The sequence below is a fragment of the Pseudoxanthomonas wuyuanensis genome (genome assembly GCF_900215535.1).
Lineage (GTDB): Bacteria > Pseudomonadota > Gammaproteobacteria > Xanthomonadales > Xanthomonadaceae > Pseudoxanthomonas_A > Pseudoxanthomonas_A wuyuanensis.
The window spans coordinates 400,795-456,278 of record NZ_OCND01000001.1; the positions used below are offsets into that span (position 1 = coordinate 400,795).

Consider the following 55,484-nt stretch of genomic DNA (forward strand, 5'->3'; position numbering starts at 1 on the left):
AGAACAGCGCCGGGGCGGCGGCGCAATCGGCCAGGCTGAACGTATTGCCGGCGGCCCATTCCCGCCCGGCGATGAATCCGTCGAGCCAGGCATAGGCGCTGTCCAGCATCGTGCGCGCTTCGGCGACTCCGTAGGGGTCGCGATCGGCTTCGGCACGGATGCGGTCGAATACGATTTTCTGTTGCGGGGTGGACACGTAGTTGTCGAAGAAGCGGTCCAGCATCCGCACTTCCAGCGCCGCCTGCAGGTCCTGCGGAACCAGCCGCACCGGTCCGGGATGATGCACGCCCAGGTGTTCGATGATGATGCTGGACTCCAGCACCGTGTGGCCGGCATCGACCAGGACCGGGAAGCGCTTGAGGGGCCAGAGCGCTTCGAATTCCTGCATGGCAGGGCTGCCGGGCGCTTCGAGCAGGCGCCACTCGAACGCGGTGCCGTTTTCGTACAGCGCAATCAGGACCTTCTGGCAATAGGATGAGAACGGATGGGCATAGAGTTTCGGAAGCATCGGTCGTCCTGTGGCTTGGCAATGCGTGGGGCGTCTACCATCCATATGACGAACGGGAGATTCCGGAATCGACACGGCCGGGCGATCGGGCGCGGCGATGCGCGGATGCCCGGCGATGGCATCATGGACGGCCCGCTACGCACGCCCGGCCGTCATGTCCTTTCCGCAGGAAAACCTGTTCGCATCTTCGGCGCCCGTCCACCGGCTGTTCTTTGCGTTGCTGCCAAGCCAGCAGGAGCGTGAACGGCTGGCGCAGCTCGCTGCTTCGCTGCATCCGGCTTTTCCCGATGCGCGCTGGATACGGCCGCAGCGCTACCACCTGACGCTGCATTACCTGGGGGAGAGCGAAGGCCGGCGCGAAGCGCACATACGGGCGGCACTGGCCGCCGCCAACGGGCTGGAGGCGGCGCCGTTCACGGTCGCGCTGGATCATCTGCGCGCCCTGGGCAATCCTGCCGGCCCCGCATTGACGTTGGCCGCACGCGCAGCGCCGGCGCCGCTGGAAGCGTTCTGGCGGACGTTGCAGGTGGCGCTGATCCGGGCCGGCTTCAAGCAGCATGTCGGTCATGGCTTCGTCCCGCACCTGACGTTGGGCTATGTCAAACCGGACCCGGCAATGGGCGAGGTGGCCCCGGTCACGCTGCGGCCGCAGTCGTTTCATCTGATCTCCAGCGTACAAGGCCAGCCGGAGTACGAGATCCTGGGGACCTGGCCGATAGCCGCGTAGCGCTGCGCACCCGGCTTTCGCGGCGGATGGAGTTATTCCTGCTGTTGCCGCAACCGGTCCAGCTTGGCCTGGTACAGGCCGCGGGTATCGCCTTCGCTCAGGGCGTGCGCACGGGCCAGCGCGCGGCCGGCCTGGCGCGCCTGGCCCAACTGCAGGTAGGCGCGGGCCAGGCCGAAATGGAAGCGGTGCTCGCTGTCATGCAGGCGGATGGCGCGCTGGTAGTGGGTCAGCGCGCGCCGGTAATCGCCGGTCTTTTCGTACTGCACCGCCAGCAGGAAGTGATGGAAGGGATCCTTCTCGCGGACGGCTTTCAGCTGCTTCTGGTAGCCGCGCGCCTGCTCCTGCCGGCCGGTTCGCTGGTACAGGGACACGATGTTGAACAGCGCTGCGGCGTGCAGACGGTCCAGTGCCAACGCCTTGGCGTAGGCCTGTTCGGCGGCTTCGGCATCGCCGTTGCGCATATACAGCACGCCGGCATTGCTCCAGTTGGCCGCGTAGGCGGGATCCAGTTCCAGGGCCATGGCCATGTACTGGCCCGCGGCAGCACGCTGGTTGTCGCTCATCAGTTCGACGGCGCGATTGCCGTAGTACAGGCCCAGCAGGCGCCGGTCGGAAATCCGTTGCGGCGGCTCGCGGGCAATCAGCGTGTCCCAGGCCACGTCGATGGTGAAGCGCTGGTGGCCCGGACGGATGCCGGCATTGACGTGGTTGGTGCGATAGATGGTGTTCTGCTCGTGGCGCCAGCTCAGGGTCTCTTCGATTTCCTGCCCGTAGGCTTCCAGCCCGGCCTCGCGCGCCAGCGCAACTGCCAGCAAGGTGAAGGTCAGGCAGTTCGCGCGCCGGGTCAGGTAGGCCTGCTCGACGGTATAGGTCGCATCGTGCTGGTACTGCATGCCCAGGCCGGTCTGGGCGAACATGAAATCCACCAGTCGTTCCAGGCGACGAAGCTGGGTGCCGCCGGGGCTGAGGACCTGCTGCTGGAAAAGCGCGTGCAATTCCGCAGGTATTGCCATGACCTGCTCCGGGCGCGGCGGTTCCGGTGCCGCCGCCACCGCCGGGGCGGGGAGGGGAGGGGAAAGCGCCAATGCCGCAGCCAAAACCCAGGTGATCATGGGGAACCCCCGCGCCTTTGGCGGGAATGTTTGCCTGGCGCCAGTCTAGTCCTTTTTCCAGCGCGGAGAATGCGCAGAAACCGGCAAAAAGCTGCCGTCCGTCGTGCGTTCAGGCTGCGGCCTGCCGCTGCGCGGAAACGGTTCCTGATTGCGCGGTCCCTGATTGCGCGATAATGCGCGCTCTTTTTCTGTCAGAACGCCCATGCCCACACCTTCCGCCTGCCCGCAATGCACCCTGCCCAATATCTACCCTGACGGCGGCAACTTCGTCTGCGCGGACTGCGGATACGAATGGCCGGCCGCTGGCGAGGCGGTGGAAGACGCAATGGCCGTGCGCGACAGCAACGGCAACGCGCTGGCCCAGGGCGACACGGTGGTGGTGATCAAGGATTTGAAAGTGAAGGGCTCTTCGATTCCGCTCAAGCAGGGCACGGTCATCAAGAACATCCGCCTGGTCGACGGCGATGCCGAACATATCGAAGGCAGCTCCGACAAGATCAAGGGCCTGGTGCTGAAAACCTGTTTCCTGCGCAAGGCCTGATCTGCGTCTGCGCCGGGCGGCGCTTCTCTTTACCGCCGTCCTCCGCAGGCCAGGCGATATTCGGCTGCCGACACTGCCGGCGCCGGTTGTCGGGGCTACTTTTTCTTCTTTTCCTGCTTGGCGGCGCGCTTTTCGTCGAAGGTCTTGGCGGGAGCCTTCTTCTTGTTCTTCTTCTGATCCATGCCCTTGCTCATGACAACCTCGTTGGTGGATGAATCGATGGAGTGCCCGGCATGGACAGCGGCATGCCCATGTGGGCGGCCAGTGTAGTCCCATCCACGCTAAAAAAAGCGATGGGCAGCCAGCGGGCGCCGGACAGCACGACACCGCTGCCGCTACCGCTGCATCGTTGGGCAGGTCAGGGCAGGTATTCCACCCGCAGTTTCGCGCTGGCGCCGTTGCCGATCCACAGGTAGTGGGTGGCGGCCGGGTTGGCGCTGAAGCGCAGCCGCAGTTGCGTACGGCCGGTACGGTTGATGGCGTTCAGGCCGGCACCGCTGAACAGGTTGCTGGTCTGGCTGCCGCCGGAAAACGGCTGCAGTTGCGCCACCGCTTCGGCGCTTACCGTGCCGGCATAGTCGCCGGTTTCGATGGCGCAAGCGCCGCGGCAGCCGTGGTTGGCATCGATGACCAGGGTGTTGCCGCTGGGGTTGCCCCAGGGATTGCCATAGGCGCTGCGGTAGCCCACGGTCAGGGTGGCCGACAGCAGCGTGGCGTTGTCCGGCAGTGCCGAGGTATCGAACGACAACAGGCTGCGGTTGAATTTGCCGTCGCTGCCGCGCCCCAGCGCCAGCCCCGAGTAGGGCTCGAGCGTGCCGATGGCCGGGGCGCTGCCATCGGCATTGGCCTTGACGTAGCCGTCGTTGGCGTCCTCGTTGGCGAATTCCAGCACCAGCGGCGTGCCGCCGCCGCCGCCGTTGACCACGTTGACGTTGACCGCCGCCGAAGTGCCGACGTTGTCGGCCACGTCCACCGCGCGCGCATGCAGCACATGCGCGCCATCGGTGGTGCTGGCGCTGTTCCAGGTCAGCGAATAGGGGGCTGTGGTGTCCGTGCCCAGCAGCGCGCCATCGAGCAGAAACTCGACCCGCTCCACGCCGATATCGTCGCTGGCGGTCGCGGTCAGGCTGATGCTGCCGCTGACGTTGGTGCCATTGGCCGGCGAGGTCAGCACCACGGTGGGCGCGTTGCCGTCCAGATCGTCCAGCCCCCAGAAACGGCCGATGTAATAGCTGGAGCAGATATTGGCATCCAGGATGTAGGCGCCTGCGCTACCGCACTGGCTTTCGCCGCTGCCCGGATCCACCGGCGTACCGTGGCCCATGCCGGTGATGGTGAAGGTTTCCACCCGCGGATTGCCGCCGGCATCCTTGTACACGCGATGCGGGTAGCCGGCGACGGTATCGCTGGCATCGGCGGTCTGGTCGATGCCATGCACATTGGTCCACTGCTCCATGCTTTCGGTCAGATTGGCCGGGCGCACCACGTAGTCCGCATCGCCGTGCCAGATCGACACCGTGGGCCAGGGCCCGGCATGGCCGCTGGCTGCGCGCACCTTGTCGCCCCATTGCGCCGGCGTCAGGTCGCTGCCCGGATTCATGCAGCCGAAGGCTGCGCTCTGGCTGCTGGCGCAACGGTAGGGCAGGCCGGCGACGATGGCGCCGCCGGCGAATACGTCCGGATAGGTGGCCATCATCACCGCGGCCATCGCGCCGCCGGCCGACAGTCCGGTGACGTAGATGCGCGATGCATCGCTGCCGTGGTCGGCCTTCATGCGGTCGACCATCTGCTTGATCGACAGCGGTTCGCCCTGGCCGCGGGCGGTGTCGGCGGTTTCGAACCAGTTGAAGCAGCTGCTGGAGTTGTTGCCGCTTTGCTGTTGCGGCAGCAGCAAGGTGAACCGCCAGCGATCGGCCAGCATCTGCCAGCCGGTTTCGGCATCGTAGCTGGACGCGCTTTGCGCGCAGCCATGCAGCGCCACCACCAGCGGCGCACCGGCCGGCAGGCCTGGGGGCACGTACTTGAACATGCGCAGGTTGCCGGGATTGCTGCCGAAACCGGTGACTTCGGTCTGCGCCAGGACCGGCGCCGCCGTGCCCAGGAGGATCAACAGGATGGCGGGGCAGCCGAACCAGCGCAGGATGCGGCGGCGGCAGCGAACGACGAATGCCGTCGGGGCGCTTGCGCAGCGCCGGTGATAGGCGGCGGACAATGGCTGGGTCACGGGGACAGCTCCTCTTGGCGGTGGACCAGATGGCTGACGCGGGCCCGTGCAGACGGCGCGGGTGTATGGGGCGCAGTCAGTGACCGCTGCAGTAGGCCAGCGGCTGCGGCCGGCGGCCATCGTCCTTTAGGGAAAGCTGCGATGCAGCAATGTCCGCATTTGCGGACGCGGTCGCACTTCGCACCGGATGCGGTCGCCGCAACGCGGCGGATTCGCGCACATCGCTCACCTCGACAGCGAAATGCAGGATGTCCGGTCAATGAATGATCGCCATCGACGGCGGCGTTGTCGTCTTCGAACGGCCTTGCCGTAAACATCGAGGCGCTAGCGGTGCGGGATGAACCGCCGGCGTTGACATTCCCTGTACCGGCATATCACGCGGGTTTCATGGCGCGGCAGATAGTGTTGCGCACAGCGCGAAGAACGCGCACTGCCCGCGGCGTACTCCCGCAACGCCCGCAGTCATCCGGCCGGATCGGCAGTACTTCTGGATCCGCGCCCCCACAATGGAGCCATCCATGAATCATTCATCCAAACACACCACTCCCCATACGCTCAACGATCTGATCGCCATTGCCCGCGACGGCAAGTCGTTCTACGAAGAAGCCGCACAGAAAGTCGACAGCGCCGAACTGAAGACGCTGTTCAACCGTATCGCCGGCATCAAGGCTCATGTGGTCGCCGAATTGAGCGCCGTTGTGCAGGCCGCCGGCGGCGAGCCGGAAGACTCCGGCACGCTGGTGGGCGCCATGCAGAAGTTCTACGGCAAGGTCCGTGCGACGCTGGGCGACAAGGAATTCGGCTATATCGCCGAGCTGGAGGAATCCGAAGATCGCCTGAACAACGCCTTCAAGCAGGTCATCCAGGATCCGGGCACACCGGAAGCCGCGCGCGCGGCCGTCACCCGGCTGCTGCCGGAGGTCCGCTCCTGCCACGACGTGATGCGCGAGCGCAAGCTGGCGATGAAGCGCGCCGCATGACCGCGATGGGGCAATAGCGCATTCGCTTCAGACGTTATCCGCCGGCGGGGAAACCCCGCCGGTTTTGCTTGAGCGACGCGGTTTCATGCGCCCGCGGAGGGGACGGATCTGGACGAGAACGCTGCTGCCCGCCATCATTTGCGGCACGAACGGGGATGATTGCGGGGAACAACACAGGATGAGCAGGCAGGCGGTGAGCCAGGCCGATGCGCTGAGCCGCGTGGGCAGGCTGGACTTCGAGCGCTTGATTGCCGACCACTATCGTGGCCAGGGGTACCAGGTCGACGAACGAGAGGGTGAACAGCAACGGCTTCAGGAGCCGCCAGTCCAGAAGCAGGAGGAGGCCGACGGCAGCGGGTCGCCGTTGCGGCTGCAGCGGGCGGGGCGCGGGTTGCTGGTGTTGTGCCGGCACGGGCAGCCGCCGCCGGTCGGTGCCGACGAAGTGCAGGCGCTGCTCGCAATGCTGGACGATGCCGGCGCGCAGACCACCGCCCTGCTGATCACCACCGGCGAGTTTTCCGGAGAGGCGTTGCAAGTGGCTGCCGCTTCGGAACGGCTGCAGCTGATCGATGGCGCCACATTGCGCGCGATGATCGGTCCGGTCCCCGAGCCATCCGGATCCCGCCTGCCGCCGCCGCTGCCGCTGCCGCTGAGCGACGATTCGCCGGCTCGGCTCACCCGGTTTTCTCCGTGGCGCTCGCGGCTGCGCGCACGGCTGGCCGCGTGGGACAAGCGGCAATGGGCGCTGGCCGCCTTGCCGCTGGCATTGTTGCTGGTGGCTGTGTGGGGCTATCCGCAATACCTGGCTGCGCGCGTGCAACGGGCGCAACGGGATGCGCTGGCGCAGGCACGGCGTCCGGTGTTCGTAGCGCCGGCGCAGCCCGAAGCTGCGCCGGCCAAGAAGGAGCGGCTGACCGGGCTGTGGAATCCGCTTCCCATCCGGACCGTGGCCGACAACCGGCCCAGGCCGCGCCCGCCTGCGCCCGCCGAGCCGGACCCGGAACTCGTGCGGCTGACCGAAAGCAATGTCTGGACCGAGCAGGAACTGGCCGAGTGGCAGCGCCGCCAGGAGGAATCGATCCGCACCCTGGAGCGCAGCAGCCCGGCTTCGCCCATCTGAGCGCCCCTGGCCCAGGCTGAATCCGGGAAACGCTGTCATCGGCGATGGCACAGAATGCCGGCCACTTGCGTTGAAATACGCAAGAGACCGGCTTCGCCGCGACTGTTCCGCCCGCATGGCGGTCCTTTTCCCCATCTGCGCCGCTGCCATGTCACCTTTGGCCACTTTCCGAAAACCGTTGCTGTTGGCCGGCATCGCCGCCATTGCCTTCTGGTGGTGGACGCACGGTGGCCGCACGGCAGGCTCCGCGGGGACGGACATCACCGGCGTTTCGCCGCCGCCGTTTGCGGTGGTGGGCGATTCCGACAGCCACTCCTACCAGGATCGCGTGTCGTTTCCTGCCGGTTCCCCGTTGCGCGGCGGTGCCTATCGCGACAGCACGCTGCAGTGGACCGAGGTGTTGGCGCGGCTGCGCGGACGTGAGCTGGACCCCGGCCAATGGGGCGTCTACGGCGGCAACGGGCTGCTCGCCAGGGCTTACGAACTGGCAGGGGGCCAGGCGCGCGCGCCGCGCAAGCAGGACTACCGCTACAACTTCGCCGTATCCGGGGCCGGCTGCGAAAGCCTGATGGGAGGCCGCATACGTCAGGTGCCGCGGCTGGTCCGGCTGATGGATCAGGCGCCGCACCGCTGGCGGGAAGGGGTGGTGCTGATCCGCATCGGCGTGAACTCCTTTGGCACTGCCGACTCGCTGGATCGTCTGGCCCGGGATCCGGCAGATGGCGCGGTCCAGGGCGTGATTGCCGGATGCATCCGGGCCGCGAAGGCATCGGTGGAGACCATCCACCGGCATCACCCCGAAACCCGCATCGTGCTGGTCGGCATCTTCGACAACAGCCACTGGACCAAGTACCAGGACCGCTGGCAATCGCCGCGGCAACTGGCCAACATCCGCCAGGGGCTGGATGCGTTCGACCATGCCCTGGCGCAAATGGCGCAGCCCGACCCGCGCCTGGCGTTCTTCGACGACCGCGCCTGGTTTGCCGGCCATTGGGGCGGCCGCGACGCGGCCGGCCGGCCCGCCTACCGGTCCATCGAGTTTGGCGGCCTGCGTGTCGAAAACTCCGCCGGCGACAGCCCCGACCACGCCACCCTCGCCGACGGCCACGCCGGCCTGGTCTGGAATGCGCTGTGGGCGCAGTCGCTGGTCGACCTGTTGAATGCCGGGTTTGGCATGGGAGTGACTCCCATCGGCCAGGATGAACTTCTGGCGCTGCTCCCGGTTGGGCCGAGTTTGCCGCCACCCCCGGCCGGCCAAGGACAAGACGTAGAAGCTAGCCGATAAAAATCAGTACGGCCGGCTGTCGAGTCGTGCCACAATCGGGCAACGGTGGATGAGTAGTGCAGGGTACGTCAGGTGGCGCTCGAGATTCGGTTGCTGTGGCCGGCACAGCCATGATCGGCAGGGCTTTTCATAAGCAATGCCGATGAGAGCGTTCGGGACCGAACGGTTGTGGGTGCGCCCTCTCGGCACTGGCGACCAGGCGCTGTACTGTCGTTTGTATACCCATCATGACGTCATGAAGCATGTGGGGCAGCCGCTGACTTACGAGGCCGCCCGGGCTGGTTTCGCTCATGTGTGTCGGTCGAACGAACAGGGCGACTTCCTCCACCGGTGCTGGGTCATATCCGAACGGGGTACGGGGTTGGAGGCAGGAATCGTCGCCGTAACCAGGCATGGGGAAAAAGCGGAGTTTGGGATGCTGCTTTTGCCCCAATGGCAAGCGAAAGGAATTGGCAAGGAAGTCGTTCCTCTGTTGATGGATTATGTCTTCCGGACCTCCGAAATCAGCGAGATGTTCAATTGCCACCGGCTGGAAAACACCGGCGTAGTGAGAGTGATGCAGGCGTTGCAGTTCGAGGCCATGGAGACGACGGCACGAGGCGAAGGATGGGGCGGATGGCGGCGTACGCGTTCCCAATGGAGTGCTGCGCGCAACCGACCCCATCCAGATAAACCAACCACGAATTCAGTGGCATGAGCGCAAATGATCAAACAAGGTAGCTTGGCTTGTGTCGGTTTGGGTATGACATTGGGCGCCCATCTTGGGCCGCGTGCGCGCAGTTGCATTGAACAGGCCGATGTCGTTTTCGTCGCGGCGTCGGATCCGCTGGTCGAGCTTTGGGTGCAGGGCATGAACCGGGACGTTCGCAGCCTGCAAGGGTTTTACGCCGATGGGAAGTCGAGACATCGCAGCTACCGTGAAATGGTGGACGCCATCATGTGCGAGGTCCGGAGCGGTCGCGACGTCTGCGGAGCCTTCTACGGGCATCCTGGCGTATTCGCAATGGTGCCGCACATGGCCATTGCAAGCGCTCGCGAAGACGGCTATCAGGCTTTCATGGAAGCGGCGGTTTCTGCCGAGGACTGCCTTTACGCGGATCTGGCCATCGACCCGGGCAGCGTTGGTTGCCAGCATTACGAGGCCAGCCAGTTCATGTTCTATCGTAGAAGGATCGAGCCCTCGGCCTATCTCATGCTCTGGCAGATCGGCGTGGCAGGGGACAGGACATTCAGCGTTGCCACGACCGGAACGGGCTATCGCCAGGTACTGTTGGAAATACTCGCCGAAGATTACCCGATGGAGCACGAGGTTATCGCGTACGAGGCGGCAACTCTGCCGATATCGCGGCCGAGAAAGGAGCATATGGCTCTGTCCGGACTGATAACCGCAAGACTGAATCCAGAGACGACCCTGGTCATTCCGCCTGCGCGAAGACCGGAGCGAAACAACGAGGTCATCAGGCGGATAGAGGAAATCGAGCAGGCGATGCTTGTTGCATAAATTGTTGATAGTATTGCCGTTTCCGCCAGGCCTTCGTCCGGACCGGAAACGGTCGTTCGATGATGGGTTATAGGGGTATGCGGAACTTCGCTCCAGGGCGAATGGAAATCAATCGAATTTTCGAAAAACGGGGGGAGTGGTGAACGCTATTAGGTTTCTCGAGACGGTAGGGAGCGATGCCCGGCTCAGTGGGGCTTCTGCGGGTGTTCTGGCGGCCGCGCTTGATTCGTTTGATATGGGGGCGGAGGAGCGGCGAGCGCTGCTCGATGCAGATATTCCTGCATTGACTGGCCTGCTGAAGGGCCGAGAGAAGATGTTTTGCATGATCATCGCTCCCGATGGTGCCGAAGAGAAAGAGTCTCCCGATGAGCCGGTTGACCAGCCGGAAGAAGAAAGTCCAAAAGAGTGACCACCCTTAGGTGCTCGTCGGCGTGAGCTGGCGCAAGGAGTCGGCTATGAAGGTTGGAATGGCAAAAGCGTTGATGATGGCGTTAGTGCTGTGTTTCGCCTGCCATCCGGCGCTTGCGCAAGACTCGGCGGCTTCATTGCTAAAGCGGGCCGACGCCGTCCGCACTTCCGATCCGACCGAGTTCGCCAAGCTGCTGGGTTTGCTTGAGGAACGCACCGATTACGCGTCTTCTGAAGAGAAGATGCGTTTCAAACTGCTCAAATCCCATGCCTTTCTTATGAAGGGCCAGTACGAACTCGCCGTCGGAGAACTGAAGGAAATCCGGGAAACGGCGGTTGACGACGAACTGATCTTTCGCGCCGGCTCGATGCTGGTCAACACATATGCATTGACCAGGCAGTTCGAGGAGGGGCTGAGGACGTTGAACGACACGCTTCCCTTGGCCGACAAGGTTGCCGATGCGGATATCAGGCATAGAGGCTGGCTTGTAGCGGGGGTGCTTTACAACCAGGTGGGCGAGTATGCGCTCGGGGAGCACTATTCCGACAAGGTTGCAGGCGATTCTCCGGTGGGCAGGAGCAGATGCGCAGCCGGAAACCTGAAGATCGAGTCGCAGATGGGACTGAAGCGCTCCGTGGATGAGGGGGCGGTGCAGCAGGTAATCGAAATCTGCGAAGAGCAGAAGGAGCCTCTTCTGGCGGGCCTGACGCGGACGTACCTGGCGCGGGTATGGGCCGAAGCTGGCAAGATAAAATCTGCGGTTGCGTTACTCGAGCGCTACTTGCCCGATGTTCAGAAGAATGGATATCCGCTCCTAATTAGCGAATACCATTCTGTAATGGCTGATCTCAAACTCCGGCAGGGCGAAGACGCCGCTGCGGAGAGCCATGCGCAGAAGGCGGTCGAGAACAGCACTCGGTTGCTTGGGTCGCAGCCGCTGGTTTCAGCTTATCGCACGCTTTATGAGATCGCCGAGCATCGCAGCGACAGCGAGTTGGCGTTGAAACGTTATCGCGATTATGCCGATGCGGAAAAGGCGTATTCCAATGACATGAAGTCTCGGCAGCTTGCCTATCAGATAGTTCGTCAGCAGATACTTCAGAAGAATCAACAAATCGATCTGTTGGACAAGCAGAACCAGGTGCTTCAGCTGCAAAGCAAGCTGAACCAGCAATCGGCACAGAACACCAGGCTGATGGTCATCCTGCTGGTGGTCCTGGTCGCCTCCATCGGCTATTGGGCCTACAAGATCAAGCGAGTGCAGGTGTCGCTGAAGAAGATGGCCGAGACCGATGCGCTGACGGATCTTTGCAATCGCCACCATTTCACGCTGCAGGCCGAGCGCAGCCTGGCGCAATGCGCCCGCAGCGGTGAAGAGGCCGCGTTGATCATGTTCGATCTGGATCATTTCAAGCAGATCAACGACCGTTACGGCCACCAGACCGGCGACTGGACGCTGAAGCAGGTGGGTGAGATCTGCAAGGCCTTTTGCCGCCGGGTCGACACGGTGGGACGGTTGGGCGGCGAGGAGTTCGCCTTCCTGATGTACGGCTGCGATATGCGCGCGGCCAAGCGCCTGGCCGAGGACTGCAGGGTGCGCATCGCTGCCATCGACAGCCGCGAGTCCGGCCATGTATTCGCCACCACGGCCAGTTTCGGCGTCGCCTCGACGCTTGCCTCCGGCTACAGTCTGGCCAGATTGCTCTCGCATGCGGACAGGATGCTGTACCGGGCCAAGCATCTGGGCCGCAACCGTGTCTGCGGTACCGACGACGACACCGTCACGCCGTTGCACGGGCCGCAGCTGCAGGACTCGACCGTTGTCGCCGACCAGCATGCCGACCCGTCCGAGCCGGCGCTGGCCGCCCGCCGGATTGAACGCGTGGTTTCCTGAAAGCGGCTTGCCGCTCGTCCGGACTGGACGCGCGCGCAATGGCGCCTGGCGCGCGCCGGGGCGAGTCGGCTTCGGCGCGACTTCCGGTCGGCTGCGGGTTGGCCTTATCCTTCCGGCATGAGCAATGTCGGAATCGAGCCACTCTTTCGTCTCCCGGTGGCACCGCGGCAATGGGGCGGTTTGGCGGCCATCGCCCTGATCGGGTTTTTGCTGGTGGCCGTTGCGCTGCAGTTCGTCCGTGCCGATCTGGATTGGCAGCGTGCCACCCTCAGCCGCTATCTGACCGGGCCGTACGGGTTGCTGTTGAGGTCCATGTACTGCCTGCTGGGACTGGCCATCATCGGTCTGGCCGTGGGTCTGTACGGCGGATTGCAACGCTCGGCCCGCAGCGCCGCGCCGGTGCTGCTGTTCGTGGTGGCGGCCCTGGCATTGGCCACGGTGTCCATCGGCGATTCCTATCTGCCTGCACTGGCGCCGGACCTGCACCGTTTCGTGCATGCCACCGCGGCGCAGACAGCGTTCCTGTGCGTCACTACGGCAATGCTGCTGCAGGCGTGGCGCTTTCGCGGCGATCTGCGCTGGCGGAGGCGATTCCCATTGGCGTTCGTGTTTGCCGCGGCATGCTTCCTGTTGCTGTGGCTGCATGTGCTGTGGCGTCCGGCGGCGGGCGGCGGCATCCAGAAGCTGATCATCCTGCTCGTCGTCTCGTGGCTGACCCTGCATGCGTGCTGGCTGTGGCGCATGGACGCCGATGCCGCGGACAGGCCGATGGCCGGATGATCCTGCTGGCGCTAAGCTCTATGGCCGCTTTTTGTCTACTTCCCCAAGCACCGGAGATGCAAGCATGATTCAGAGATTCGATGTCGGTCCGCGCATGTCCGAGATGGCCGTTCACAACGGCGTGGTCTACCTGGCCGGGCAGATTGCCGAAAATTCCGCAGACAGCATCTGCGGGCAGACCCAGCAGGTGCTGGATGCGATCGACAAGCTGCTGGCCGAGGCTGGCACCGACAAGAGCAAGATTCTGCATGCGCAGATCTTCCTCAAGGACGTGATGGATTTCGAGGCGATGAACCGGGTCTGGGACAGCTGGGTGGTGCCCGGGCATACGCCGCCGCGCGCTACCGTGCAGGCGGAGCTGGCCAATCCGCACTGGTTGATCGAAATCGTGGTGACTGCGGCGGTTTGAGAATGGAAACGCCGTTCGTCGACGGCCGGCGACAGGATGTGAGCCAGGTCGCAACGCGCTGCGATGTCATAAATCCGACCGCTGGCGCTAACCGAAATTGAACGCGGTAACCGCTATCTTGCGCGCACGCCCCGCAATCGCTGCGTGCCGGATTCCTCCCTCCGGCCGCAGCCCCTGCGGGCGACCAATCACTCCGTCGCTGGCGCCTTCAACCACTGCGCCGCACCCAGGCCGGCGCGGCGGCCGCTGGCAAAGCAGGCGCTCAGCAGATAGCCGCCGGTCGGCGCTTCCCAGTCCAGCATCTCGCCAGCGGCAAACACTCCCGGCAACGCCTTGATCATCAGCGCATCGTCCAGGGCTTCCAGGCGGATGCCACCGGCGCTGCTGATGGCTTCCTGCAGCGGACGCGCGCGCTTCAACCGCAATGGCAGGCGCTTGATCGCGGCGGCCAGCGCGAAATTGTCCGCTTGCGTCTGCCGCCCCAGTACCTCGTAGATAAGGTTGGCGCGTGCGCCGGTCAGGCCGGCCTCGCGCCGCAGGTGTTCGCTCAGGCTGCGGCCGCCGCGTGGTTTGGCCAGGTCGCGCTGCAACCGCGGCAGGTCGCGGCCGGGCGCAAGATCCAGTTGGATGTCGACCTGGCCATCGCGGGCGATGGCGTCGCGCAACGGGCCGGAAAGCGCATAGATCAGGCTGCCTTCGATTCCGGTTTCGGTGATCACGCATTCGCCCTGCAGGCTCTGTTCCAGCCCCACCGCGTTGCGCCAGTAGATGACCACCGGCTTCAGCGGCGCACCGGCGTGATGCTTGACGAAGTGATCGCTCCAGCCGATGTCGAAGCCGCAATTGGACGGTTGCAACGGCGCCACATCGACCCCGCGCTGCGCCAACAGCGGTTGCCAGGCGCCATCGGAGCCCAGTTGCGGCCAACTGCCGCCGCCCAGCGCCAGGACCACCGCTTCGGCGGCGATCTCGCAGGTTCCGTCCGGCGTGACAAAGCGCAATGCGCCGGCTTCGCTCCAACCGGTCCAGCGATGGTGGACGTGGAAGCGCACGCCTTGTTCGCGCAGCCGGCGGACCCAGCCGCGCAGCAGCGGCGCGGCTTTCAGATCCAGCGGGAAGACCCGGCCGGAGCTGCCGATGAAGGTTTCCACGCCGAGTCCTGCGGCCCATTCGCGCAACGCATCCGGGCCGAAATCGCGCAACCATGCGGCCACTTCCTGCTGGCGGGAGCCGAAACGGCGGACAAATTCCCCTGGCGGCTCCGAATGGGTCAGATTCAGTCCGCCCTTGCCGGCGATCAGGAACTTGCGTCCCACCGAACCCTTGGCCTCATAGACATCGACTTGCAGGCCGGCGGCGCGCGCCGTTTCCGCGGCCATCAATGCGGCCGGGCCGCCGCCGACGATGGCGAGGGTGGGGGCGGCGGGTTGGGATTCTGGCATCGGCGCATTATGCCAGCGGCCCGAGTGCAGGAGCGTCCGCCGCAAACGCGATGACCGGCGGCACGGGGCGACCGCGCGTCAATGCAGTATCGTCGCGGCTGGATTGGCCGATCACAGGAACCGGAATGCGACCGTATGCTCCCGCCATCGCAGCGCCGTTGCTGCTGCTTTTCTCCCTGCTGCGCGCAGTGCCCGCGCTTGCGCAGGCAGCGGCAACACCGGATGCGCTGCAGCGCTTGGATACCCATGTGGAAGCGGTGCGCCGGGAATTTGACGTTCCGGGTATGGCCATCGCCATCGTCAAGGACGGCCAGGTCGTACTGGAACGCGGCTATGGTGTGCGCGAGACAGGCAAGCCCGAGCCGGTGGATGCGCATACGATGTTCGCCATCGCCTCCAACACCAAGGCCTTTACCGCCGCCTCGCTGTCGATACTGGCCGATGACGGCAAGTTGAGCCTGGACGACAGGGTCATCGATCATCTGCCCGGTTTCCGCATGGCCGATGCCTATGTCACCCGGGAGATGCGCCTGCGCGACCTGCTGGTGCACCGCAGCGGGTTGGGTCTGGGGGCGGGCGATCTGCTGTTCTGGCCGGCAACGACCTACAGCAATGCCGAAGTGGTGCAGCGCCTGCGCGACGTGCCGCTCAATGGCGGATTCCGCAATCAGTACGCCTACGACAATATCCTGTATGGCGTTGCCCAGCAGGTGATCGAAACCGTCAGCGGGCAGAGCTACGAAGCCTTCCTGCGCACGCGCATCCTGCAGCCGCTGGACATGCGCCAGACGCGCTACAACAGCGACTACCTGTTGCCTGGCGACAACGTCGCCAGCGGCCACGCCAAGGCGGATTTCTCCAGATTGCAGCCGGCGCCGCGGATGAGCTGGTCGAACGTGGCCGGCGCCGGCGGCCTGTATTCCAGCGCCCACGACATGGCCCGCTGGATACGCGTGCAGTTGGCCGGCGGCGTCTATGCCGGTGAAGATGGAACGGAGCGGCGCCTGTTCAGCGCGGCCCGGCAGAAGGCGATGTGGTCGCTGGTCACGCCGATACCTGTGGCCGAACCCAAGGTGGAAGCGTTGAAGGCGGCGCGGCCGAATTTCCTTGGCTACGGCGAGGGCTGGATGGTGTCCGACTACCGCGGACAGAAGCTGGTCTGGCACACCGGCGGCTGGCCCGGCATGGTTTCCCGGGTGACCCTGGTCCCGGAACAGAAGCTGGGCATCGTGGTGCTGACCAACCAGGAGGTCGGCGCCGCCTTCAATGCGGTGACGATGCAGGTGCTGGATGCCTTTCTCGCGGCCCCGCCGACCGACTGGCTGGCGGCATACGCCGCGCTGGTGGCAAAGAACCAGGGCGATGCCGACGAGCGCTGGGTCAAGCTGCAGGCCGAGCGCGACCGCAAGTCGCGGCCGTCATTGCCGCTGGCGCGCTACGCCGGCAGATTGCGCGATCCCTGGTATGGCGAGGTGGACGTGACCGAGGAGGGCGGCAGGCTGGTGCTGCGTTTCAGCCGCACGCCGGCGCTGGTCGGCGATCTGTCGCACTGGCAGCACGACACCTTTATCGTGCGCTGGCGCGATCGCGGCCTGAATGCCGATGCGTTCCTGAGCTTCGCGTTGAAGCCCGACGGCGCGATCCGCGAGGCGCGGATGGAAGCCATCTCGCCGCTGACCGATTTCAGCTTCGATTTCCACGATCTGCGGTTGACGCCGGTGGCGGAAGATTCGGCGAGGTGAGAGGTTCCAGCGCCTACAGCCCCACAACATGGCTCTTGTGGGGCGCCATGCGTCGGCCGGCGGCTCAGCGCGGCTTGACGTCCAGCAGCTCGACCTCGAATACCAGCGAAGCATTCGGCGGAATCACGCCACCGGCGCCCTTGCGGCCATAGCCGTATTCCGATGGAATCAGCAGGACGCGTTTGCCGCCGACCTGCATGCCGGCTACGCCGTCGTCCCAGCCGCGGATAACCTGGCCGGCACCCAGCAGGAAGCTGAAAGGCTGGCCGCGGTCGACCGAGCTGTCGAATTTCTCGCCGCGCTGCTGCGGCGCGTTCTCGTCGTACAGCCAGCCGGTGTAGTGCACGCTGACTTCCATGCCGCTGCGGGCCGTATCGCCCGTGCCGGTCGCTTCATCGATGCGCTGGAGTTCGGCCACGCTGCCGCCGGGCGGCGGTCCCGGATCCTGGCAGGCGGACAGCGACATCGTGGCAAGCAGCAACAACGGAAAAAGCAGGCGGCGCATGGAGTGGTTCCGGAACACAGGGCGTACAGGGTAACCGATGGCCGGGCAGGCGATCGGCTGGCCAACCGCAAGGCCAATAGGGCCCTGGCCTGCCCAACCGCGTTGGCAGGCCCTAGACTGGACGGATGAGAAAACTGCTGCTGAACCTGCGCAACGTACCCGACGACGAGGCCGCGGAAGTCCGCGAGTTGTTGAAGCGGCATGAGATTGCGTTCTATGAAACGCAACCTAGCCCGTGGGGAGTTTCTGCGGGAGGAATCTGGCTGCAGGACGGCGCCGATTTCCCGCGCGCCAAGCCGTTGCTGGACGCCTACCAGGCCGAGCGCGCCACGCGGGCGAGGGCCGAGCATGCCGAGGCCTTGCGCGAAGGCCGCGCCGAAACCTTCTTCGGTCAGTTGAGGCAGAAGCCGCTGTATGTGTTGGGCATGCTGGCCGCGGTGGTGGCGATCCTGCTGCTGACGCTGGCGCTGCCGTACCTGTTCCTGCGCTGACCCATCCTGGCGCGGGTGCGGGAAGACCCCCCTGCCATCGAGGTTGCGTATGCGCTGCCCGGAACCGGCGCCGTCTATCTGAAGGCCGTCCACGCCCGGAAGAAGGGGCGGCGCCGCTAGAACTTCCGCACCTGGAACGGAATACCGGTTCCGTCCTCGCAATACTGCTTCAGGCTCAGCAGGAACATCGCCCAGTTGTAATTGCAGGAACGATAGAACTCGGTCAACTCGCGCCAGCCGGTGTGCCGGAGAACGACGGAAGTCCTGCCGTTGCTCTGGGCGAGTTCGAAACTGACATCCGTACCGATCCATTCCGGGTCCGAATCGACGCAGTGCCAGACCATTCGCTTGTCGGGGACCAGTTCGGTGATTTCCATTCGGGTCGGCGCTTCGTCGCCAAAGCTGAACTCGTTGATTGCCCCTTCCTGAGCGGTGAAGGCGAGTTCCCGGGTCCAGATCTCGGCCAGGCCGTCGGCGGTGGTCAGGGCACGGTAGACCTCGGCTATGGGGGTTTTCACGTACTGGATGTGTTCTATGTCCGGCATGGCGATGTTCCTTTGATGCGGCGCCGCGGCCAGTTCATGGCTTCGGCGGGAACAGGCGCTGCGCGTACTGGCTTTCGAGCTGTGCGTGCGTCACCCAGAAATTACCCGGTTCGCGCCCTTCCAGCCGGTCGGCCAGGATGCCGACATGGGTATGCCAGCCGCTTGCCACCTCGATCAGTTCATCGCCATCGCGCAGGCGGCTGTGGGTGATGGTCAGCAGCACGCGCCCGTTCTGCTCGCTGAGATCGAAGCGGACTTCCGACTCGCTGCCATCCGCCTCGCCCCAGGTGTAGCCCAGCCGGTGCGGAGGCTCGCACAGCGTGACGCGGCCATCCATGGCGGCGCCGTCTTCCATGCTCTTGTACTTTTCCGGAACCGGCGCCTGCTGCGGCGACAGATCGGCATGACGGAAGAACAGATGGACCTTGCCGCCTATTTGCAGTTCCATCCGGCCGGTCGCCAGCCATTGGCCGCGCTTGTCCGATTCGGTCAGATAGGCCCAGACCTTTTCAATCGGGCCGGGCAGGGAGCGCTGAAGACGCAAGGTATCCGCTGCAATCAGGCTGCCGTAGCTGTCGTTCATCAGAAATCTCCGGTAGGGCGAATGCGGTACACATCAGGCATTCAGGGGTTGCCATCTGTTTTGACGTGCGCATCGGGGTTGTGGTCGGCGACCAGGCCAAGTTCGACGCCGTGCTCCAGCAGGGCCTTGCAGCCGGCGAGGGCGAAGCTGAAACCGCCCATCGAATCGATTGCCTGCGCGACTTTTTCGTCATCGCTGCCGGAAAAACCTGATGCGGTGATGGTCACGAAGGTGGTGCCGTCTTGCCGCGGCGCGAATGTCCATTCGACCGGCGTCGGCCATTCGATCAGGATTCTGCGGAGGGGTTCGACCGCCTTGACCGCAACTTCGGCGGAAACCCCGTACATGTCCCAGTGCCAGGTGACGGTCCGGCCTTCCTGCAGCCGCGAACTTCCGCGCGTGAACCAGAATCTGCTGGTGATCGCAGGATCGACGAAGGCTTCAAAGACTTGCTCTACCGGTTTGCGGATCAGCATTTCGGTGCGGGCAACGGGAGCGGCTTGAAGGTTCATGATTTTCTCCTAAGGCGTGGGGTTGCCTGCTTGTCCGGCGCCGTACAGGCGCTGCAGGGCATCGAGCATGGTGCTCCAGCCTTGCTGCGTGCGTCCGGCATAGTCGGCCCATTGCGCAGGCAGCCAATGGGTCAGGACAAGCTCGCAGCCATCCGCTGTGGCGCCGATGTCGATCGCCACACGGCTGGCATCGTCATCGGACATGCCGCGGATGGCCCAGGTGAAGACCAGACGGTGCGGCCGTTCGATTTCCAGATAGGTTCCGATGTGGTCGATAGGTTGTCCGTCGCGCTCGACCAACATCGAGAATGTGCCGCCGACACGCGGATCGACGTCGAGCCGGACGATCTTCTCGTCGCGCACATCGGCACCGAACATCCATTGGCCGAGCAGCCGCGGCGTCAGCCAGGCGTCGAACACGCGTTCGGGCGTTGCATTGAAATGGCGGCGGACCTGCACTTCGGCGCCGGTTTCCAGGGTCATCGTTGGCTCCTTGGCGATATCGATTGGGCGGCCGGTGTCGCGGGCGCGGATTCGGCGTTCAAGGCCGCTTCCAGCGCATCCAGCCGCTGGTTCCAGAACTGCTCGTAATGGCGCAGCCATGCCTGCCCGGCGGCCAGCGGTTCAGGCCGGAGGCTGCACAGATGGGTGCGGCCCTGCACGTTGCGGGTGACCAGGCCGGCGCGTTCCAGCACCTTGATGTGCTTGGACGCCGCGGCCAGCGAAATCTGGAACGGCGCGGCCAGTTCGCCGACGCTGCACGGGCGGGTGGACAGGCTGCGCAGCATGCGGCGGCGGGTGTTGTCGGCCAGGGCGTGGAAAACCGCGTCGAGCCGTTCGGGATGATGTTCAACCATATGGTTGAGGATTGCACGGGCTTCTCCAATTGTCAACCGTTTGGTTGAATAAGGTGGTGGCGGGAGAGCAGCTGCTGCGACCAATGGCAGCGAACGGCAACAGCCCCTAGGTCGAAGTTGCTGCGTCCGGGGCGTAAAATGACGCGATGATCGTCAATATCGCTGCCTACCATTTCACTGCCATCGATGCGCCGGACGTGCTGGCCGCGCGGCTGCGCGAGCGTGCGCAGGCGCTGTCGCTGCGCGGCACCGTGCTGGTGGCCGCGGAGGGCATCAACCTGTTTCTCGCCGGCGCGGACGGCGCCATCGCGCCGTTCGTCGATAGCCTGAAGGCCGATGCGCGCTTTGCCGATATCCGCATCAAGTTCAGCCGCAGCCAGGCGCAGCCGTTCGCGCGGCTGAAGGTCAAGGTCAAGCCGGAGATCATCAGCTTCCGCCGCGAAGGCAGTACGCCGCAGGGCCATCGTGCGCCGTCGGTCGAGCCGGCCACGCTGGCGCGCTGGCTGCAACAGGGCCATGACGACGAGCGCCGGCGGGTGGTGATGCTGGATACCCGCAACGAGCAGGAAATCGAATACGGCACCTTCGCCGGTGCGTTGACGCTGCCGATCCGCAAGTTCACCGACCTGCCGCAGGCGCTGGCGCCGCACCGCGAGTCGCTGCAGGACGCCACCGTGGTCAGTTTCTGCACTGGCGGCATCCGCTGCGAAAAAGCCGCGCTGTGGATGCGCGCCGACGGCATGGACAACGTGCTGCAACTGGATGGCGGCATCCTGGGCTATTTCGAACAGGTCGGCGGCCAGGGCTACGACGGCCGCTGTTTCGTCTTCGATGAGCGCGTTGCGCTGGATCCTGAACTCAAGCCGCTGGTGGACCCAGCCTGATAACCTGTCCAAGGTTGCTGCGCTTGCCACCTGGCGCGCGTGCTGTGCTCGGTTGCTCACGTCCCTGTAGGTACGCTGCCCGCTCTGCCACTACGCGCTCTGCGCTCCGCCACGCGCCACCCCGTATCCAGTGCGGGGCAGGCTCTGGCTGCGCTCACGACAGACTTTGAACAGGTTATCAGGGCGGTATATAGATGCATCGGCTGCATTTCGACAACGCCTTCGTCCGCGAACTGCCGGGAGACCCGGAAAGCGGGCCGCGTCGCCGTGAGGTGCTGGGCGCGCTGTGGTCGCCGGTGCTGCCCACGCCGGTCGCCGCGCCCAGGCTGATCGCGCATTCGCCCGAATGCGCGCGTTTGCTCGGCATTGCCGAAGCCGACATCGCCTCGGCCGAATTCGCGCAGGTATTCGGCGGCAATGCGTTGCTGCCGGGCATGCAGCCTTATGCGGCCAATTACGGCGGCCACCAGTTCGGCCAGTGGGCCGGGCAACTGGGCGATGGCCGCGCGATCACGCTGGGCGAAGTCGTCAACCCGGCCGGCGAGCGTTGGGAAATCCAGTTGAAGGGCGCCGGCCCGACGCCGTATTCGCGTAGCGCCGATGGCCGCGCGGTGTTGCGTTCGTCGATTCGCGAATTCCTGTGCAGCGAGGCCATGCACCACCTGGGCGTGCCGACCACGCGCGCCTTGAGCCTGGTCGGCACCGGCGAGTCGGTGGTGCGCGACATGTTCTATGACGGCCGCCCGCAGGCCGAACCGGGCGCCATCGTCTGCCGAGTGGCGCCGTCTTTCCTGCGCCTGGGCAACTTCGAGCTGCCTGCCTCGCGCGATGACATCGAGCTGCTGCGGCAACTGGTCGATTTCTGCATTCGCCGCGATTTTCCGCACCTGCACGGCGAAGGCGAGGCGCTGTATGCGGCCTGGTTCGCTGAAGTCTGCCGGCGTACCGCGGCGATGGTGGCGCACTGGATGCGGGTGGGCTTCGTGCATGGCGTGATGAATACCGACAACCTGTCGGTGCTGGGGTTGACCATCGACTACGGCCCCTACGGCTGGATCGACGACTACGATCCGGACTGGACGCCCAACACCACCGATGCGCAGGGTCGGCGCTACCGGTTCGGCTGGCAGCCGAAGGTGGCCTACTGGAACCTGACCCGGTTCGCGCAGGCGCTGTCGCCGTTGTTCGCCGGCATCGAGCCGCTGCAGGACGGTCTGCAGCAATATGGCGAGACCTTCGCCGCCGCCGAGCGCGGCAACATCATCGGCAAACTCGGCCTGGGCGAATACCGCGAGGGCGATTCGGACCTGTTCGAGCAATTGCTGGCGTTGTTGCAAGCCGGCGAAGTGGATATGACGCTGTTCTTCCGTGCACTGATGGATGCGGATCTGCAGGCGGGGTCGCTGGATGCGTTCGACGCTGCCTTCTACGACCCGGCCAGGCGCGAATCAGCAAGCGAAGGATTGCTGGCCTGGCTGGCGCGCTACCGTCAGCGTTTGCAGGACGACCCGTTGCCCGCCGCGCAACGGCGCGAGCGGATGCGGCTGGCCAACCCGCGTTACGTGCTGCGCAACTACCTGGCCCAGCTGGCCATCGACCGTGCCCATGCAGGCGATGAGGCCGGGATCGGCGAATTGCTGGAAGTGATGCGGCATCCGTACGACGACCAGCCCGGCAACGAGCGCTTCGCCCAGCGCCGGCCGGATTGGGCACGCGACCGCGCCGGTTGCTCGATGCTGTCGTGCAGTTCGTGAGCGTGGCCATGCGCGGCTAGCCCGCGCGCTGACCATTGCCAGGACGCCGGCATGGTGCATGCTTATGGCTTCCGGCACTACGGCAACGGTTGTAGTGCGGCTAGGCTTCATCACCGCCACCGGAGATGCCCATGATTACGGTTCACCACCTCAACAACTCCCGCTCGCAACGCGTGCTGTGGATGCTGGAAGAACTGGGACTGGACTACACCGTGATCCGCTACCAGCGCGACCCGGAAACCATGCTGGCGCCGCCGTCATTGCGCGCGGTGCATCCGCTGGGAAAGTCGCCAGTGCTGGTGGACGGCGGGCATACGCTGGCCGAGTCCGGCGCGGTGCTGGAATACCTGGTTGAACGTTATGACGCGGCCCGGCGCTTCGCGCCTGCGCCGGGCACGGCCGAACATCTGCGCTACCGCTATTGGCTGCACTATGCCGAGGGTTCGGCAATGCCGCCGTTGCTGCTGAGCCTGGTGTTTGCGCGGATCAAGCGGGCGCCGATGCCGTTCTTCATCAAACCGATCGCGCGCGGCATTGCCGACAAGACCCTGCAGAGCTTCGTCTCGCCGCAGGTGAAGCTGCACCTGGACTACATGGAAGGCGAGCTTGGCAGGCAACGCTGGTTTGCCGGTGAGGATTTCAGCGCCGCCGATATCCAGATGAGTTTCCCGCTGGAGGCCGCCGCCGCGCGCGCCGGTCTGGGGCAGTACCCGAAGCTGCAGGATTTCCTGCAGCGCATCCATGCGCGTCCGGCCTACCAGCGCGCGCTGGAGCAGGGCGGTCCGTTCGATCTGTTGAGCTGAAAGCGGATTGTTTCCTGTGGGAGCGACGTCAGTCGCGACAAGCTTCGGCAAAGCCTCATCGCGGCTGACCCGTACCGGCATGCAGGCATGACTCCTCAGCAGGGACTGCCACATCCTCCTCGCGACCTGCCGGAACTGACGTCATCCGATATGGGACGCGGGATACTGCGTCCCGAAACGCAGCACTGGAAAGCTCGAACGATGTCCCCATGTCGTAAGCCATCGTCTTTGCAGGAGCTGCCATGATTCCTTTTTCGGTACTGGATCTCGCCCCCGTCTGCGAAGGCAGCGACACCGCGCAGGCGTTCGTGCATATGCGCGAACTGGCCCGGCACGCCGAACGCCTGGGCTACCGCCGCTACTGGCTGGCCGAACACCACAACATGCCCGGCATCGCCAGTGCGGCGACCGCGGTGCTGATCGGCCATGTGGCCGGCGCCACCTCGACCATCCGGGTCGGCGCCGGCGGCGTGATGCTGCCCAATCATGCGCCGCTGCAGGTGGCCGAACAGTTCGGCACGCTGGCGTCGCTGTATCCGGACCGCATCGACCTGGGTCTGGGCCGCGCGCCCGGCACCGACAATGCCACCGCTCGCGCACTGCGCCGCTACTTCGACAGCGCCGAGCGGTTTCCGCAGGACGTGCAGGAACTGCTGGGCTATTTCGAGCCCGCCAAACCCGGACAACCGGTGCGTGCCGTGCCCGGTGCCGGCATTGACGTGCCGGTCTGGCTGCTGGGTTCAAGCCTGTTCAGCGCGCAACTGGCCGCGGCAATGGGCCTGCCCTTCGCATTCGCCTCGCACTTCGCGCCCGACGCGATGGACCAGGCGCTGATGGTCTACCACCGCGACTTCCGTCCGTCGCGGCACCTGGACAATCCGCACGCGATGCTGGCGCTGAATGTAGTGGCGGCCGAGACCGATGCCGAAGCGCAGTACCTGTTCACCACCCAGCAGCAGGCTTTCGTCAATCTGCGCCGCGGCAAGCCCGGTCTGGTACCGCCGCCTGTCGACGACATCGAAACGTTCTGGGAGCCGCATGAAAAAGCCGGCGTCGAGCGTGCGCTGGCGTGTTCGGTGGTGGGCAGCGCGGCAACGGTGGGTGCGGGTATCCGCGCTTTTGTCGAGCGCCATCGGCCGGACGAGTTGCTGTTGACGGCAAACATCTTCGACCACCAGAAGCGTTTGCGGTCGTTCGAATTGGCGGCCGAAGCCATGCCAGCGTAAGCATTGTCGCCGCGGACGCAGCGATGGGATGGCGGTCACGAAGCGGGGCCGCCTACAGGGTTCCCCGCTGCACAAACGGCACCCGCTCGTACAACCTGCGTTCGCCGCCGCGCGGGTCGTCGACCAGGCGGGTATCGTCGTCGAACACCAGCGTTTCGCGCGCCGGCAGCGAATACGGCTTCCACTCCGGAATGCCGGCATGGTTGGGATGGCCGTTGCGGGCCAGCGCCAGCAGCGCCTGGCTCATGCGTTCGGCCATCCGCCGTGCGGCGGTGCCGGTGCCGGTCTTCGAGCCCTCCGCGGCGATGTTGTCGAATACCAGCGGGATGTCCAAGGTATGGAACGCGCGTCGCTTCTCGTCGACGGTGCGGCCCCAGTCCAACTGGTACACCCAGGTGAGTGGCCCCTGTCTGGCGCGTTCCTCGGCCTCGATGATCGCGCCGCGCCACGAGCGCCCGGCAGTGGTGGCGGCGAAGAACACTTCCGACGGCGTGTAGTGCGGATACAGCCGGCGGTATTCGGCAATCACCACCTCCGGCGACAGATCCACGTACTGCTGTTCGCGCAGCCTGGCGGGCAGCTGTTCCCAGCCCAGCTCGAAGTTGGCCGGGTCGCCGCCCAGGAAGGCCCGGGTTTCGTCGCGGGTGTTGCCGATGATCATCGGGATGCGCGCGGACTGGGCCGGCGCATCCGGATAGAACGGATGCCGCGGCAACGAACGCGAATCCAGCACCGGGCCGAAATACAGCGCCGAGTTTTCCACCCGCGACGGATCCCGCGCCTTGGTCGCTTGCAGCAGCCGCTGCACCGGCAGCGTGCGCAGCGCATCGGCTTGGCCTGGTTTCAGGTCCAGCGCCTGCAGGAACAGCTCGGCGCGCTGGGTGGCCGCGCGCGGGCCGGCGGCGGTGACCTGCTGGCCGCTCATCGTCATCGCCTTGTGGAACAAGCCCTCGGCCTGCGGCATTGCCATCAGCGTGGCGATCTTGGCGCCGCCGCCGGACTGCCCGAACACGGTAACGTTGCCGGCATCGCCGCCGAACTCGTGGGCATGCTCACGCACCCACTGCAGCGCCTGGATCAGATCCAGCTGGCCGAGGTTGCCCGAATCGGCCAGTGCGTCAGAGCCCAGCTCCGCCAGATACAGATAGCCGAACGCGTTGAGCCGGTGATTGACGGTCACCACCACCACGTCGCCGCGCCGGCACAGGTTGCCGCCGTCATACAGCGGGTGCGAACCGGAGCCATTGTTGAATCCGCCGCCGTGGATGTAGAACAGCACCGGCCGCTTGCCGCCGTCGCGCAGGGCAGGGGTGAAGATGTTGAGGAACAGGCAGTCCTCGGCAATCGGCTGGCCATCGGCATCGCCGGCCTGCGGCGCCGAGGCGCCGAACGCCGCCGTTTCGCGCACGCCGCGCCATGGCGTTTCCGGCAGCGCGGGCTGGAAGCGGCGGCCGCCGGTGTCGGCGCCGTAGGGCACGCCCTTGAATATGTGCACTCCGTTTTCGATGCGTCCGCTGATGCGGCCGCTACGGGTCGTCGCCAGCGAGCGGGGTGGGTGGGTCCGAGCCGAAGCGGCCAGCGGCAGCGCCGATGCCAGGGCAGCGCCCAGGCCGAGTTGCAGGAAGTGGCGACGCGAAGAAACCGTGGAATTCATGGCGGGCAAGGGTTCCATTGACACCGGTTACCAAGCCTAGCAAACCTGCCGCGGCCGGGAACGCCGCAGTGCGTCAGGCCGCCATGCCCGCCGCATGGCCCGAAGCCCAGGCCCACTGGAAGTTGTAGCCGCCCAGCCAGCCGGTGACGTCGACCACTTCGCCGATGAAATACAGCCCCGGTACGTGCCGGGACATCATCGTGCTGGACGACAGGCCGTCGGTATCGACGCCGCCCAGGGTGACTTCGGCGGTGCGGTAACCCTCGGTACCGCTGGCCACCAGCGGCCAGTTGCCCAGCGTCTGGGCGACCTGGCGCAGCTGCGGCTCGTTGTACTGCCTCATCGGCCGGTTCGGCAGCCAGATTTCGCACAGCCGCTGGGCGAAGCGGCGCGGTAGCGCGTCCGACAGCACCGTCTTCAGTTCGGCGGCCGGCCGCTGGTTCTGCTGTTCGCGCAGCCATGCCCATGCGTCCTGGCCGGGCAGCAGGTCCAGCCGAAGCGTCTGGCCCGCAGCCGATGCCGGGTCGCCCGGTTGCCAGTACGACGAAATCTGCAGGATCGCCGGGCCGCTGACGCCGCGATGGGTGAACAGCATGAAATTGCGGAAGCTCTGCTTGCCGCAGTGCGCCTCCACCGGTACCGCCACGCCACTGAGATCCTGCAGGCGTTCCTGGTGCTTGCCGCTCAAGGTCAGCGGCACCAGCCCGGCGCGGGTGGGCAGCACCGCATGGCCGAACTGGCGCGCCAGTTCGTAGCCGAAACCGGTTGCGCCCATGCTGGGAATCGACAACCCGCCGCTGGCCACCACCAGCGAAGGAGCGGCAAAGCTGCCGCCGCTGGTCTTGACCCGGAAGCCGCCATCGCCATGCTGCACGCTGCCGATGCTGCAGCCGGTTTCGATGCGGACCTGCGCGGCCGCGCATTCGTCCAGCAGCATCCTGACGATCAGCTTGGACGAGATATCGCAGAACAGCTGGCCCAGTTCCTTTTCGTGGTAGGCGATGCCGTGGCGCTCGACCAGTTCGATGAAATGCGCCGGCGTGTAGCGCGCCAGCGCCGACTTGCAGTAATGCGGATTGGCCGACAGGTAGTTGGCCGGCGATGCCCCGGTATTGGTGAAATTGCAGCGGCCGCCGCCGGACATCAGGATCTTCTTGCCGACCCGGTTGGCATGTTCGAGCAGCAGCACGCGCCGGCCGCGCTGGCCGGCGGTCAGCGCGCACATCAAGCCGGCGGCGCCGCCGCCGATGACGATGACGTCATGCGTGGCCGTCACGGTGTCAGGCCACCGGTTCGGTGGCTGCCTGCCGTACCCCCGGCCGTATGGCGAGCGTCAGATCATCGCCGATCAGCTGCAGTTCGCCGTCCTGCACCATCACGTTCAGGCGCATGCTGCGCACCATCAGGCCGACCAGGGCCTCGACCGTATCGGTCGCGATGTCCAGCACGGTCAGGTTGCGGTGCCGCGCCAGCGCGGCGGCGTTCTTTTCCCACCACAGATCCGAGGCGCGGCCGCCGTAGGTGATCACGACGACGTCGCGGGCGCGGCCGCAGGCCTTGCGGATGCGCGACTCGTCGGGCTGGCCCAGATCGATCCACTGCTCGATTTCGCCGGTATAGCCGCGCCGCCACAGGTCCGGCTCTTCCTCGGTGCTCAGGCCCTTGCCGAACTGCAGGCGCTCGTCGGCGAACAGCGCGAACGCCAGCAGCCGCACCATCAGCCGCTGGTCGGTCTCGGAGGGGTGCTGGGCCAGGGTGAGGGCATGGTTGGCGTAGTAGTGCCGATCCAGGTCGCTGATCTGCAGGTCGGCTTTGACGACGGTGGCCTTGAGCGCCATGGCGAATCCGGGGAAAGAGGGGCGCCATGATAGAGCTTGACGGCATGGGCTGCTCGGCAGGCGCCGCAAGGGCCAGTCGCGGCGGCGCTGGGTATCGGCCGGGGCCGGGAAATCCGTTGCCCGCTGGACCGGCGGTGTTGCGCAGGCCAGGGACAATATGCCCCTGGCTTGGTCCAAGGCGCATGGCATGGGCCAGGGCCGGAATCGCCGAAACCCTTGTGGCTGAACGGCTTCCCGGCAAAAACGGTGCGCGAAGGCGGTTTCCGGCGGGGGCCGAATAAAAAGACTCGCTTTTGTCACGCAACCCGAGTAGAGTCCGCGACACTGTGCTTGCCAGGGTCACCGTGAATCGTGAGCCTGATGCGGTAGAACCATCTGCTACATCTCCGCCGCTTTACCAACGCCTGCAACTCAGTCTCGGTCCGGAACGTTCCGTGCCGCGATTTATTTCCACCCTTATGTTTTTCAGGAGTTAGTAAAGATGTCAGAACGTCAGAATGGAACCGTCAAGTGGTTCAACGATGCCAAGGGCTTCGGCTTCATCACCCCGCAGAGCGGCCCGGACCTGTTCGTGCATTTCCGCGCGATCCAGGGCAACGGCTTCAAGTCCCTGAAGGAAGGCCAGAGCGTCAGCTTTGTCGCCGTCCAGGGCCAGAAGGGTATGCAGGCCGACGAAGTGCAGCCGCTGTAATCCAGCGCTGAACCCGTTATGCCGAAACGCCGGGGGCGCAAGCCTCCGGCGTTTTTTGTTTTCGTGTTTATGGGTTTGTGGGAGCGACGTAAGTCGCGATGAGGCTTTACCGACAACGCGTCGCGACTTACGTCGCTCCCAAGCATCACCGGAAGCGCTTCAGATCTTGCGCACGCGGAAGCTGCGGCCCTTGATCTTGCCCGAGCTGAGCCGCTGCAGCGCTTGTGCGGCCTGGGCGCGGGCGATGGCCACATAGGAGCGGGTGGCGAAGATGTTGATCTTGCCGATGGCGCTGCCGGGCAGGCCGGTGTCGCCGGTCAGCGCGCCCAGGATGTCGCCGGGCCGCAGCTTGTCGGTCTTGCCGGCGTCGATGCGCAGCGTGGCCATTGCCGCGGCCGGTGCGCTGCGCGCCTTGGGCGCGGCAGCGGCGGCGCGTTGCCAGCGCAGCGGCTGGCCCAGGCGTTCCTCGATCACCGCCGTACGCGGCAGTTCGCGAGGCGTGCACAGGGTCAGCGCCAGCCCGCTGCGGCCGGCGCGGCCGGTGCGGCCGATGCGGTGCACGTAGGTATCGGCATCGCTGGGCACGTCGTAGTTGACCACCACCGCCAGGTCTTCGATATCCAGGCCGCGCGCGGCCACGTCGCTGGCGACCAGCACGTTGCAGCTGCGGTTGGAAAACAGCACCAGCACTTCCTCGCGGTCGCGCTGTTCCATCTCGCCGTGCAGCGCCAGCGCCGAGAAACCGAAGTGCGCCAGCGAGCCAGCCACCTCGTCGACGTCGCGCCGGGTATTGCAGAACACCACGCAGGATTCGGCACGTTGCTCCAACAGCAATCCCGCCAGCGTGGTCTGCTTTCTGGCCGGGTCCACTTCGTAGAAACGCTGTTCGATGTCGGCCTGCTGCTGCACGCTGCTTTCGACGGTGACTTCCAGCGCATCGCGCAATGCGCTGCGGCCGATCTCGCGCACGCCCTCGGCGAAGGTGGCCGAAAACAGCAGGCTCTGCCGATCCTTGGGGACGCGGCCGATGATTTCGCGGATGGCTTCCTCGAAGCCCATGTCCAGCATGCGGTCGGCCTCGTCCAGCACCAGCAGCCGCACCCCGCCCAGATGCAGGGCCTTCTTGCGCATCAGCTCCTGGATGCGGCCGGGCGTGCCGACCACCACCTGCGGGTCATGCGCGGCCAGCGAACTGAGCTGCGGGGCCAGCGGCAGGCCGCCGCACAGGGTCAGCACTTTCAGGTTGGGAATGCCGACCGCCAGCTTGCGGAGCTGCCGCGCCACCTGGTCGGCCAGTTCGCGGGTCGGGCACAGCACCAGCGCCTGGGTGCGGATCAGCGCCGGGTCCAGCCGGTGCAACAGGCCCAGGCCGAAGGCGGCGGTCTTGCCGCTGCCGGTGGGGGCCTGCGCGATGACATCGCGGCCGTCCAGGATGGCCGGCAGGCTTTCGGCCTGCACGGGGGTCATGGCGTCGTAGCCAAGGGCTTGCACGCCCTGCAACAGCAGCGGCGAAAGGGGCAGGGAGGCGAACTGGTTCATACGCCATGATCGCAGCAATGCCGCCCGCTGCGTAGGCCCCTGGCGGCCGGGCCTCAGTTGATCTCGGAAAAGTCGCTTTCCGGCAGGGCCAGGAAGGCCCAGAACGGCACATCCTGGCCGGCCCAGGCCTGTACCGCCTCGTCCAGGACGTCCAGCAGCGTTTCGAAACCGCTTTCGTCGACTTCGCGCAGATCGCCGGCATCCCGGAACAGCAGCGCGTAGCCTTGCGCCGGCAGCCAGCCGAGGTCGCGCAGGCGGTCCGACAGCGCGTCCCAGTTGCGGCCCGAGCCGCTGGGGAAATCCATCGCCATCGCCATCCGTAGCATCAGCGTGGGTTTGTCGCGGCAGCCGGCCAGATCGACCCGGCGCACCAGCAGGCCGGCATCGCGACCGGCCGCCGCGATCGGATCCAGATCTTCTTCGGCGACGAAGAACACGCCGGCGCGCTTGGCATCGTCCAGGCCCAGATCGAAGCCGGTTTCGCTCATCATGGGGTTCCTTGTGCCGGCCAGTCGAAGCGCCGGAAACTTTCGTAGTGATCGTCGGTGTAGTAATAGACCTGCGGCGGTTGGCCGCCGGTGACGATGCGGCGGGCGCCCCTGTGGTTCAGAGCGGGCGTGGCGACGGTGTACTCGCGGTAAAAGCCGCGTGGCTGCGCCGGCAACCGCCCCTCGCGATTGCCGAAGACGCCGCCGTCCTGGCGGTGCGGGAACGGCCCGCCGCCGGCGATCAGCCGCAACGTGTCGTGCGCTTCCGCGGGCAGGAAGGCTGAACCGGAGGGTTTGCCGGACTCAGGGGGCCTGGCAGGGACGGGTTCGGGCGATTCCTGCGGCGGCAGCGGCAGCGGCTGGCTCCGGGTCGCACCGCCGGGCGTTGAGGTCTCGGGTATGGAGACATCGGGCGGGGCCTCCGGATTTTCCGCAATCTGCGAGCGCTGGTGCCAGAACCAACCGCCCAGCAGCACCAGCAGCGCAATGACGATCAGCAGCGGCTTGCGGCTTCCCGTTTTTTTACGGCTGCGCGAACGTAACGGCATGGCGGATTCCTCACTGGCCCAGGTAGCGGCCGCAACCCCGATAGCTGCGTTCGCCGACGGTCAGCGCGATCGCGGCGGGGTAGCTTTGATCGCTCATCCCGTCGCTGCAGGTTTCGCGCCGAATCCGCAGTTCCACCGCCACGCCATCGCCGGTGCTGCCGCGGTACCCGCCGGCGAACGCCTCGGCGTTGGCGACATCGACGATGCGTTCGCCGTAGTCCAGTTCGGCATGCAATGCAGGTGCCGCACCGGAGCCGACTTCGATCAGCCAGCCAGGCTCGGTGCCGATGCCGCGGAACGCCAGCCCGCGCGCTTCGGCCTGTGCCCAGGGCGATGGCAGATCGGCCTGCGTGCATTCGACCGGCGGCTGGCCCTGCAGCGTCAGCGTGGCCTGGCTGCCCTTGCTCCAGAATTCGTTGCCGCGCTCGTCGGCGTAGCGCGCACCGGAAGCGGAGGGCGCCTGCGGCAGCGTCAGCGCGCTGCCCGGCAGCGACAGCTCGGCCTGTTTGGCGGCAGCGTCGAAACGCAGGCTCAGGCGCGTCTCGGCGCACTGCCAGTGCGTGGTGTCGGTATTCGCGCCGGCGCCGGCAGTGGCCGCTTGCTCTGCCTGGACCGCGTTATCGGTAGAAGGTTCGGATTGTTTGGCCTGGCATGCGGTCAGTGCCAGCGCAATGGCGGTGGGAAACCACAGGGATTTCATGCCGGGATCCCGCAGCGATTGAAGGGGCGCCAGCATAGCGCGCGGCGGGCAAGGGTTTCGTGACGGTGCGGTGCTCTGCCGCGGTCCGCCATGGGTGCGGCAGCCAGGAGGCGGCCTTCGGACGTTGACATCGCCGCAATGCGGCTGCCGCGTACCATCCGGATGTGTTGTTCCCGCAGGTTGGCTTTGCTGGAGCACGGTCCTTGACGGAGTCCGCTGCATGAACCGAGTGCTGCAACCGTTCGCATCCACCCGGCCAGCCGCCGCCTGGCCTTTCATCACCGGCTCGCTGCTGGTGGCGCTGGCATGCCTGTGGCTGTTGCAGTGGACCGCCGCGCCGCGACTGCAGGAAAGCGGCGTATGGATGGGATTGCGCGGCGGCGCCCTGTGCGGGCTGGCCACCGCTATCGGCGCGCTGCCGGTGCTGGTGGTGCGCAGCATCCCGCAGCGGCTGGCCGACGCGCTGCTGGGTTTCGGTGCCGGCGTGATGCTGGCCGCCTGCGCGTTTTCGTTGGTGCTGCCCGGGCTGGAGGCGGCCCGGGCGATGGGCCATTCGGCATGGGGCGCCGGCTGGCTGGTCAGCGCCGGGCTGATGCTGGGCGCGCTGGCGCTGTTGGGGCTGGACAAGACGCTGGTCGACGAGCCGTTGGATGCCCAACGCGCATTGGTGCCATCGCGGCTGGTGGTATTCGTGCTGGCCATCGTGCTGCACAACATTCCCGAGGGCATGGCGGTGGGTGTGGCTGCCGGCGGCAGATTGCCTGAGGCTCCCGGCCTGGCGATGGGCATCGCATTGCAGGATCTGCCGGAAGGGCTGGTGGTGGCGTTGGTGCTGGCCGGCGCCGGCATGGGGCGGGCCAAGGCAGTGTTCATCGGCGTGCTGTCGGGCGTGGTCGAACCGATGGCGGCCGTGCTCAGCGCGGCGGCGATGACGATCTCCAGCGTGCTGCTGCCGTGGGGCCTTGCCTTTGCCGCCGGCGCCATGTTGATTGCGGTGGCGCACAGCGTGATTCCCGAATCCGGCCGCCACGGCCACGGCATCATCGCTTCGGCCGGTCTGGCGATCGGTTTCTGCCTGATGATGATGCTGGACACCGCATTGGCCTGAGCGCTTGACCGGTCCCGCTGGCGCCGGCAGTCTGCGGACTTCGCAGCAGGAGCCGCGCGATGAACCGACCTGTCCGCATCATCGGCAACTACCTTTCGCCTTATGTGCGCAAGGTGCTGGTGTGCCTGCAATTGAAGGGCATCGATTACGAAATAGATCCGATTGCGCCGTTCGTGGGCGATGAGCGCTTTTCGCAGATCAGCCCGCTGCGGCGGATACCCGTACTGATCGATGGCGATCTGGCGCTCAACGATTCCAGCGTGATCTGCCAGTACCTGGAAGACCGGCAGCCGCAACCGGCGCTGTACCCGGCCGATATCGCCGCCCGCGCCCGCGCGCGCTGGCTGGAGGAATACGCCGATTCGCTGCTGGGCGATGTGATCGTCTGGCGGATGTTCTACCAGGTGGGCGTCAAGCGGCTGTTGTTCAACGAGGCCACCAACGAGGAGGTGGTGCGCAAGGCGCGCGAGGAAGAGCTGCCGGCGGCGTTGGACTACCTGGAGCCGCAGATGCCGGAGAGCGGATTCCTGTTCGGCGACGTGTCCATCGCCGATGTCGCCATCGCCTGTTTCCTGCGCAATGCCGCATTCGTGCGCTATCAGATCGATGCGCAACGCTGGCCGCACACCGCGCAATGGCTGCAGCGCACGCTGCAGCTGCCTGCGTTCCAGTCCCTGGCCGTATACGAAAACCACATGCTGCGGGTGCCGGTGCAGCAGCAGCGGCAGGCGCTGGCGGCCATTGGCGCGCCGTTGACCGCCGACACGCTGGGCAATGCCGCACCGCGCCGGGGCGTGATGCGGCTGGAATGAATGCGCGGGGCCGGCGCCTGGCCGGGACGCGCCTGGTTCAGCGCGGCGCCACGTCCGTACGCATGACCGGATACAGGTTGTAGCGTTCGTCCCAGGATCGATGCCGCTGGTAGAAGAACTGCAACCGGGCCGCCGGGTCGCCGGCGAAGGCCTGGTCATCGCGCAACCGCTGTTCGAATGCGGCCTTGACCGCCGGATCCTCCAGCATCTGGCGCGCGACCTGTTCGGCGACGTAGTCTTCCATGTACTCCTTGGCCTCGAACGCGTTGTTGAACCCGCCCCAGGCCAGCAGCGAATCCGGCGCCGCCGGCTCCAGCAGCGCCATCGCCAGCCGCGCCTTGGGCTGCGCTATCGGCACGAACAGAGAACCGTTGCCGATATCGCGGCGCTCGCGCGACCACGCGCCTTCGACGCTCAGGCGCTGGCGGCCTTCCACCGACTGTTTGGCGAAGTCGGTCTTGCTGGCGCGGTAGGTCTCCACCGCGGTACCGGTCTGTGCAGCGGTTCGGCGGAACTGGATGCCGTGCAGTTTGAGTTTCTCGCCCACCCACGCCGCATGCGCGGCCGGCACGATATAACCGGCGCCCGGAGCGGTCACGCTGATGGCCGGCTGGATGTCGTCGCGCAACGGTACCTGCCAGATTTGCGGGGTGGTTTCGTCGTAGCGGGTCATCAGCGCGCCGGACACTTCCGACGGCGTGCGCGTATAGGCATAGCCGCGGAAATCGATGGTGCGTGCGCGGGGGCTGGCCGCCCAGGTCAGCGGGGCAGGCTGGCCGGCCAGCGCCGCCGCCGTCGCATCGGCGCTGTGCGCGGCCTGCAGCCAGTGGCCGCCGTTCTGCGCGGTGCGCTCGAGCACCGAGATAATGGTGTTGCGGGTAATCCGCACCCGCACCGGGTACTCCTTCCACGAATGCGTTTCCACCAGCATGCCGATGCGGTTGCGCAGCAGGAAATAGCCGTGCGAGAACCGCGGCGGCGGTACGCCATCCTCAAAGCCCGAGGCCGGATCGTCATAGGTCACGAATGAGGGATAGAACGGCAGCGGCAGCGAACCCTGCCGCGCCAGATCGGCGATGGTGCCGTCGCGCAGCGCGGTCCCGGCCGCGCGCAGTCCCGCGTCGCCGGCATGCACCGGTTCGACCTGGATCGAGATGTCGTGTTCGAACTGCGCGCCGTTGGTGGCATGCAGATCCACCGTCACCAACGGATCCCATTCCTCGATCAGCCGCAGCATCGCCTGCATCTCCGGCGTGTCGGCCTTGGCGTAGTCGCGGTTGAGGTTGTAGTTCTGTGCGGTGGTGCGCCAGCCCATTTCCTCGGGGCCGCGCTGGTTGGGCCGGTTCCAGGCGCCGAAGCGTTCGTGGCCGTCCACGCTGAACACCGGCACGAACACCCACACCAGCTTGTCCAGCGCACCGGCGGCGGCCTTGCCTTCCAGCACTTCGCGCAGGGCCAGGAAACCCGCGTCCTTGCCGTCGATTTCGCCGGCATGGATGCCGCCCTGGATCAGCACCACCGGCAGACCGCGGCGGCGCGCCTGATCGGCGGTCAGCGCGCCGCTGGTCGAGGCCACCAGCGCCTTCATCGGACGGCCTTCGGGCGATGTGCCGAAGCTCAGGCAGCGTACCGCCTTGGGATACGCCTTGACGAAGGCGTCGCAAAGCGCACCGACTTCGTCATAGCGGCCGGTCTTCAGAAAACCGGAACGTTCGGAAACCGTGGTCAGCGCGGTATCGGCGGCGGCAACGGACAGGCTCAGGGCCAGGGGCAGGGCGGCGAACAGCAACCGGAACGGGAGTCTGGGCATGGCGGTCGGGTCGGGAAAAACCGCGATGATGCCTGCGAATGCTCCCCGCGCCCAGTGCAGCAGGTCCTGTTGACGGAATCGGCACAACGCGCGTTGACAGGCCCTGGCGGTTCGACCCCTTGGGCCGGATACGGTACCCTTCCGGAAGTTTGTACCGGAAGTCTGGATGAGCACGACGATTGACGCCAGCCGGGGCCGCATGCCCAGGCAAATCCCCTACATCATCGGCAATGAGGCGTGCGAACGGTTCAGCTTCTACGGGATGCGCAACATCCTGGTGCCGTTCCTGGTCAGCAGCATCCTGCTGGCCTACCTGCCGGAGGCCGACCGCGAAGGCGCGGCGAAGGATGTCTTCCATACCTTCGTCATCGGCGTTTACTTCTTCCCGCTGTTGGGCGGCTGGCTGTCGGACCGCTTTTTCGGCAAGTACAACACGGTGCTGTGGCTGTCGCTGGTGTATTGCGCCGGCCACGCCTGCCTGGCGTTGTTCGAGGACAACCGCACGGGCTTCTACACCGGCCTGTTCCTGATTGCGCTGGGATCCGGCGGCATCAAGCCGCTGGTGTCGGCGTTCGTAGGCGATCAGTTCGATCAGAGCAACAAGGACAAGGCCAAGGTCGTCTACGACGCGTTCTACTGGACGATCAACTTCGGCTCGTTCTTCGCATCGCTGCTGATGCCGATCTTCGTGCGCAACTACGGCCCGTCGGTGGCGTTCGGCATCCCCGGCCTGCTGATGTTCATCGCCACCGCGATTTTCTGGGCCGGCCGCCACAAATACGTGCATGTGCCGCCGTCGCCGCCGGCTCCGGATTCGTTCCTCAACGTGGTGCGCAGCGCGCTGTTCGGTCCGGCGCCCGGCAAGGGTCTTGGCACCGCCCTGGCCGTCGCGGGCATCGTGCTGTCGGTCGCGTCGCTGGCGCTGATTCCGCCGCTGGGCTTCGTCAAGGCGGTGCTGATCGGATTGGGCCTGCTGATTGCGCTGGTCGGCATCGGCGCTTCGGTGCAGCTCGACCGCGCCCGCGCCGCCCACCCGGACACGGCCATCGAGGGCGTGCGCGTGGTGCTGCGCATCCTGATCGTATTCGCGCTGGTGACCCCGTTCTGGTCGCTGTTCGACCAGAAGGCCTCGACCTGGGTGTTGCAGGGCCAGACCATGCGCATCCCGCATGAGGCGTGGTGGTGGCCGAGTTGGCTGGTGGTGACCGCGGCGCAGATGCAGGCGCTGAATCCGATCATGGTGATGGCGCTGATCCCGTTCAACAATCTGGTGCTGTACCCGCTGCTGCGGCGGATGGGTTTCGAGCCGACCGCGCTGCGGCGGATGGGCTTTGGCATCGCTTTCTCCGGCGTGGCCTGGATAATGGCCGGTGTCATCCAGTTGTGGATCGACGGCGGCGAGCCGGTGTCGCTGGCCTGGCAGATCCTGCCGTACCTGCTGCTGACTTTCGGCGAGGTGCTGGTTTCGGCGACCGGGCTGGAATTCGCCTACAGCCAGGCGCCGCGTTCGATGAAGGGCACCATCATGAGCTTCTGGTTGCTGTCGGTTTCCTACGGCAACCTGTGGGTGCTGATGACCAATGCCGCAGTCCGCAACGACGCGGTGATCGGGCAGATCGCCAGCACCGGGTTGAGCGAGAACGCCTTCCTGATGTTCTTCTTCGCCGGGTTCGCGTTCGTGGCGGCGCTGTTCTTTGCCCTGTATGCGCGGCGTTATCCGATGCAGGATTACTACCGGACCGCCTGAGGAACCTGGATGCAAGCCCCCATTACCCTGGTCCTGATCGCGGTCACCTGCGCGGTGTCGCTGCTCGCCTTCAAGAATGCCGCACTGGCCGGCCGCCTGATCCTGTGGCCGCCGGCGATAGACCGCCACAAGCAGTACGACCGGCTGGTGACCTACGGTTTCCTCCACGCCGATTTTTTCCACCTGCTGTTCAACATGGTCACGCTGTTCTTCTTCGGCCGCATCATGGAAGACGTGATGGTGCAGATTACCGGCAGCCGGATCACCTACGTCGCGTTCTACCTCGCAGCGCTGGTGGTGTCGGTGCTGCCGACCTATCTGAAACACCAGAAGGACCCCAACTACTCGTGCCTGGGCGCATCCGGCGCGGTGTCGGCGGTGCTGTTCGCGTTCGTGCTGATCAATCCCTGGGCGCGGATCCTGGTGTTCGTCATCCCGATGCCGGCAATCGTGTTTGCGGTGTTGTACATCGGCTACAGCATCTGGATGGATCGCCGCGGCGGCGACAACGTCAACCATGGCGCGCATCTGGCTGGAGCGGCGTTCGGCATCCTGTTCATGGTGGCGATGGAGCCGCGGGTCATCGGGCATTTTATTGAGCAGTTGTCGCGTCCTGGCTTCTGACCGGGCTGCGCAAACGCTCACCTGATTTGAAGGTGGGCCATGTTATCCCGGTGCCGTTGCACAACCGCGGAGGAACACATGGCAACCATCCGGGCACGCAAGTCAGCGGCAGGCAGCGCCGGCGTACGCAAGCCGGCCAGCAAGGCAGCGAAAAGTTCGGCCAGGAAGGCCGCAAAGAAGGCCACAAAGAAGGCGACAAAAAAATCGGCCAAGAAGGCGACGAAGAAGGCCGCCACCAAACTGACGGTCAAGAAGGCCGCCACCAAGCGGACGGTCAAGAAGGCCGCCGCAAAAACCGCCACACCGGCGAGCAAGAAGGCGACCGGGAAAGCGGCCAAGCGGACGGTCAGCAAAGCCGCCAGTAAGACGGCCGCGGCCAAGACCGTGCGCAAGGCGGGCGCAGGCGGGACCGCGAAGGCAGCCACCCGCACCCCCGCGAAAAAAGCCGCCGGCAAACGTGCCGCGCCCAAACGGGTGACTCCGCGGCAGGCGCTGGCCAGGACCCGCAAGCTGCTTGAACAGAAACAGCAGGCACGGCGCGAAGTGCAGCCATGGCAGTTGCTGGACGGCGCGCCGCAGGCGCATGCCTCCGGACCGGCGTTGCAGTCCCCCGAGGCAGCCGGGAAAGCGCTGGAACTGCATGCCGGCGAGAGCCGGATGAAGGCGATCCAGGGCAGCGTGGGAACCCGCGACCGCCGCAACCAGGGCAAACGCGATCACCGCAACGATGGCGATTGAGCCGGGATCCGCAAGGCGGGCGGTATCGCCCGCCCTGGCGCCGGCAGAGCGGCGTGATGCGGCTTGGCAGGCGCCGGTGGCCCCGTCTTCCGGCGCAGACCGGGAGCCGGCGGCCTGACCAGCCGTCCGGCTGTTGCAAAGCCCAGGCCGCAGCCAGGCCGCAGGGCTCCCGTTTGCGATGGAATGATGGCTTGTCCAGCGCTTGCCCTGGACATCGCGGGCATCGCTGCCGCGGTGGCGGTCAGCGCGCCCTGCAACCGAACAGCGACAGGTCGATCGAATTCGCCATCCTCACATAGCCCTGGTCGTTGGGGTGCAGATGGTCGCGGGTGATTTCTGCCGGCAGCGACTCCGGATTGGCCGGGTCGCGTATCGCCGCGTCGAAGTCGATCAGCGCGGAAAACGTATCGGTGCTGCGGATGAAATCATTCAGTGTCCGCCGGGTGGCGGCCGCCACCGGCTCGTAGCGCTCGGACTGTCCGAACGGAGTGAGCGTTGCGCCGATGGCCCGAATGCCGTGCTGTTGCAGCCGGGCGGCGATCTGGCGGTAGCCGAGCATCATGTCGGCGGCATTGCGGCCAGGCTTGAAATCCGGCGCGCCGCCGTGGCGGATGTCGTTGATGCCTTCGAACACCACCACATGGTCCACGCCGGGCAGCGCCAGCACGTCGCGGTCCAGCCGCGCCAGCGCGCTGTGGCTGCGGCCGGCATCCATCACCTTGTTGCCGCTGATGCCGGCGTTGAGCACGACGGCATGGTCGGGGCAGGCCTGCTGCAGCCGCAGCGCCAGCAACGCTGGCCAGTCGCCGTTGGCGCCGCGGGTGGCGGTGGCGCCCTCGGTAATCGAATCGCCCAGCGCCACCACCACGACCGGCTTGCGCTCGCGCAGCGCCAGCACCGCGGATACCGTGTTCTGGCGATAGCTGAGCGGGACGTCGTCGCCAACTTGCGTATCGCCCTCCGCCACCCGCAGCGGCGTGCGCCGCACCGCGGGACGGGCGGGCTGCGGGTAATACAGGTTCAGCGATACCTCGGCGAACGCCGGTGCGCTGAGCGCTACCGGATCGCTCAGCAGCGCTGCGCCGGCCGGAACGACCACCTCGGCACGGCCGTCGAACAGCACCGGCAGCGCCGCTGCGGACTCGCCAGCGATGCGGGCCGACGCGCCACCCAGCACCAGCGGCGCATCGCCCAGTTCGTTGCTGATGCGAAAGCGCAGCGCCTGCGCCGAGGTGCCCAGCCGCATGTCCTGGCGTACGGTCTGGTTGTCGAACTGCAGCGGCGCCTCCGGCGGGCCATCGCGCCGGTCAGGCGCCGGCGAGGCGATCCAGGCCGGCACCCACACCTGTGGCCTGGCCGCTTGCGCGGTGGCGGCCAGCGCCAGGGCAAATCCGAATATGCAGAGGCGTTGCCAGAACATCGCTGTTCCCCTTGGCTCAGGAAAAGAAAACGCCGCCATTGACGTCGACGCTGGCGCCATTGATGAAGCTGGCCGCATCGGAGGCCAGGTACACCGCCACATCGGCGGCTTCCTCGGCGCGGCCTTCGCGGCGCAGCGGAGTGGCATTGGCGACCGCCTGGCGAATCTCGGGCTTGGTGAAATCGTCATGGAAGCGGGTGGCGATCATGCCGCAGCACAGCGCATTGACCCGGATCCCGCGCGGCCCCAGTTCCTTGGCCATCGCCCGCGAGAACGTCATCACCGCGCCCTTGGCGGTGGCATAGAGGGACGCACCGCCGCCGCCGCCATCGCGCCCGGCCAGCGAGGAAAAATTCACGATGGCCGCGCCTTCGGCCATGTGCGGCGCCACCGCCTGGGTGGTCAGGAACACCGACTTCAGGTTCAGATCCATCACCTGGTGAAAGAAGGTCTCGTCGATGTCGGCCAGCGGCTTGCGCGCCACCATGCCGCCGGCCACGTTGACCAGGATGTCGATGCGGTCGCCGAACGCTTCCCGCGTGGCCGCCACCAGGCCGGCGACCGCCTGCGCGTCGGTCACATTGGCGCGGTGCAGGATGGCCTGGCCGCCGGCGTCTTCCACCAGCGTCAGCGTCTGGCGCGCGCTGGCTTCGTCGTTGGCGTAGTTGATGCAGACCTTGGCGCCGGCGGCGGCCAGTTTCAGCGAAACCGCACGGCCGATGTCGCGGCCGCCGCCGGTGACGATCGCCACCTTGTCTTTGAATTGCATGGGTGAAGTCCTTTGTTTTGCGGGTGGGGAAGTCAGTTGCGGTCGGCCGGGTCGAGCTTTTCGATTGGGCCGGTGACCAGCCAGACGGCGATCAGCGACAGCGGCACCAGCGCCGCGACCAGGATGAACATCGGGGCATACGACTGGGTCGTCATCACCGGCACCAGCCAGGTGGTGATCAGCGTGCCGGCGACCGCGGCCATGCCGCCGATGCCGGCCAGCGAGCCGACCGATTTGCCGTGGAAGACGTCGCCGGGCAGGGTCTGGATGTTGCCGATGGCGATCTGGAAACCGAACAGCACCGCGGCGATGGTCAGCACCGCGACTACCGGGTCGGCGGCGAATACCGCCCCCAGCAGCGCCGGCGCCATGATTGCGCCGCCCAGGGTGATGGTCCATTTGCGCGCACGGCCGACGCTCCAGCCGGCCGCAATCAATCGTCCCGACAGCCAGCCGCCGGACAGGCTGCCGAGCATCGCGCCGACGAAGGGCACCCAGGCGAAAATGCCGATCTGCTTGATGTCGAAGTGGAAGGTCTCGGCCAGGTAGATCGGCAGCCACGACACGAACAGCCACCAGATCGGATCCAGGAAGAAGCGCGCCAGCACGATGCCCCAGCTTTGCCGGTGCGACATGATCTGCCGCAGCGTCGGCAGGTAGGCCGGCTTGGCAACCGTATCGGCTTCGGCCGGAGCATCCAGGATCAGCGCGCGCTCGGCTTCGCTGACCCACGGGTGCCGGTCCGGTCCGGCCCGGTAGATGATCAGCCACGGCAGCAACCAGATGAAACCCAGCGCGCCGACCAGCAGGAACGTGCCTTTCCAGCCCAGCGCCAGGAACAGCAGTGCGATCAGCGGCGCCGAGACGATGGCGCCGATGGACGCGCCGGCGTTGAAGATGCCCTGTGCCAGCGCCCGTTCCCGCGCCGGAAACCATTCCGCATTGGCCTTGACCGCGCCCGGCCACGCACCGGCCTCGCTGATGCCCAGCATCGCGCGGAAGATGCCGAACGACAGCACCGAGTTGGCGACCGCGTGCAGCGCGATGGACAGCGACCAGATCGAGATCGACAACGCGAAGCCGAGGCGGGTGCCGATGATGTCGAACAGGCGCCCGAACACGAACTGGCCGGCGGCGTAGAACAGCATGAAGATCGTCACCAGCAGCGCGTAATCCTCCTTGGTCGCGCCGATCTGGCCGGAGATTTCCGGCCACATCACCGCCAGCGCATTGCGGTCGATGTAGTTGATGACGGTTGCGATGGCGATCAGCGCAACGATGACCCAGCGGAAAGCCGAACGCTGCCTCATGGTGTGCGGTTCTCCGTGCCTGAGCTGGCCTGCTCGCCGGCGGGCATGTCGAAGCGGGCATAGCCGCCGGTCCACTGCCGGGTCTTGCCGCCGATCGCGATGCGGTGGCGGCGCTCGGGCGCCGGATCGTCGGCGATGGCCAAGGCCACCGATGCGCCGGAGGCCAGGGTCAGCACGATGGCTTCGGCATCGTCGCCGCGCACGCGGTGCAGCGCGCGGATGCGGCTGCTGGCGCCGCGCACGTACTCGGCGGTGCCGTTGTATTCGCCATGCGGTTCCAGTACGGCGAAGAAGCTGACCTCGGGCTGGCCGTCGACGCGCTGGATCAGCGCCTGTTCGCGGCGCAGGTTGAAGTCGGGATCGTTGGCGCCGCTTTCGGCCAGGATCGCCCGCGACGGCGCGCTGCTGCCGAAGCGGTAGCTGTAGAAGCGGCCATCCAGCAGCCAACTGAGCGTACGCGGTTCGCTGGACGGTTCGCTGGAGGCGTCCACCCACAGGTGCTGGTAGCCGTTGGCCTTGCCCAGCACCGGACGCGTGGCCAGCGCCCTTTGCGCGTCGAAACCCACATTGATGATGTGGCCGTTGAAATGCAGCGGCAGGTCGTAGCGCGCCGGCTTGCTGCCCTGCACGCGCAGCAGATCGATGGCCACCGGCAGGCCCAGTTCCGGATGCTCCAGCAAAGCCAGCGTGCGGGTGAATACAACGCCGTCGTAGGCGCCCTGCATGCGCGCCGAGGCGATCTGCAGGTCACCGGTTACGGCAAACAGCAACGGCGCCGGCGCATGCCGCTGGCCCAGTTTCCAGTCGCCGCCGAAATGGCTCTGCTCGTTGACCGCCAGCGTGTTGTGGGCGACGGTCTGCTTGGCCCAGCTGCTGTTTTCCGGCAGATAGATGCCGCCGGCCTTGGCCTCGACGTTGAGGAAGCGTGCGGCGCCGTAATCGGTCACCACGCGCTGGCCGTTGTCGTAGAACAGCCAGTTCAGCTTGTCGAAGTGGCCATGCCCCATGCCTTGCGAGGTGTTCTTCATCACCAGCGTCTGGCCGTCTTCGCCGCCCGCGCGCAGGATCGCCAGGCCGCCGCGGTCGCCGTCGGGACCGTCGCGCAGCATCGCCGGGCGGAACGCGAACGGCTTGGCGCGGCCGGCCGCCAGCGCTTCGGCCACCTGCAGTCCTTCCGGCGAGAGCAGGGTGCGGCGTTGCCGTTCGGCGATCGACAGCAGCGCCGCATCGCCGCTCTGCGCATAGGCGACGGCGATGCCGGCGACCAGTTCTTCGGTATCCAGCCCCTTGTCCAGGATGGCATCGTTGATAGGGAAGAAGTAGCCGCCGTAGCTGCTCTGCACCAGCGTATCGACCGCTTTCAGCAGCACGCCGTCCTTGTGCGCGAAGATGCGCCGCTGCGGCTCGTTGCGTTCGATGGCGTTGGCGAAGATCACGAACGGCGCCAGCGCATAGCGCTGGTAATAGGGGCCTTCCTCGTAATAGCCGTCGGGCGAGAACAGATCGTCGATCTGTTTCAGGAACCCGGCCTTGCCGTCCTTCGACAGTCCCAGCAAGGCCTTGTCCACCATGTCCTGGTCGCGCAGCACATAGCCGGTCATGCCGACCGCGGCTACCGCCCAGGTGGCGTGGTTGTGGATGCGGTTGAAGCTGTCCGGCGTCTGTTCGGACAGGAACCGCGCCATGCGCCGGAATACCTGCTCGTCGATGCGGCGGCGCTCGGCCGCGCTCAGCGTGTCGCGGATCGCGTCATAGCCCTGGCTGGCGTGGACCAGCCAGACCGAGTCGTTCAGCGATTGCCAGAACAGCCGGCCGGGTACCTGTCCGCGGCCGGCAGGGTGTTTGCCGAGCGTCGGATACAGTTCGGCGTAGGCCAGCAGCATATCGCGCGCGTAGTCGGCATAGGCGCGCTCGCCGGTCAGCCGGTACAGCGCGCCGGCGCCGTGGATGGCCTGGTAGTTGCGCTTGTGCTGTTCGTGGCTGTAGCCGCCGCCGGGATCCTTCGGTGGCGGCACCACGACGCCGGCGGCCATCGCCTTGCGCAGCGCCTCGGCAGCGCGGGCCTGTTCGTGGGCGAACAGCGGATAGCGGCTACCGTTCTGCGCCATCTGCCGCCACTGCGCTGCGGAGACCAGTACCGGTGCCGCTTCCGCGGCGACTTGATCCGCTGGCGCGGAAGTCGCCGCCGCTGCGGGTAAGGCAAAGGGCAGGGCGGCAATCCCCAGACCGGCGGATACCAGCATGGCCAGGCAGGCGGGACGAATCATTGGGCGATCTCCAACGGAATATCGGACTGGATGGCGGGCGTGGCGACGAACTGGTTGCGAGCCACCGCGAACACCGGCTCGCCGACCGTATGCGCGAAACGGACGGGAGCGCTGTCGGTGAACCGGTTGCCGGTCAGCTGCGCGCGCTGCACGCCGTGCAGGCGCACCGAAGCATCGGCGCGGTTGCCGGCCTGTTCGAAGGTCGAAGCATCGATGCGGATCTCCGGCCCGAACGTGCTCTCGTCGCTGCCGCCGCGATACAGATCGACCACCGGGCCGCCGATGCGACGGAACCTGCTGTTTTCGATTTCGACGCGCTCGGCGTTGTAGGTGCCGCGATCGTCGGTTTCCGCATGCGCCGCGATGACGGCGCCGGAGACATCATCGATGACGACATCGCGCAGCGCGATCAGATCCGCCAGCGTGCCCTTGCCGGCGGAGATGACATCGAAATGGCGGTTGACGGTCAGGTCGGATACCCGGCTGCGCTCGATCAGCAGGGCGTAGTTGGCCGCACTGGAACCTGGCCGGATTCGGATCACGGCGTTGCCGGCTTCGTCGGGGGCGGCCTTGCCGGACACGCTGAGGCGCCAGAGCCGCAGCGATCCGCCGCGCTCGATCTGGAACAGCGTCGGCCGCGAGAACGAAATTGTCGCGTCGCCGGTTTCCGGTCCGCGGACGGTCAGAGGACGATCCACCGCCAGCACCTGGTTGACGCTGTAGTGGCCGGGCGCCAGTTGCAGCCGGTCGCCCGCGCCGGCCGCGGCCAGGGCGGTGGTGAGCGTGTCCTCGCCTGGCGTCACTTTGCGCACGGCGCCGCTGTCCAGCGCTGCGTCCTTCGCATTTTTCGGATACCAGTCGACGCCGACCGCACTGCGAGGCACCGGCTGCAGATCGACGGGCGCACCTGTGCCTGCAGCGCCCGGCACGGTCAGCAGGCCGTTGGCGCCGCGTACCGTTTCCAACCTGCGGCCTTCCACGCCGCCGGGAAAGCCGGCTGATGCGGCAGGGCTTTGCAGATTGCCGCTGAACGCGATGCCGGACAGATCGCCCAGCACGCGCAGCGGATCCCTGCCGGCGCCGACGATCAGATTGCCGCTGAAGCGGCTGTTGATCGGCGGCGCGGATCGTTCGTCGTCCATGCCGGCGCCAAGAAACAGGCTGCGCGCATCGATAAAGGTGTTGTTCTCGATGACCGCATTGTCGACCTGGGCGTATCGGTGCAGCGGCGAGTCCGGCACCCCGTACATCACGCTCAGGGCCGACGCGAAGCCTTCCCCGGCCAGGCCTTCCAGATAGTTGCCGCGCACGGTCTGGTTGCGATTGATGACGCGGATACCGCCGGTGTGAGGCTTGTTGCCGCCGATGAAGACGTTGGACTCGACCAGGTTGCCGTCGCCATGGCGCAGCACCAGCGCGCCGCGCGAATGGAAGAAGACATTGCCGCGGTAGACATTGCCGCCGGATTTGTTGGAGACGATCTCCACCTCGCCGTCGCAGCCTTCGAACCAGTTGTTCTCGACCAGCGTGCGCGATTGGGACTGCGAGTCGTGGCTGGTGCCGACGCGGATGGTTTCGCCGCCGTTGGAACCCAGGTTGGGGCGCGGCCCGAACCAGTTGTGGTCGATGCGATGGCGGTTGTCCAGGCCCTGCTCGGCGTCGCGCACCACCACCAGCGTGGCGCCGGCATTGGACTTGCCTGCGATGTGATTGCGGTCGAAACGGTTGTCATGCCCGTAAAGCGACACCCAGTGGTCGGACTGGTCGCGTTCGGGCTTGTTGAACGCGTCGATCACCACGCCGGTCACCCGGCTGTTGTTGGCGCGTTCCCGCCGCGATTTGCGGAACGAGACCACTTCGGCGGTAGGCGACCAGCCATCGCGGAAGAGCAGGTTGGAAACGACCAGGAACTGGCCGGCCAGCCGCAGGTTGGACTGGCCGGTCAGAACCACCCGGCCCGGCGTCTGTGCGGTGAGAGTGATCGGGAGCCGGGCGGTGCCGTTGCCGCTCAGCAGGATCTGGAAATCGCGCCACTGGCCGTCGGCCAGCACGATAGTGTCGCCTGGCCGCAGCGCCTTGGCGGCTGCCGCGTATTGGGCCTGGGTATGGACCAGAACCGGTGCGCGGCCGGAGGTGGCTGGCGCAGCAGATGTCGTCAGAAGCAGCAGCATGGTCAGCACGCCGCAAGCTGGTAACCGCATGATTTACCTCCCGGAGCGACCAGGCGCTGGCGTCGCTAGTGGCCGGATGGTAACAGAGGCCAGGCATCCGTCAACCTGATTCGCATACCAATATTTTGATATTTGGTCTGAATATTTGGTCCGTATTTTATGCTGCATTTGCACATAAATTGGCCGATAAATGGCCTTTCCAAAAGACCTGAGCGGATATTTAGACCAATTTGTTGACATTGGTCTGCAGTTGTTGAAGCCTGCCGCTCCGGGCCCTGCACAATGGGCCTTCACCGGGAGGAGGAAAACATGCGGCACTATCACGGAGCCAGGTCCGTCAGGCGTCCAGCAGCGCTGCGCAGCGCTCTGGCCTGCGCCATTTGGGCGTCCCTGGGCGCATCCACAGCAATGGCGCAGCAGGCAACTGCGCAGGCCGAGGCGTCAGGCGCGCAGCAAACGGCACCGCCGGCAACTGCGCCGGACAGCGAAACCACCACCCTGGACGAAGTACGGGTAGTCGGCATCCGCGGTTCGATCCAGTCCTCGATCAACAAGAAGCGCAACGACACGGTAGTGTCGGACGTGTTGTCGGCCGAAGACATCGGCGACTTGCCGGCGCCGTCGCTGGCCGACGCCATCGAGACCCTGACCGGCGCCGCCTCCACCCGCGACAAGACCGGCGCATCGGAGATCTCGATTCGCGGCCTGGGTGCGTTCCTCAGCACCACCAACTTCAACGGCCGCGAGATCACCAACGGCAGCGGCGACCGTTCGGTCAACTTCAACATGTTCCCGGCCGAACTGGTCAACACCGTAGCGATCTACAAAACCCAGCGCGCGGACCTGATCGAAGGCGGCGTGGCCGGCACCATCGGCCTGGAGACGCTCAAGCCGCTCGACTACGGCAAGCGGGCCATCCAGTTGGACGGCCGCGGCAGCTGGGCCGAGTACGACAGCAAGTACCGCGACAAGGACGGCATCGGCTGGCGTGGCACCGGCAGCTACATCGATCAGTTCGAATTCGCCAATGGCGGCAAGCTGGGCGTGTCGCTGGGCATCCAGGCGCTGGACGGCAGCGATCCGGAGGAAAGCATGACCAGCGGCTCGACCTGGTATGCCTGCGACGGCAATGAGGTGGTGGCCGCCAATGCCAACTGCACCGAGGTCGATGGCCACCAGGTTGCCGCCGGCGCGCCGTATTACCTGGCGCCAAGCAGCCGCATCTACCGGCTCAAGCAGGAGCGCAACGACCGCCAGTCCGAGTTCGCGGCGGTGCAGTGGAAGCCCAACGATGTGGTCGAAGTGAACCTCGATTACCAACACACCGACCGCAACTGGCACGAGAACCGCTCGGACCTGAGCCTGTCCAATACCCGGCGCGGCATCACCAACCGGGTGGTAGACGAGAATGGCGTCCTGCAGAGCTTCTCCGGCAGCACCTCGATCGATTCGACCTCCACCAAATACGACCGCAACGAGGAATACACCGGCGGCGGCCTGAATCTGATACTGCGCCCGTCCGTGGCCTGGGAACTCTCCACCGACCTGTCCTATTCGCACACCCTGCGCCAGGACACCCAGCGCATGACCCGCCTGCGCGCCAACCGCACCGACATCAACGGCGACACCGTGCCCGGCATCAGCAGCGGTACTACGGGCTATGTGAACTACGACTGGTCCAAGGACGGCGACATCCCGGGCATCGCCCTGGATCCGGCTTTCGACGTGAACGACTGGGACGCCTACAGCGGTGCAGCCCGTGTGACCTCGCGCGAGACCGACAACGAGCACACCATCCGCGCAGGCCGCTTCGACATGAGCTACTTCCCCGAAGCCGGCTTCCTGACCCAGATCCAGGCCGGCCTGCGTGCCGCACAGTCGGACTACACCTACTTCGACAACACCGTCACCACCGACTACGACCAGCGCAACGCCGCCGACAAGGCTGCGATCGTCGCCGCCAACCAGGCCTGTCGCTCTCCGTTCCCGCAGGATGACTTCCTGAAGGATGGTGGCAGCGGCAACACCATTTCCAGCTGGGCCTACTTCGACCCCAGCTGCCTGTACGAGGCATTCCGCGGAACCAGCGCCACCGGGATCGATCCCAACGCCGTGGACCCGGGCAACGTGGATGTGGTCGAAAAGACCAGGTCCCTGTACCTGATGGGAGACTTCCGCGGCGAACTGTTCGGCCTGCCGGTGACCGGCAATGCCGGCGTGCGCTGGGTCAAGACCAACGTGCGCTCGGCCGGCGTGCGCACCGACCTGGAAATCATCACCAATGGCGATGGCACGATTCGCCTGGAACCCACCGGCAACTACCAGACCTTGGTGTTCAAGGCTGGCAACGACAAACTGCTGCCCAGCATCAACGCGGCCTTCGAACTGAAGCCGGAGCTGTTGCTGCGCGTCGGCGCCTACCGCGCAATGTCGCGTCCGGACATAGCCGCACTGGGCGCCGGCCGCACCATCACCGTCAACAACACCGAGAACTACACCGACCTGGCCGATGCGCTGGGTGGCATCAGCGCTGCCGGCAATCCCGCCGCCGATCCCCTGATGTCATGGAATGGCGATCTGTCGCTTGAGTGGTACCCGAATGCGGACACCATCCTGGCCGGTGCGGTGTACTGGAAGCAGTTCAACGGCGGCACCGAAACCGCGTTGATCGACGAGAACTTCGTGATCGATGGCCAGAGCGTGACCGTACCGGTACGTCAGCAGGTGACAACGGACGAAAACAGCACTCTCACCGGCTTCGAACTCAGCGCGGCCCATCGCTTTTCCTATCTGCCCAAGCCGTTCGACGGGCTTGGCTTCAAGATCAGCTACAACTACGCCGATACCGACTACCAGACCCAGGATCCGCGCCTGGGCGAGCAGGTGGACGCGGTCACAGGCACGGTCATCCCCGCCATCGTCGCTCCCGCCGGCCTGAGCGGCTTCTCCCGCCATGTGATGTCCGGTTCGATCTACTGGGACGTGGGCCGCTTCAACGTGCAGGCCATCGCCAAGTACCGGTCGCGGTACTACCAGGATTTCACCGGCAACGCCGCCCAGCAGAACCGCTACTACGGCGACAATACCAGCGTCGATTTCCGCGCCCGCTACAGCTTCAACAAACACCTGTCGCTATCGCTGGAGTTGATGAACCTGACCAACGAACCACGCGTGGCCTACCAGCCCATCTACGGCAACTTCCGCGAATATGTGACCTACGGGCGACGCGCGTATTTCGGTGTACGATACCGATTCTGAACGCAGCGGCGCGGCTCGACGGCCGCGCCGTTTATCCATGCAGGAACGGACCCGGGCAACCGCCCGGACCTACCAGGAAACCAAGACAGACGCTGACGCAAGATGTCCGAAAACCGCCTCTACCAGTCCATTGCCGCCAAAATCCTGGCCCTGATCGAATCGGGAGAGTTTCCGGCCGGTTCGCGCCTGCCGGGCGAACGCGACCTGGCTGAGCGTTTCGGGGTCAGCCGGGTCACCATCCGCGAGGCGGAAATCGCATTGGAAGCGCAGGGCTGGATCGCCATCAAGACCGGCTCGGGCGTCTATGTGAAGCCGCGCCCCATCGATGCGCATGGTGCGCTTCCCGACGTCAGCGCCTTCGACCTGACCGCGGCGCGCACCGTGATCGAAGCCGAGGCGGCGGCGCTTGCCGCTGGCCGCATCAGCGATGCCGAAGTGGAGGAGCTGGAAGAACTGGTCGCCGCGATGTCCAACCCGCAGGCGTCGGAAGAAGAAGCCGGCGAATACGATCGCAAGTTCCATCTGGCCATCGCCCGCATCTGCGGCAACCCGGTGGTCGAATACTGCATCCATCTGCTGTGGCGCATGCGCAACGAACTTCCGCGCGTACGTCAGGCGTATTCGCGGGTCTGCCATGACGACGGCAGCGCCAGAAGCGACGAGCATGCCGCCATCCTGATGGCATTGAAGAGTCGGGACCCGGCGGCGGCGCGTACTGCCATGCGCAGCCATTTCCAGCGCCTGTTCGAATCCATGCTGGAGGCGACCGAGAGCGAAGCGCTGGCGGAAATCCGCCGCCATACCGAGCAGAACCGCGAGCGCTTCCTGGCCACGACCCGAATATAGACGCTGGTCGGGCAAGGGCGGCCCGGAGGGCAGTCCTGCCATCTGCCGTGGCGCCACCGGTGATGGAGCGCGCCGCAACGGCTGCCGCAAACTGCGGCAATTCCGCTTCCGTTAGTCGAGCATCGCGTTGGTCTGGGTGATCCGCGGGCCGTTGTCGCTATCGCCGTAGGACGAAAGCAGGCGCTCGTAGACGGCGTTGTTGAGCCGCTCGAATTCCCATTCATCGGTGTGTCCGGTGACGGTCAGCTGGTACAGCCCTTCCAGCAGGGTGAAATCGCTGGCGGAGGCGGTTTCCTGCTCGGCGGGTGCAGGCGAGGCATCGGCTAGGTTCATGGCGGGTCTCCGGCAGCATGAGGGTCTTGCCGGAATACCAAGCAGTATCCGTGCCAACTTCCCCGGGCCGCATTCGTCAAGGCGGCGTGAAGGCCCCGCAGGCGGGACTGGCTTCAGAATGTGACGCATCGCGTCCGCTTGTGCCGCGCCTATTCAGTGTGCCGGGTCACAATGGGCACCCCTTTCATGGCAGGAATCCCATGTCGCTTCCCATCCAGCATCAACCCGACGCGCACCGTTTCGTTGTCCTTGTCGAAGGCCATCAGGCCGAACTGGTCTATGCGCTGCAGCAAGCACGACTGGTCATCGAACATACCGGCGTGCCATCGGCCATCGGCGGCCGCGGTATCGCCGGGGAACTGGTCAAGGCGGCGCTGGACTACGCGCGATCGGCCGGGTTGAAGGTGGTGCCGGCCTGTTCGTACGCGGCGGCCTATATGCAGCGGCACCCGCAGTACCAGGACCTGCTGGCGATGGCTTGACGCTCAAGGGCGGCTGGAGTGCGCCCGCGGAGCGGAATACACTGACGCATCACATGGCGGAAGGAGTCCGAACGTGAAACCCTGTCTGAAACCCGCCTGCCTGGCGATCGCCCTGCTGGCCGCGCTGGTGGCCTGCAAGCGGGACGAACCTGGCGCGGCGACCCCGCCGCCAGCCGGTGCCGATTCGGCCGCCGCACCCGCCGAAGGCGACCCTGCCGCCGCGCTGGAGCTGAAGGATGTCATCGAATCCAATGATCGCTACATCATCGGCATCAGCTATCCGCCGGCGGTCAACAAGTACCCGGGCCTGGCCAGGGCGGTTGCCGAATACTCGGAAGCCGCGCGGGCCGAACTGATGCAAGCCGTGGATGGCCTGGGCAATGACAAACCCAGCGCCCCGTACGAGCTGTCGCTGAGCTACCAGTTGCTGCTGGAGACGCCGCGGCTGGTCGTAGTGTCCGCCGACGGCAGCAGCTACACCGGCGGCGCGCATGGCCAGCCGCTGGTCGGGCGTTTTGTCTGGCTGCCGCAACAGGACAAGCTGCTGACGGTCGATGAGCTGCTGCCCACGGCGGACGGTTTGGTTGCAGTCAGCAACTACGCGCGCGAGCAACTGCACACCGCGGTGTCGCTGCGGGTGGAAGCCGACGACCTGCCGCCCATCGAGCGCGCGCAGCTGGTCAAGAGCGCCGACCGGATGATCGACGAAGGTACCCGTCCCGATGCCGGCAATTTCGGCCAGTTCCAGCCGCAACTGGGCGTGGACGGAAAGATCCGGGCGCTCCGCTTCGTGTTCCCGCCTTATCAGGTGGGGCCGTATTCGGACGGTACCCAGACCGTGGATGTGCCGGCGTCGGTGCTGCTGCCGCATGTAGCGCCCGAATACGCGGATCTGTTCGCCAGAGGGTGAGGTAGGCATGCCGAATGCGCGCTTCGAAGATCGGGTCAGGGACCTGCTGGCTGAGGCCGATGTGCGTATCGATGGCCAGCGCCCATGGGACCTGCGGGTAAACGACCCGCATCTGTACGCGCGGCTGCTGGGGCAGGGTTCGCTGGGACTCGGCGAAAGCTACATGGACGGCTGGTGGAGCGCCGATTCGCTGGATGGGCTGCTGTTCCGGCTGCTCGACGCACGGCTGGACCAGCGGGTCCATGGCGCCGGCGAAATCTGGGACGCGTTGCGCGCCCGCGTTTTCAATCTGCAGTCGCGCCGCCGCAGCGGCGAGGTAGGGGAGCGCCACTACGATCTGGGCAACGACCTGTATCGCGCCATGCTGGGCGGGCGCCTGGTCTACAGCTGCGGCTACTGGCGCGATGCGCAGACCCTGGATGAAGCCCAGGAAGCCAAACTGGACCTGGTCTGCCGCAAGCTCAGGCTGCAGCCGGGCATGCGTGTGCTGGACATCGGTTGCGGCTGGGGCGAGGCGCTGAAATACGCCGCCGAGCGTTACGGCGTCAGCGGCGTAGGCGTCACCATCTCGCGCGAACAGGCCGATTTCGCCACCGAGCTGTGCAAGGGCCTGCCTATCGAGATACGCCTGCAGGACTACCGCGACCTGGACGAACGCTTCGATGCCGCGTTTTCACTGGGCATGTTCGAACATGTCGGGGTCAAGAACTACCGCACCTATTTCGAGGTGGCGCACCGTTGCGTGCCCGAGGACGGGCTTTTCCTGTTGCACAGCATTGGCACCAACCAGTCGGTGCATCGCACCGATCCCTGGATAGCGCGCTACATCTTTCCCAACTCGATGCTGCCGTCGGCGGCGCAGATTGCGCAAGCCGTGGAGGGGTTGTTCGTCATCGAAGACTGGCACAGCTTCGGTGCCGACTACGACCGCACGCTGCAGGGCTGGTGGAACAACATCGAGCGCGCCTGGCCATCGCTGGATGGCCGCTATGACGAGCGCTTCCGCCGCATGTGGCGTTTTTACCTGGCCGCATCAATGGCTACCTTCCGCAGCCGGCGTTCGCAGTTGTGGCAGCTGGTGCTGTCCCCGCGCGGCGTGCGCGGCGGATACGTGGCCCCCAGGTAGGGTCTTCCGGTCGTCCACGGCGGCCATCGGGAAGGGTTTATCCCTCAGCCGGCCATCGAGTCGATGAAAACCTGCGCCAGCGCTGCCGGAGGCATGCGCAGGAGGGTGGGATTGACCTGCAGCGCCAAAATCCCGTCGCCGGCTGGCGACGGAAGAATGACGCCACGGCGCAGGGCCCGTTCCGACAGGACCGCCGGGGCGACCCCGGACACCGACAGAAAAAACCTGCTGGTGCCCTGCGGCACCTTGCGTGCCTTGAACCGGCCATCGGCCTGCAACAATTCGATAAGCCTGTCCGCAGCCCGCCACGCACTGGCGTATTCCTCTTCGTAGCCGTCCACGTAGCGGTCGACAAACGCGATTTGCGGCCACGCATGCGGGAGCGATCCGCCGAACATGCGGCGCATATGGAACAGACCGTCGATGAAACCGGCATCACCGGCCAGGATGGCGCCGGACGCGCCATTGAAGTGCTTCCACAGCGATACGCAGACGGTATCGAACAGCGCGGCATAGTCGCGGAGGCTTCTGCCCGAGTGAAAGGGCAGGTTGAACATCCGCGCGCCGTCCAGATGCAGCCGGATGCCGCGCTCGCGCGCATACCCGCAGACGCGTTCGAGTTCGGCCGGGTCGACCATCTGATGGTTCATCCGCCGCACCGGGCTCTCGATGGAGAGCGCGCCTATCCGCGTCTCGACCCGGCCGCCGGCCGAACGCTCGACCCAGCTTCTTACCTCGGCGAGCTCTATCGTGCTGCGGCCGCTGGCCAACGGAACCAGGTTCAAGCCGCTCAGCGTCTGGGCGCAATCGCCGCTGTCGTTGTAGAGATGGCTTTCCGCCTGTACAAGCACACGGCGGCCATCGCCTGCCAGTTTCCTGACGGCCAGGTGGTTTGCCAGCGTGCCGGTGGGTACGAACATCGCAGCTTCCTTGCCCAGCAGCCGCGCGAACTTCCGTTCCAGCGCCGTAACCGTCCCGCCCAGCGAGTAATAGTCCGCCTCGAAGCCATCGGCCACCGCCGCTTCATGCAGCAACATGGCGTATTCGCGGCGGTCCAACCCGAGGCCATCGGAGACAAAATTGACGCGCTTGAACAGACCGTCCGCGGTGCCGGCGGTTGAACCGCCGCCAACGCTCTGGCCCAACACCGGTGTTGCCGCCGCCAATCCACCTGCGGCCAAGAACTGACGGCGATCCATTCGGGCATCCTGCGTAGCGCTTTCGGGAAGACCTATCGTAGCGGACAACGCATGCGCTGCCATCAACCAGGCGTTTTGCTCAGTCCTCGAAGGATCCACATATGCCGCTGTCGTAGTAGTGGTTGCCGCCCTCATCCCGGTATTCGCTGACCAGCGCGAGCCCGGCATCGGCAAGCACGCCCTTGTAGGCTGCCGCCTCGTAGCCACTGCCTGGGGCGTGAACGTTCGTTGTCATCGACATCCTGTCAGATGCTCCAGGTCA

The 55,484-nt window shown here is 65.9% G+C and carries 56 protein-coding genes (1 of these 56 running past the window's edge); 28 read left to right on the forward strand and 28 right to left on the reverse strand.

Annotated elements, in window-relative coordinates:
- Nucleotides 1-508 carry the 5' portion of a glutathione S-transferase family protein gene (locus tag CRO39_RS01815; RefSeq protein WP_097120154.1) on the reverse strand. The gene continues 152 nt to the left of window position 1, outside the view, so 508 of the gene's 660 nt are visible here — the first part of the coding sequence; the start codon lies at nt 506-508; its stop codon lies beyond the left edge, outside the window.
- Nucleotides 509-623: 115 nt separating this feature from the next.
- Between CRO39_RS01815 and thpR the strand changes: the two genes are divergently transcribed.
- Complete coding sequence (thpR, locus tag CRO39_RS01820) at nt 624-1,235, forward strand: RNA 2',3'-cyclic phosphodiesterase (RefSeq protein WP_162125790.1); 612 nt, start codon at nt 624-626, stop codon at nt 1,233-1,235.
- Between the two features lie 32 nt (nt 1,236-1,267).
- Here the strand turns inward: thpR and CRO39_RS01825 are convergent, their stop codons facing one another.
- On the reverse strand, nt 1,268-2,347 hold the full coding sequence (locus CRO39_RS01825) for a tetratricopeptide repeat protein (RefSeq protein ID WP_097120156.1): 1,080 nt from the start codon (nt 2,345-2,347) through the stop codon (nt 1,268-1,270).
- A gap of 45 nt (nt 2,348-2,392) precedes the next feature.
- The gene (locus CRO39_RS20765) at nt 2,393-2,551 is read right to left on the reverse strand and encodes a hypothetical protein (protein WP_162125789.1); all 159 of its coding nucleotides are present in this window, start codon (nt 2,549-2,551) and stop codon (nt 2,393-2,395) included.
- Here CRO39_RS20765 and CRO39_RS01830 point away from each other — a divergent pair.
- Nucleotides 2,550-2,888: a zinc ribbon domain-containing protein YjdM gene (locus tag CRO39_RS01830; RefSeq protein WP_097120157.1), complete on the forward strand. Its 339-nt coding sequence runs from the start codon at nt 2,550-2,552 to the stop codon at nt 2,886-2,888. The two genes, CRO39_RS20765 and CRO39_RS01830, sit on opposite strands and share 2 nt — an antisense overlap.
- A 358-nt stretch (nt 2,889-3,246) precedes the next feature.
- Here CRO39_RS01830 and CRO39_RS01840 read toward each other — a convergent pair whose 3' ends face one another.
- Nucleotides 3,247-5,112, reverse strand: a complete 1,866-nt coding sequence (locus CRO39_RS01840) for an extracellular catalytic domain type 1 short-chain-length polyhydroxyalkanoate depolymerase (RefSeq protein ID WP_202926301.1) — start codon at nt 5,110-5,112, stop codon at nt 3,247-3,249.
- A gap of 518 nt (nt 5,113-5,630) precedes the next feature.
- Between CRO39_RS01840 and CRO39_RS01845 the strand changes: the two genes are divergently transcribed.
- The 9 genes from CRO39_RS01845 (at nt 5,631) to CRO39_RS01885 (ending at nt 13,490) form a co-directional block, all read left to right on the forward strand.
- A complete protein-coding gene (locus CRO39_RS01845; protein ID WP_097120159.1) occupies nt 5,631-6,092 on the forward strand; it encodes a PA2169 family four-helix-bundle protein in 462 nt (153 codons plus the stop codon).
- 178 nt (nt 6,093-6,270) lie between these two features.
- Nucleotides 6,271-7,212, forward strand: coding sequence for a restriction endonuclease (locus tag CRO39_RS01850; RefSeq protein ID WP_162125788.1), 942 nt, complete (start codon nt 6,271-6,273; stop codon nt 7,210-7,212).
- A 157-nt stretch (nt 7,213-7,369) separates the two neighbouring features.
- Nucleotides 7,370-8,497, forward strand: a complete 1,128-nt coding sequence (locus tag CRO39_RS01855) for a GDSL-type esterase/lipase family protein (RefSeq protein WP_141400679.1) — start codon at nt 7,370-7,372, stop codon at nt 8,495-8,497.
- 142 nt (nt 8,498-8,639) lie between these two features.
- Nucleotides 8,640-9,194, forward strand: coding sequence for a GNAT family N-acetyltransferase (locus tag CRO39_RS01860; RefSeq protein WP_162125786.1), 555 nt, complete (start codon nt 8,640-8,642; stop codon nt 9,192-9,194).
- Between the two features lie 6 nt (nt 9,195-9,200).
- Nucleotides 9,201-9,998, forward strand: a complete 798-nt coding sequence (locus CRO39_RS01865; RefSeq protein WP_097120163.1) for an SAM-dependent methyltransferase — start codon at nt 9,201-9,203, stop codon at nt 9,996-9,998.
- A 136-nt stretch (nt 9,999-10,134) separates the two neighbouring features.
- Nucleotides 10,135-10,407: a hypothetical protein gene (locus CRO39_RS01870; RefSeq protein ID WP_097120164.1), complete on the forward strand. Its 273-nt coding sequence runs from the start codon at nt 10,135-10,137 to the stop codon at nt 10,405-10,407.
- A 22-nt stretch (nt 10,408-10,429) separates the two neighbouring features.
- Nucleotides 10,430-12,301: a tetratricopeptide repeat-containing diguanylate cyclase gene (locus tag CRO39_RS01875; protein WP_176520141.1), complete on the forward strand. Its 1,872-nt coding sequence runs from the start codon at nt 10,430-10,432 to the stop codon at nt 12,299-12,301.
- Nucleotides 12,302-12,418: 117 nt separating this feature from the next.
- Nucleotides 12,419-13,081: a DUF998 domain-containing protein gene (locus CRO39_RS01880; RefSeq protein WP_097120166.1), complete on the forward strand. Its 663-nt coding sequence runs from the start codon at nt 12,419-12,421 to the stop codon at nt 13,079-13,081.
- A gap of 64 nt (nt 13,082-13,145) precedes the next feature.
- A complete protein-coding gene (locus CRO39_RS01885) occupies nt 13,146-13,490 on the forward strand; it encodes a RidA family protein (RefSeq protein WP_097120167.1) in 345 nt (114 codons plus the stop codon).
- A 188-nt stretch (nt 13,491-13,678) separates the two neighbouring features.
- On the opposite strand, the gene CRO39_RS01890 is transcribed toward CRO39_RS01885, so the two are convergent.
- Nucleotides 13,679-14,932, reverse strand: a complete 1,254-nt coding sequence (locus CRO39_RS01890; protein WP_097120168.1) for a TIGR03862 family flavoprotein — start codon at nt 14,930-14,932, stop codon at nt 13,679-13,681.
- 125 nt (nt 14,933-15,057) lie between these two features.
- On the opposite strand from CRO39_RS01890, the gene CRO39_RS01895 reads away from it, so the two are divergent.
- The gene (locus tag CRO39_RS01895; RefSeq protein WP_097120169.1) at nt 15,058-16,674 is read left to right on the forward strand and encodes a serine hydrolase; all 1,617 of its coding nucleotides are present in this window, start codon (nt 15,058-15,060) and stop codon (nt 16,672-16,674) included.
- Nucleotides 16,675-16,738: 64 nt separating this feature from the next.
- Here CRO39_RS01895 and CRO39_RS01900 read toward each other — a convergent pair whose 3' ends face one another.
- Nucleotides 16,739-17,179 carry an FKBP-type peptidyl-prolyl cis-trans isomerase gene (locus CRO39_RS01900; protein ID WP_097120170.1) on the reverse strand — a complete coding sequence of 147 codons (441 nt, stop codon included), beginning with the start codon at nt 17,177-17,179 and terminating at the stop codon, nt 16,739-16,741.
- 125 nt (nt 17,180-17,304) lie between these two features.
- On the opposite strand from CRO39_RS01900, the gene CRO39_RS01905 reads away from it, so the two are divergent.
- Nucleotides 17,305-17,670 (forward strand): DUF6164 family protein, encoded by a 366-nt coding sequence (locus tag CRO39_RS01905; protein WP_097120171.1) that lies wholly within the window; start codon nt 17,305-17,307, stop codon nt 17,668-17,670.
- 116 nt (nt 17,671-17,786) lie between these two features.
- Here CRO39_RS01905 and CRO39_RS01910 read toward each other — a convergent pair whose 3' ends face one another.
- From CRO39_RS01910 to CRO39_RS01930, 5 genes are read right to left on the reverse strand one after another with little or no spacing between them, the layout of a single operon-like run.
- On the reverse strand, nt 17,787-18,215 hold the full coding sequence (locus CRO39_RS01910; RefSeq protein ID WP_097120172.1) for an SRPBCC family protein: 429 nt from the start codon (nt 18,213-18,215) through the stop codon (nt 17,787-17,789).
- Nucleotides 18,216-18,249: 34 nt separating this feature from the next.
- Nucleotides 18,250-18,798: an SRPBCC family protein gene (locus CRO39_RS01915; protein ID WP_097120173.1), complete on the reverse strand. Its 549-nt coding sequence runs from the start codon at nt 18,796-18,798 to the stop codon at nt 18,250-18,252.
- A 41-nt stretch (nt 18,799-18,839) separates the two neighbouring features.
- Nucleotides 18,840-19,274 (reverse strand): SRPBCC family protein, encoded by a 435-nt coding sequence (locus CRO39_RS01920; RefSeq protein ID WP_202926300.1) that lies wholly within the window; start codon nt 19,272-19,274, stop codon nt 18,840-18,842.
- A gap of 45 nt (nt 19,275-19,319) precedes the next feature.
- A complete protein-coding gene (locus CRO39_RS01925) occupies nt 19,320-19,793 on the reverse strand; it encodes an SRPBCC family protein (protein ID WP_097120175.1) in 474 nt (157 codons plus the stop codon).
- Nucleotides 19,790-20,167, reverse strand: coding sequence for an ArsR/SmtB family transcription factor (locus CRO39_RS01930; protein ID WP_097120176.1), 378 nt, complete (start codon nt 20,165-20,167; stop codon nt 19,790-19,792). The genes CRO39_RS01925 and CRO39_RS01930 overlap by 4 nt, the downstream gene beginning before the upstream one ends.
- A gap of 146 nt (nt 20,168-20,313) precedes the next feature.
- Here CRO39_RS01930 and CRO39_RS01935 point away from each other — a divergent pair, with 146 nt between their 5' ends.
- From CRO39_RS01935 to CRO39_RS01950, 4 genes are all read left to right on the forward strand, one after another.
- On the forward strand, nt 20,314-21,051 hold the full coding sequence (locus tag CRO39_RS01935; protein ID WP_097120177.1) for a sulfurtransferase: 738 nt from the start codon (nt 20,314-20,316) through the stop codon (nt 21,049-21,051).
- A gap of 194 nt (nt 21,052-21,245) precedes the next feature.
- Nucleotides 21,246-22,805, forward strand: a complete 1,560-nt coding sequence (locus CRO39_RS01940) for a protein adenylyltransferase SelO (RefSeq protein ID WP_097120178.1) — start codon at nt 21,246-21,248, stop codon at nt 22,803-22,805.
- 131 nt (nt 22,806-22,936) lie between these two features.
- The gene (locus CRO39_RS01945) at nt 22,937-23,608 is read left to right on the forward strand and encodes a glutathione S-transferase (protein WP_097120750.1); all 672 of its coding nucleotides are present in this window, start codon (nt 22,937-22,939) and stop codon (nt 23,606-23,608) included.
- A gap of 242 nt (nt 23,609-23,850) precedes the next feature.
- Entirely contained in the window at nt 23,851-24,834 is a 984-nt protein-coding gene (locus CRO39_RS01950) for an LLM class flavin-dependent oxidoreductase (RefSeq protein ID WP_097120179.1), read from the forward strand.
- Between the two features lie 52 nt (nt 24,835-24,886).
- Here CRO39_RS01950 and CRO39_RS01955 read toward each other — a convergent pair whose 3' ends face one another.
- From CRO39_RS01955 to CRO39_RS01965, 3 genes are all read right to left on the reverse strand, one after another.
- Entirely contained in the window at nt 24,887-26,488 is a 1,602-nt protein-coding gene (locus CRO39_RS01955; protein ID WP_097120751.1) for a carboxylesterase/lipase family protein, read from the reverse strand.
- A 73-nt stretch (nt 26,489-26,561) separates the two neighbouring features.
- Nucleotides 26,562-27,764 carry a BaiN/RdsA family NAD(P)/FAD-dependent oxidoreductase gene (locus tag CRO39_RS01960; RefSeq protein WP_097120180.1) on the reverse strand — a complete coding sequence of 401 codons (1,203 nt, stop codon included), beginning with the start codon at nt 27,762-27,764 and terminating at the stop codon, nt 26,562-26,564.
- A gap of 4 nt (nt 27,765-27,768) precedes the next feature.
- A complete protein-coding gene (locus CRO39_RS01965; protein WP_097120181.1) occupies nt 27,769-28,326 on the reverse strand; it encodes a YaeQ family protein in 558 nt (185 codons plus the stop codon).
- A 481-nt stretch (nt 28,327-28,807) separates the two neighbouring features.
- On the opposite strand from CRO39_RS01965, the gene CRO39_RS01970 reads away from it, so the two are divergent.
- A complete protein-coding gene (locus tag CRO39_RS01970) occupies nt 28,808-29,017 on the forward strand; it encodes a cold-shock protein (RefSeq protein WP_097120182.1) in 210 nt (69 codons plus the stop codon).
- 159 nt (nt 29,018-29,176) lie between these two features.
- Here the strand turns inward: CRO39_RS01970 and dbpA are convergent, their stop codons facing one another.
- The 4 genes from dbpA to CRO39_RS20770 are packed head-to-tail and all read right to left on the reverse strand — an operon-like array spanning nt 29,177 to nt 32,292.
- On the reverse strand, nt 29,177-30,556 hold the full coding sequence (dbpA, locus tag CRO39_RS01975) for an ATP-dependent RNA helicase DbpA (RefSeq protein ID WP_097120183.1): 1,380 nt from the start codon (nt 30,554-30,556) through the stop codon (nt 29,177-29,179).
- A gap of 53 nt (nt 30,557-30,609) precedes the next feature.
- The gene (locus CRO39_RS01980; RefSeq protein WP_097120184.1) at nt 30,610-31,044 is read right to left on the reverse strand and encodes a barstar family protein; all 435 of its coding nucleotides are present in this window, start codon (nt 31,042-31,044) and stop codon (nt 30,610-30,612) included.
- Entirely contained in the window at nt 31,044-31,592 is a 549-nt protein-coding gene (locus tag CRO39_RS01985; protein WP_097120185.1) for a guanyl-specific ribonuclease, read from the reverse strand. Before CRO39_RS01985 ends, CRO39_RS01980 begins: the two co-directional genes overlap by 1 nt.
- A gap of 10 nt (nt 31,593-31,602) precedes the next feature.
- Nucleotides 31,603-32,292, reverse strand: coding sequence for an MliC family protein (locus CRO39_RS20770; RefSeq protein WP_176520142.1), 690 nt, complete (start codon nt 32,290-32,292; stop codon nt 31,603-31,605).
- A 220-nt stretch (nt 32,293-32,512) separates the two neighbouring features.
- Between CRO39_RS20770 and CRO39_RS01995 the strand changes: the two genes are divergently transcribed.
- Nucleotides 32,513-33,400: a ZIP family metal transporter gene (locus CRO39_RS01995; protein ID WP_097120186.1), complete on the forward strand. Its 888-nt coding sequence runs from the start codon at nt 32,513-32,515 to the stop codon at nt 33,398-33,400.
- Nucleotides 33,401-33,459: 59 nt separating this feature from the next.
- Nucleotides 33,460-34,212 carry a glutathione S-transferase family protein gene (locus CRO39_RS02000; protein WP_097120187.1) on the forward strand — a complete coding sequence of 251 codons (753 nt, stop codon included), beginning with the start codon at nt 33,460-33,462 and terminating at the stop codon, nt 34,210-34,212.
- A 37-nt stretch (nt 34,213-34,249) separates the two neighbouring features.
- Here the strand turns inward: CRO39_RS02000 and CRO39_RS02005 are convergent, their stop codons facing one another.
- Nucleotides 34,250-36,022, reverse strand: a complete 1,773-nt coding sequence (locus CRO39_RS02005) for a M14 family metallopeptidase (RefSeq protein ID WP_097120188.1) — start codon at nt 36,020-36,022, stop codon at nt 34,250-34,252.
- Nucleotides 36,023-36,188: 166 nt separating this feature from the next.
- Between CRO39_RS02005 and CRO39_RS02010 the strand changes: the two genes are divergently transcribed.
- Nucleotides 36,189-37,769 carry a POT-type proton-dependent oligopeptide transporter gene (locus tag CRO39_RS02010; protein ID WP_097120189.1) on the forward strand — a complete coding sequence of 527 codons (1,581 nt, stop codon included), beginning with the start codon at nt 36,189-36,191 and terminating at the stop codon, nt 37,767-37,769.
- A gap of 9 nt (nt 37,770-37,778) precedes the next feature.
- Nucleotides 37,779-38,393 carry a rhomboid family intramembrane serine protease gene (locus CRO39_RS02015; protein WP_097120190.1) on the forward strand — a complete coding sequence of 205 codons (615 nt, stop codon included), beginning with the start codon at nt 37,779-37,781 and terminating at the stop codon, nt 38,391-38,393.
- Nucleotides 38,394-38,410: 17 nt separating this feature from the next.
- On the opposite strand, the gene CRO39_RS20775 is transcribed toward CRO39_RS02015, so the two are convergent.
- Nucleotides 38,411-38,863, reverse strand: a complete 453-nt coding sequence (locus CRO39_RS20775; RefSeq protein ID WP_176520143.1) for a hypothetical protein — start codon at nt 38,861-38,863, stop codon at nt 38,411-38,413.
- 4 nt (nt 38,864-38,867) lie between these two features.
- Here CRO39_RS20775 and CRO39_RS20780 point away from each other — a divergent pair, with 4 nt between their 5' ends.
- Nucleotides 38,868-39,131 (forward strand): hypothetical protein, encoded by a 264-nt coding sequence (locus CRO39_RS20780; RefSeq protein WP_176520144.1) that lies wholly within the window; start codon nt 38,868-38,870, stop codon nt 39,129-39,131.
- Nucleotides 39,132-39,372: 241 nt separating this feature from the next.
- Here CRO39_RS20780 and CRO39_RS02025 read toward each other — a convergent pair whose 3' ends face one another.
- The 5 genes from CRO39_RS02025 to CRO39_RS02045 are packed head-to-tail and all read right to left on the reverse strand — an operon-like array spanning nt 39,373 to nt 47,098.
- Nucleotides 39,373-40,551, reverse strand: coding sequence for an SGNH/GDSL hydrolase family protein (locus tag CRO39_RS02025; RefSeq protein ID WP_097120191.1), 1,179 nt, complete (start codon nt 40,549-40,551; stop codon nt 39,373-39,375).
- Nucleotides 40,552-40,567: 16 nt separating this feature from the next.
- Nucleotides 40,568-41,320, reverse strand: coding sequence for an SDR family NAD(P)-dependent oxidoreductase (locus CRO39_RS02030; protein ID WP_097120192.1), 753 nt, complete (start codon nt 41,318-41,320; stop codon nt 40,568-40,570).
- 32 nt (nt 41,321-41,352) lie between these two features.
- Nucleotides 41,353-42,630 carry an MFS transporter gene (locus CRO39_RS02035; protein ID WP_097120193.1) on the reverse strand — a complete coding sequence of 426 codons (1,278 nt, stop codon included), beginning with the start codon at nt 42,628-42,630 and terminating at the stop codon, nt 41,353-41,355.
- Nucleotides 42,627-44,897 (reverse strand): oligoalginate lyase, encoded by a 2,271-nt coding sequence (locus tag CRO39_RS02040; protein WP_097120194.1) that lies wholly within the window; start codon nt 44,895-44,897, stop codon nt 42,627-42,629. The genes CRO39_RS02035 and CRO39_RS02040 overlap by 4 nt, the downstream gene beginning before the upstream one ends.
- Nucleotides 44,894-47,098 carry a polysaccharide lyase 6 family protein gene (locus CRO39_RS02045; RefSeq protein ID WP_238394601.1) on the reverse strand — a complete coding sequence of 735 codons (2,205 nt, stop codon included), beginning with the start codon at nt 47,096-47,098 and terminating at the stop codon, nt 44,894-44,896. The genes CRO39_RS02040 and CRO39_RS02045 overlap by 4 nt, the downstream gene beginning before the upstream one ends.
- Nucleotides 47,099-47,476: 378 nt before the next feature.
- Between CRO39_RS02045 and CRO39_RS02050 the strand changes: the two genes are divergently transcribed.
- Both CRO39_RS02050 and CRO39_RS02055 read left to right on the forward strand, forming a co-directional pair.
- Nucleotides 47,477-50,326: a TonB-dependent receptor gene (locus tag CRO39_RS02050; RefSeq protein WP_097120195.1), complete on the forward strand. Its 2,850-nt coding sequence runs from the start codon at nt 47,477-47,479 to the stop codon at nt 50,324-50,326.
- 102 nt (nt 50,327-50,428) lie between these two features.
- Complete coding sequence (locus CRO39_RS02055; protein WP_097120196.1) at nt 50,429-51,172, forward strand: FadR/GntR family transcriptional regulator; 744 nt, start codon at nt 50,429-50,431, stop codon at nt 51,170-51,172.
- Between the two features lie 111 nt (nt 51,173-51,283).
- Here CRO39_RS02055 and CRO39_RS02060 read toward each other — a convergent pair whose 3' ends face one another.
- Nucleotides 51,284-51,505: a hypothetical protein gene (locus CRO39_RS02060; protein ID WP_097120197.1), complete on the reverse strand. Its 222-nt coding sequence runs from the start codon at nt 51,503-51,505 to the stop codon at nt 51,284-51,286.
- A 200-nt stretch (nt 51,506-51,705) separates the two neighbouring features.
- Between CRO39_RS02060 and CRO39_RS02065 the strand changes: the two genes are divergently transcribed.
- From CRO39_RS02065 to cfa, 3 genes are all read left to right on the forward strand, one after another.
- Nucleotides 51,706-51,987, forward strand: coding sequence for a GNAT family N-acetyltransferase (locus CRO39_RS02065; RefSeq protein ID WP_097120198.1), 282 nt, complete (start codon nt 51,706-51,708; stop codon nt 51,985-51,987).
- Between the two features lie 73 nt (nt 51,988-52,060).
- Nucleotides 52,061-52,897, forward strand: a complete 837-nt coding sequence (locus tag CRO39_RS02070) for a DUF3298 and DUF4163 domain-containing protein (RefSeq protein WP_425479643.1) — start codon at nt 52,061-52,063, stop codon at nt 52,895-52,897.
- A 7-nt stretch (nt 52,898-52,904) separates the two neighbouring features.
- Nucleotides 52,905-54,023 (forward strand): cyclopropane fatty acyl phospholipid synthase, encoded by a 1,119-nt coding sequence (cfa, locus tag CRO39_RS02075; RefSeq protein WP_097120199.1) that lies wholly within the window; start codon nt 52,905-52,907, stop codon nt 54,021-54,023.
- Nucleotides 54,024-54,067: 44 nt separating this feature from the next.
- Here the strand turns inward: cfa and CRO39_RS02080 are convergent, their stop codons facing one another.
- Nucleotides 54,068-55,222 carry a threonine aldolase family protein gene (locus CRO39_RS02080; protein WP_162125784.1) on the reverse strand — a complete coding sequence of 385 codons (1,155 nt, stop codon included), beginning with the start codon at nt 55,220-55,222 and terminating at the stop codon, nt 54,068-54,070.
- A 79-nt stretch (nt 55,223-55,301) separates the two neighbouring features.
- A complete protein-coding gene (locus CRO39_RS20785; protein ID WP_162125783.1) occupies nt 55,302-55,457 on the reverse strand; it encodes a hypothetical protein in 156 nt (51 codons plus the stop codon).
- Between the last annotated feature and the right edge of the window lie 27 nt (nt 55,458-55,484).

Coding starts and splice junctions, on each gene's coding strand:
- thpR (WP_162125790.1), top strand. CDS start 624: ATGGCATCATGGACGGCCCGCTACGCACGCCCGGCCGTCATGTCCTTT.
- CRO39_RS01825 (WP_097120156.1), bottom strand. CDS start 2,347: ATGATCACCTGGGTTTTGGCTGCGGCATTGGCGCTTTCCCCTCCCCTC.
- CRO39_RS01830 (WP_097120157.1), top strand. CDS start 2,550: ATGCCCACACCTTCCGCCTGCCCGCAATGCACCCTGCCCAATATCTAC.
- CRO39_RS20765 (WP_162125789.1), bottom strand. CDS start 2,551: ATGGGCGTTCTGACAGAAAAAGAGCGCGCATTATCGCGCAATCAGGGA.
- CRO39_RS01845 (WP_097120159.1), top strand. CDS start 5,631: ATGAATCATTCATCCAAACACACCACTCCCCATACGCTCAACGATCTG.
- CRO39_RS01850 (WP_162125788.1), top strand. CDS start 6,271: ATGAGCAGGCAGGCGGTGAGCCAGGCCGATGCGCTGAGCCGCGTGGGC.
- CRO39_RS01860 (WP_162125786.1), top strand. CDS start 8,640: ATGAGAGCGTTCGGGACCGAACGGTTGTGGGTGCGCCCTCTCGGCACT.
- CRO39_RS01865 (WP_097120163.1), top strand. CDS start 9,201: ATGATCAAACAAGGTAGCTTGGCTTGTGTCGGTTTGGGTATGACATTG.
- CRO39_RS01880 (WP_097120166.1), top strand. CDS start 12,419: ATGAGCAATGTCGGAATCGAGCCACTCTTTCGTCTCCCGGTGGCACCG.
- CRO39_RS01885 (WP_097120167.1), top strand. CDS start 13,146: ATGATTCAGAGATTCGATGTCGGTCCGCGCATGTCCGAGATGGCCGTT.
- CRO39_RS01890 (WP_097120168.1), bottom strand. CDS start 14,932: ATGCCAGAATCCCAACCCGCCGCCCCCACCCTCGCCATCGTCGGCGGC.
- CRO39_RS01895 (WP_097120169.1), top strand. CDS start 15,058: ATGCGACCGTATGCTCCCGCCATCGCAGCGCCGTTGCTGCTGCTTTTC.
- CRO39_RS01900 (WP_097120170.1), bottom strand. CDS start 17,179: ATGCGCCGCCTGCTTTTTCCGTTGTTGCTGCTTGCCACGATGTCGCTG.
- CRO39_RS01905 (WP_097120171.1), top strand. CDS start 17,305: ATGAGAAAACTGCTGCTGAACCTGCGCAACGTACCCGACGACGAGGCC.
- CRO39_RS01910 (WP_097120172.1), bottom strand. CDS start 18,215: ATGCCGGACATAGAACACATCCAGTACGTGAAAACCCCCATAGCCGAG.
- CRO39_RS01915 (WP_097120173.1), bottom strand. CDS start 18,798: ATGAACGACAGCTACGGCAGCCTGATTGCAGCGGATACCTTGCGTCTT.
- CRO39_RS01920 (WP_202926300.1), bottom strand. CDS start 19,274: ATGCTGATCCGCAAACCGGTAGAGCAAGTCTTTGAAGCCTTCGTCGAT.
- CRO39_RS01925 (WP_097120175.1), bottom strand. CDS start 19,793: ATGACCCTGGAAACCGGCGCCGAAGTGCAGGTCCGCCGCCATTTCAAT.
- CRO39_RS01930 (WP_097120176.1), bottom strand. CDS start 20,167: ATGGTTGAACATCATCCCGAACGGCTCGACGCGGTTTTCCACGCCCTG.
- CRO39_RS01935 (WP_097120177.1), top strand. CDS start 20,314: ATGATCGTCAATATCGCTGCCTACCATTTCACTGCCATCGATGCGCCG.
- CRO39_RS01940 (WP_097120178.1), top strand. CDS start 21,246: ATGCATCGGCTGCATTTCGACAACGCCTTCGTCCGCGAACTGCCGGGA.
- CRO39_RS01945 (WP_097120750.1), top strand. CDS start 22,937: ATGATTACGGTTCACCACCTCAACAACTCCCGCTCGCAACGCGTGCTG.
- CRO39_RS01950 (WP_097120179.1), top strand. CDS start 23,851: ATGATTCCTTTTTCGGTACTGGATCTCGCCCCCGTCTGCGAAGGCAGC.
- CRO39_RS01955 (WP_097120751.1), bottom strand. CDS start 26,488: ATGAATTCCACGGTTTCTTCGCGTCGCCACTTCCTGCAACTCGGCCTG.
- CRO39_RS01965 (WP_097120181.1), bottom strand. CDS start 28,326: ATGGCGCTCAAGGCCACCGTCGTCAAAGCCGACCTGCAGATCAGCGAC.
- CRO39_RS01970 (WP_097120182.1), top strand. CDS start 28,808: ATGTCAGAACGTCAGAATGGAACCGTCAAGTGGTTCAACGATGCCAAG.
- dbpA (WP_097120183.1), bottom strand. CDS start 30,556: ATGAACCAGTTCGCCTCCCTGCCCCTTTCGCCGCTGCTGTTGCAGGGC.
- CRO39_RS01980 (WP_097120184.1), bottom strand. CDS start 31,044: ATGAGCGAAACCGGCTTCGATCTGGGCCTGGACGATGCCAAGCGCGCC.
- CRO39_RS01985 (WP_097120185.1), bottom strand. CDS start 31,592: ATGCCGTTACGTTCGCGCAGCCGTAAAAAAACGGGAAGCCGCAAGCCG.
- CRO39_RS20770 (WP_176520142.1), bottom strand. CDS start 32,292: ATGAAATCCCTGTGGTTTCCCACCGCCATTGCGCTGGCACTGACCGCA.
- CRO39_RS01995 (WP_097120186.1), top strand. CDS start 32,513: ATGAACCGAGTGCTGCAACCGTTCGCATCCACCCGGCCAGCCGCCGCC.
- CRO39_RS02000 (WP_097120187.1), top strand. CDS start 33,460: ATGAACCGACCTGTCCGCATCATCGGCAACTACCTTTCGCCTTATGTG.
- CRO39_RS02005 (WP_097120188.1), bottom strand. CDS start 36,022: ATGCCCAGACTCCCGTTCCGGTTGCTGTTCGCCGCCCTGCCCCTGGCC.
- CRO39_RS02010 (WP_097120189.1), top strand. CDS start 36,189: ATGAGCACGACGATTGACGCCAGCCGGGGCCGCATGCCCAGGCAAATC.
- CRO39_RS02015 (WP_097120190.1), top strand. CDS start 37,779: ATGCAAGCCCCCATTACCCTGGTCCTGATCGCGGTCACCTGCGCGGTG.
- CRO39_RS02025 (WP_097120191.1), bottom strand. CDS start 40,551: ATGTTCTGGCAACGCCTCTGCATATTCGGATTTGCCCTGGCGCTGGCC.
- CRO39_RS02030 (WP_097120192.1), bottom strand. CDS start 41,320: ATGCAATTCAAAGACAAGGTGGCGATCGTCACCGGCGGCGGCCGCGAC.
- CRO39_RS02035 (WP_097120193.1), bottom strand. CDS start 42,630: ATGAGGCAGCGTTCGGCTTTCCGCTGGGTCATCGTTGCGCTGATCGCC.
- CRO39_RS02040 (WP_097120194.1), bottom strand. CDS start 44,897: ATGATTCGTCCCGCCTGCCTGGCCATGCTGGTATCCGCCGGTCTGGGG.
- CRO39_RS02045 (WP_238394601.1), bottom strand. CDS start 47,098: ATGCGGTTACCAGCTTGCGGCGTGCTGACCATGCTGCTGCTTCTGACG.
- CRO39_RS02050 (WP_097120195.1), top strand. CDS start 47,477: ATGGCGCAGCAGGCAACTGCGCAGGCCGAGGCGTCAGGCGCGCAGCAA.
- CRO39_RS02055 (WP_097120196.1), top strand. CDS start 50,429: ATGTCCGAAAACCGCCTCTACCAGTCCATTGCCGCCAAAATCCTGGCC.
- CRO39_RS02060 (WP_097120197.1), bottom strand. CDS start 51,505: ATGAACCTAGCCGATGCCTCGCCTGCACCCGCCGAGCAGGAAACCGCC.
- CRO39_RS02065 (WP_097120198.1), top strand. CDS start 51,706: ATGTCGCTTCCCATCCAGCATCAACCCGACGCGCACCGTTTCGTTGTC.
- cfa (WP_097120199.1), top strand. CDS start 52,905: ATGCCGAATGCGCGCTTCGAAGATCGGGTCAGGGACCTGCTGGCTGAG.
- CRO39_RS02080 (WP_162125784.1), bottom strand. CDS start 55,222: ATGGATCGCCGTCAGTTCTTGGCCGCAGGTGGATTGGCGGCGGCAACA.
- CRO39_RS20785 (WP_162125783.1), bottom strand. CDS start 55,457: ATGACAACGAACGTTCACGCCCCAGGCAGTGGCTACGAGGCGGCAGCC.